Below are 56,559 nucleotides of genomic sequence, written 5' to 3'. Positions count from 1 at the left end.
CTGTGCAGCACATCGTGCGCGTGACGCAACCGGTCGTCGCGACGAGCATGGATTTTCGTTTTGCCGGTCCTTATACCGGGCTCGAAATCTTTCCCGAAGCCGGCGCCGTGATCGGCTGGTCCAACGGCGAAGCCGTCACCACGCCTTACGACAACTGCATGCTCGTGATGCCTTCGTTGCGGCAATTGCGCCCCGGCGTCACCGTCGTACGACTCGGCAAGGTCGAGCAGACCGTTGCGAACTCATCAACCCGCGGCCTGTGAGCAGGCTGCGTGCATCCATCGGATAAAGGCGCTGAAAGCCATGAAGGTTCAACAAATCAAACAGAGCGTGAATCTGCCGAATCTCGAAGATTGGGGCACGGCCGGCTTGCCGGGCACCACGCCGATCCGCGTGTCGGGTGTGCAGCGCGTGCTCAGTAGCGCCGAGGCGATCGACACCGGCATCTTCGAATGCTCGGCCGGCACGTATCGCCGCTCGGTGAAGCAGGCGGAGGTGATGCACATTCTCGCCGGACGCGGACGCTTTACGCCGGACAATGAAGAGACGGTCCATTTCGCGGGCGGCGACACGCTATTTTTCGAAGCGAATACTGAGGGTCTCTGGGAAGTCGAGGAGACCATGCGCAAGGTGTACGTCATTCTCTGATTTAAACCGCTGTATCTGCTCTTCAGTCTTACCCGGCGCGCGCGAGCGCGCGCCGCGGCTGCCTCGCCCTTCCCCATTGTCCTTTCGACGCCGACCGGCCACAGTGTCGGGTAATCCCGCGTTGACCCTTCGTCGGGAAATTCCTTACAGTGTCGCTTGTTCGCTGAGAGAATCACAGTTCTATATACGAACAAATCAAAACTCATGGCGACAGGCACACCGTCCGCATACCATGCATGAATGAAGCGGACCGTGCGACGCGCATCGTAAGGTAAGACAAGGCTCGCTCCGACGAGCCTTTTTGCAGTCAGGAGACCCATCATGAATCGCAGCGACGCTGTGAACGTTCAGACCTTCCTCAACGAGCATCCGTTTTCGCCGTTCCAGTGGCTGGTCTTTGCCATGTGTTTCGTGATCGTCCTGCTGGATGGTTTCGACACGGCCGCCATCGGCTTCATCGCGCCGTCGCTGCTCGCGGAATGGGGCATCACCAAACCGGCGCTCGCGCCCGTGCTGAGCGCGGCGCTGTTCGGCCTCGCGTGCGGCGCACTGGCCTCCGGGCCGCTGTCCGACCGGCTCGGGCGTCGTTCGATGCTGCTCGGCTCGGTGCTGCTGTTCGGCGCCGCGTGCCTCGGCTCAGCGTTCTCGACGAGCATCGAATATCTGACGGTGCTGCGCTTCGTTACCGGCGTCGGCCTCGGCGCGGCCATGCCGAACGCGGTCACGATGATGGGCGAATACTGCCCGGACAGCCGCCGCGCGACGATCATCAATCTGATGTTTTGCGGCTTTCCGCTCGGCGCGGCATTCGGCGGCTTCCTCGCCGCGTGGATGATTCCGCACTTCGGCTGGCGCAGCGTGCTGTTGCTCGGCGGCATCGCACCGCTCGTGCTCTTCGTGCTGTTGCTGATCAGGATGCCGGAATCGGTGCGCTACATGGTCGCCAACAATCAGCCGGTCGCGCGCATTCGCGCGGCGCTCGGGCGCGTCTCGAGCACGGCCGCCGACGCAGAAGCGTTCACGATGACCGAGACCGCGCCGGCAACCGGCGGCAAGGGCGCGGCTGTCGTGCTGTCGCGCGCGTACATCGTCGGCTCGGTAATGCTGTGGATCACCTACTTCATGGGCCTCGTGATTTTCTACGCGTCGATCAACTGGATGCCGATTCTGCTGAAGGACGCCGGCCTCACGCCGCAACGCGCGACACTCATCTCCGCGTTGTTCCCGCTCGGCGGCGTGGGCGCCGTGGTGTGCGGCGTGCTGATGGACCGCTTCAACGCGAACCGGATCATCGCGGCCTGCTATGCGCTGACCGCCGTGAGCGTGTACTTCATCGGCCAGGCCGCGGGCAATGTCGGCGCGCTCGTGTTCATCGTGTTCGTCGCGGGCGTGCTGATGAACACCGCGCAATCGTCGATGCCCGCGCTCGCCGCCGCGTTCTACCCGACGCAAGGCCGCGGCACGGGCGTCGCGTGGATGCTCGGCATTGGACGTTTCGGCGGCATTGCGGGCTCGTTCCTCGTGGCCGAACTGACACGCCGTCACTTCACGTTCGCCGGCATCTTTGCGACGATCGCGGTCGCCGGCATCATCGCGTGCATCGCGTTGCTGATCAAGCAGATGGCGCGGCCGTATGTGGCGAACGCGCCGGTGTCGAAGGCGGAATCGTTCGGGCATTGATTGAGGAGGCCAGCGCGCGAGCGCGCGTGCCGGTTGCTTGCTTCGAGTTTGTTCAAAGCCGCCTTTCGAGGCGGCTTTTTTATTTGGCGGATCAACGTGCGTGAGCGGGCTCGCGGTTTGCTGAAATCATATGGACTCTCCTTTGGAGCGCACGTCATGAACCTGAATCCGATTGCCTATACGCTGCCCGCTCGTCACATTCTGTCGATGATGACATCCACCGAATCCGACCCGCCCGCCGGCGAAAACGACGACGACCTCGACGACGAACTCGATGAAACCGGCGCCGTCACGAACAGAAGCAACGGCAAAAGCGGAACGAACACCGAAGCCGAGCCCGACAAGAAATAGCAGCAGCCAGCGACGAATCGACGCGGGCAGCTATCGCTTGCTCGCGCGTAAACTGCGGGCTTTGCGCCCAACAGGATTCGTCTCATGAAACGCGTAGTCGTATCGGCATTGCTTGCAACGTGTCTCGCACAAGCGGCGACTCAGGCCGCGGCACAAACGGTCAGCAATCAATGCTTTGCAATCGGCGATATTGCCGGTCAAGTGGCGTCATGGCGCGCGCACAAAAAGACCAAAGCGCAGGCGCTCGATCAAGCCGCAAAGTACTATCGCGACGATGCAGACCGCCAGACCTTCGCCGCGATCATCGAGAAGATCTATGCACCGAACGCGCCGCGCATGACGCCGGATCAGGCCAGCATGGCGTTCACATCCGACTGCGTGAAGGCGCGCACGCAGCAGACGTCAGCGCGCTAACGCCTGCTTTGCGATGCAATGCGTTGACGGCTTTACGCCCGTTTAAAGTTTGCGAAACGCATCCAGCGAACTCAGCACGTTGCCGTGAAAATCGAACAACGTGTTGTTGTCCCACTGATCGCCCGCGCCGACTTTCCAGCCGACATTCGGCGTCGGAATCCATTCCGGCTCCCACCAGAACACGCCTTTGCCGTGCCCGTCGGGTATTGCCTTCACGATGTCCGCAACAGCCGCAAGAAACTGTGCCTGGCCTGCGGGCGTTTGCGGGAAAGTCGTTGAACCCGTGTTAGTCATCGCATTCGGCTCGGAGTCACCGTCGCTCGTCGTCCACGGATACGCGGTTTCCACCACCATCACGTCCTTGCCGTAGCGCGTCGCGAGATCGTTCGCATTGGTTTGCAGATCGCTCAGCGCGCCCTGCCATTGCGGGTAATACGACAAGCCGATCATGTCGAAGCTCACGCCTCGCTGGATCGCGCTGTCGAACCACCAACGGCTCGTCGCGTTGTTGCCGCCGCTGTCGATGTGCAGCATGACCTTGATGCGCTCATCGACCGATTTGACCGCATCATGACCGGCCTTCAGCAATTGCGCGAGGTTGTCCCACTGATCGTATTTGCCGAGCGGCCACAGCATGCCGCCGGTGATCTCATTGCCCACTTGCACCCACTCGGGACGAACGCCGTCGCGCTTGAGCATATTGAGTACATTCGACGTGTACTCGGACAGCAACGCACAAGTCTCCGTAATGTTCTTGCCGGCCCACGCATGCGGCGGGTACTGCTTGCCCGGATCGGCCCACCAGTCGCTATAGTGAAAGTCGATCAGGATGCGCATGCCGAGCGCCGCGGCACGGCGCGCCAGCACGCGCACATGCTCCGCGTTGTTGTAACCGGCGCGCGGGCTTTGATCGGCGGGAAAATAGTTCGGATTGCCAGGATCATTCCAGACCTTGATGCGAATGGAGTCGACGCCGTGACTCCTCAGAAGCAGCAGACAGTCGTGCGGCACGCCATGATCGTAGAACTTCGCGCCGTTCGCTTCGAGTTCGAGCAGCGTGGAAACGTCCGCGCCCTTTGCAAACCGGCCGCTACGTGAAGCCGTTTTGACGTCGTCAGCGGCCATTGCCGGCGTGCCGATCATCGAGCCCGCGCCGGCCGCTGCCGCCGCGGACGCGAGCCATCCCAGCATTTCTCTTCTGTTCATCTGTCATCCTCCATCTATCGAATGGCGACTCGTCCTGGCTCGCCTGGTTCAGATTGAAGCTGCTCAATGCCACTACTGACTTGCTGCTCGGTACTTCATGCGTCTTTCCATGCGCAGACATCGCCGGTGCGCAGTTGCGGCTGTCCAAGCACGAACGTTGCATTGGCCGGCGCGGGAACCTGCACCTGCTGCGCGCCGAAGTTGAACGCGAACGTCAAATCCGCACGACGCCGAATGCGCAAGCCTTCCGGCAGCAATTGCGTCGCAATGCCGGCTTCTTGCGCCGCCCGCTGCAATACCGCGCGATGCAATGCGTGCGAAAGCCAAGCCGCCACGTAACGAACGCGCCCATGAGTGAGAATGGCGGGCCACGTGTCCGCGAATTGCGCATCGACGCGCGTTTCGCTATTAGCGCGCACATGCTCGCGCCAATGCATTGCGATACCGTCGACACCATCAATAGAAACAGCGGGTGCAAGCGATGCACGCAGTGACTCCACCTCGAGTACTTGCATTGGCAGTACACGTTGCAGCGCGCCGGGCGGCAGTTGCTGTGGAATCGCAAACGCCTCGGTCTTTGAGCCGCTGCGCGGCCCGAATACCCATTGCGCCGAACCACGCTCGACTTGCGCGACCAACGCATCGTCGATCACAGCGAGACTCGGCACGACCACGAGCCGGTATGACGACAGATCGGCCTTACTGGAAACAATGTCCACGTCGAGCCCAAGTTCGCGCAGCGACTCGTAGTAGTCGAACACGAGCGCCTGATAATCGAAGCCCTTGCCGTGACGCTGGATCTCGAACATCCACTGCGTTTCGTAGTCGAATACGACCGCAGTAGCCGCCTGTGTCGGAGCGTCCAGTCGTGCGAACTCCGGGATAGAAGCAATCTCACGCGCCGCCTGTTGCACTTCCAAACCACCGGGCGACAACTCGTTATTCGGCAGATTGAGGCCCGAATGCATCTGCTCCTGTGCATACGGGCACTGACGCCAACGGAAATACGACACGAGTTCAGCGCCGTGCGCGAACGCCTCGTAGGCCCAGAGTCTGACCATGCCTTTCGCGGGCACCGGATTCCACGGCGCCCAGTTCACAGGACCCGCCTGCTGCTCCATCACCCAGAAACGCCCGCGTCCGATTGCACGGTAACGGTCGTGATCGAATGCGGATACATCGGGATGCGCGGTGCGCGCATAACGCGCTTTCTGCTCTTCAGGCAACGCGATCGATTCGGTGCGCGCAATCGGATAGCTGTCCCACGCGGCGACATCGAGTGAATTGTTTTCGGCAAAACGATAGTGATCGAACGTGGTGAAGAAGCCCATGAAGTTATGCAGTACATCGGCCGTAGGCGCATAACGGCGCAATACATCGACTTGCTCGCGATGAAAACTCGCCACTTCGTCGGACATGAAACGGCGAAAGTCGAGCAGATGAATCGGGTTCGCGTCCGTCGGCGTGAGATTCGGCAATTCGATTGCTTCGAACGACGCGTACTCCATGCTCCAGAACACGTTGCCCCATTCACGGTTGAGCGCATCGACCGTTTCATAGCGTCGACGCAGCCATGCGTGAAAGCGTGCTAAAGCAGCCGGCGAATAGCTCGGCACGGTTTCATGACAACCGAGTTCGTTATCGGTTTGCCACGCAATGATCGACGCATGCCGTCCGTAACGCTCCGCCATTGCACTGACAATACGCAAGCACTCTCGCCGATAAATCTCACTGCAAACATCGTAATGACGGCGGGAGCCGAAATTCCAGCGCGTGCCGTCGGCGCGCACAGGCAACACGTCCGGATGCGCGTCGATCAACCACTTCGGCGGCGACGCGGTGGGCGTGCCGAGCACGAGTTTCAGTCCGGCATTCGCGAGCGTGGCGACCGCTTCGTCGAGCCATTCCCATACGAATTCGCCCGCGCGCGGTTCCATCCGGCTCCACGCGAATTCAGCGATACGTACGTGCGTGATGCCGAGTTCGACCATACGCTTCGCGTCGTCGGCCCACATCGTGCGCGGCCATTGTTCGGGGTAGTAGCAAACACCAAGTTGCATGTGAAAGTCTCTTTATGAGTGACGTCGAATAGCCGGTTAGCCCTTGCTTGCACCAAAAGTCAGGCCGGCGACGAAATGCTTTTGCATCGCGAAGAACATCAATACGGAGGGCAGCGCGGCAAGCACCGAGCCGGCCGCGACCAGATTCCATGCGGTCGTCCATTGCCCCTTGAGCGCGGCGACGCCGACAGTGATCGGCGCGGCTTCATCGCCTTGCGTGAGACATAGCGCCCAGAAGTAGTCGTTCCAGACGAACGTGAACACGAGAATGCCGAGTGCGGCGAGCGCGGGACGAATCAGGGGCAACACGATGCGCCAGTAGATCGCCCATTCGCTCGCGCCTTCCACTCGTGCGGCCTCGATCATTTCAAACGGCAACTGCTTGATGAAATTGCGCAGAAAGAGCGTGCAAAAGCCAGTCTGAAATGAAACGTGAAAGATCACGAGCGCCCATACGCTATTGAAGAGGCCGAACTTCAGCGCCATGTCGCGCACCGGAATCATCAGGATCTGGATCGGTACGAAATTGCCGGCGACGAAGCCAAACAGGATCACGGTATTGCCCGGGAAACGATAGGTGGCCAATGCAAAGCCCGCCATCGACGCCAGCACGATCGCACCGAGTACTGAAGGCACCGTAATGAGCACGCTGTTCGCGAAGTAATGCAGCATCGGCGTTTGCGTAAGCGCGGTGCCGTAGTTTTCGATCAGCGCAAAATGCTTGGGCCATGTCCAGTACTCGCCTTGCGAGAGTTCGTCGGAAGAACGAATCGACGTGACGAGTACAGCAAGCATCGGCAATAGCCAGATCAGCAATGCAATCGGCAAAGACGCTTTATATAGCCTGCGATTCAGGGGTTTCCAGCGTTGTACGGGAAGTGGATACATGACGCGTGACTCCGGTAATCAACGTTCTTCGCGCAGCATGCGGCGCAAATGGAACCCGATGTAGACGAGCATGATGGCGAACAGCACGACGGCGATCGCCGCGGAATAGCCTTCGCGGTAGTACTTGATCGCCTGGTCGTACATGTAATAGGCGAGCACGGTTGAACTGTCGAAAGGACCGCCGCCGCTCATCACCGCAATCAGGTCGAAGCTGCGCAGCGCGCCGATTACCGTCAACACCACCGCCATGAAAGTGGCAGGCCGCAATTGCGGCAAAATCACGTGCCACAAAAGACGCAATCCTTTTGCGCCTTCCATGCGCGCGGCCTCCACTACTTCCGGGTTAATGCCGGTGAGACCGGTGAGATACAGCACCATGCAAAACGGCGTTTGCGGCCACAACGCGGCGAAGATAATGCCGAACGTCACGGTCTTCGGATCGCCGAGCACAGGAATGCCGTGACCGACAATCAGTCGCAGCAGGCCGAAGCCTGGGTCGTAGAACCAGCTAAACACGAGACCGACTACCACGCCCGACAGCACGAACGGCGCGAAGAAAAGCGACTTCACGACACGCATGCCGCGAATGTGCTGATTCAGATAAAGCGCGAACAGCAGGCCGAGCGGCGGGGCCAGCAGAAATAGCGCGAGCCATATCAAGTTGTTCTTTAGCGCCGTATAGAAGGTATCCGCGTGGAATAACTCGACGTAGTTGTCGAAGCCGGCGAAGGTCTTCGGCGTCATGCCGTCCCAGTGATAAAAGCTGAGCGATATGCTGCTGATAATCGGATAAATCACGCATAGACAGAACAACGCACAGCCCGGCAACAGGAACAGCAATGCGGCGCGATGCTGATGACGGCGCGTCGTGGAGACGTGACGATGCTGGGCCGCGGGTAGGCGGCGCGCTGCGGAATGAGACATGGATCGAGCCTCGTCGAAAGTCGAAGGCGTACGCCGGCGCCGCATGGCGCCGGTGCGGTGGACTTACTTCTTGTAGATACGCTTGCGCGTCGTTTCGAGGCGCGTGAGTATCGCGTCGAGTTGCGACGGATCGCTGTAGAACTGCTGCATCGCTTTCATGCCCTCGTCGGCCATTTCTTTTTGCATGTCGCGATCGTAGAACTGTGCAATGCCGCCTTTCGTATTCGCGAGCGTCTGAAAGCCAACTTTGGAAATTGGGTCTTCCGGCTCCGCTGCCTGACTATTCGAAGGCAACTGGCCCCAGCCGCGCGCGAGATCCGCATTGATCTGCGGCTGCTCCATGAAGGCGAGCAGTTTGCGTGCGTCGGTCTTGTTCTTCGCTTTTGCCGGAATCAACAGTACATTGACGGGACCGTCTTCGGCCATTGGCACATTGGCGTCGATCACGGGGAAGCGGAAAAAGCCCGTTTGCGGCTTCACGGATGCGGGAATGCTCGCCGAGAAGAATGTGCCCATCAACATCATCGAGGCTTTGCCGCTCACGAGAAACGGTGCAATGGAATCGAGATCATAGGAGAGCGCGTTGTCGATGTAGTAGTGATCGTCGATCAAGGTTTTCCACGCGGTGTAGACCTTTTTCACGCGCGCGTCCGTGTACGGAATCTCGCCCGCCATCAGCTTCTGATGAAACTCGTTGCCGTTGATGCGCAAATCCAGATAGTCGAACCATGCGGCGAGTGTCCAGCTATCGCGAGCAGCGACTGCAATAGGTGCGACGCCGCTCGCCTTCAGCTTTTTGCAGGCATCGAGAAATTCATCCCATGTCTTCGGCTCGCTTTTAACGCCCGCCTTCTCGAACAGATCCTTGCGATAGAAGAAGCCATACGCGTCATAGCCGAGCGGCGCCGCGTACTGCTTGCCCTTATAGGTCGATGCTTCCTTCACCGACGCATATTGCTGCGACCAGCCGTTCTTGTTCCAGTCCGGCGTGAGATCTTCCAGCAGGCCGCGCTGCGCGTAATAGGCCATGCGCTCGCCGTCGTGCCAGGACACGACATCGGGCGGATCGGTCGCCAGCCAGCCGCCCATCTGTACCTTGTACGCTTCCTCGGTGATGTAAGTCACTTTCAGATCGACATCGGGATTGGCTTTCTTGAACTTGTCGAACGCGTCCTGCCATGTCGAGCGCTGATTGCCGCGCGCTGACACGTTGACGGTGAGCGTAGCGGCGTCGGCTGTCACGTAGCCGAGCGTGCCGGCAACGAGCGCGGCTGCAAGCGACACGCGCGCTAGACGGCGAAGGCGAAGAGCAATCATCTTTTGTCTCCTTGACTACCTTGTTGGCTGGCAGCGATTCACTGCCAACGTGGTGAACCGCTCTGTGGCGGCATCCTGCTTTAAAAATCGACTACTGCTATGGCTTGCGGTAATGCATGAATCGCGGCCCGTTCACGCGGCAATGCGCTCAGGGTCGAACGTGCTACGGCGCAGCGCGACACCTTGCGCGTCGAACAGATGGCACGCCTGAGGCGGCACGTGAACGCGAATGCGCTCGCCGGAACCGATCGGCGTATCGCCCGGTGCCTTCGCGACAAGCGAGCCGCCTGCATGGTCCGCGTGAATGTAGCTGTGTTCGCCGAGTCGTTCCGATAGAACGGTTGCGCACTCAATGAACTGATCGTCACCATCGAGACGCAAATGCTCGGGGCGCACGCCAAGCGTGACCGGCTGGCCGCGCTGCAGGCGACGGCCATCCACGTAAGCGGTCAACTGCTCGTCTTGTCGAGCGAGCGTGACCGACACTTTGCCTGGCTCTATCGAGTCGACGACACCGTCGATAAAGTTCATGCGCGGCGAGCCGATAAAGCCCGCGACGAACCGCGAATTCGGGTGGTGATACAACTCGAGCGGCGCGCCGCTTTGCGCGATGCTGCCGAAGCGCTCGGCATCCGCGCCCGCGTGCAGCAGCACGATTCTGTCCGCGAGGGTCATCGCTTCGACCTGATCGTGCGTGACATACACCACGCTCGCGTCCGCAAACCGCTGATGCAGGCGTGCAATCTCCACACGGGTTTGCCCACGCAATGCGGCGTCGAGATTCGATAGCGGTTCGTCGAAGAGAAACACACCCGGCTCGCGCACGATCGCGCGGCCAATCGCAACGCGCTGACGCTGGCCGCCGGACAGCGCTTTCGGATGGCGGTCAAGCAAGCTGTCGAGTTGCAGAATGCGCGCAGCTTCGCGGACCTTGCTGTCGATCACGCTCTTCGGCTGCTTCGCGAGCTTGAGACCGAACGCCATGTTGTCGAACACCGTCATGTGCGGGAACAGCGCGTAGCTCTGGAACACCATCGCCACTCCTCGGCCGGCTGCGGGCACGTCGTTCATCAGACGGCCGCCGATGCGCAGTTCGCCCGCGCTGAGATCCTCGAGACCCGCGATCATGCGCAGCAACGTCGACTTCCCGCAGCCCGACGGGCCGAGAAACACGCAGAACTCGTGCTGCGCGACTTCCAGGTTGACGCGCCGGATCACCGGCGCGTGGTCGCCGTATGCCTTCTCCACGTCGGTTAAACGAATCGTAGCCATCTTGTCTCCTCTTCATTTAACCGCTTAAATCGCGCGAAAAAATAGTTCGCCGGGTCTTGCGCACGCGGCATTTAATCGCTTAAATTCGAGGTCGAGCGGGAAAGCCATTTGACTGTCTCCTTGTTCACCGCGGTTCGTGTGGAAGGCGGCGCTGCGGGTTATCGAAGTTGTGTTTTCCAGCAAGTTATCAACGTCGCTCGCTGCTTGCAACATTTGAAGCGCGCTCCCTGAATTTGGGATAAACGAGAAAAATGGTCACCCTGTCCGAAGTCGCGAAGCGCGCACATGTCACTGCCGCGACGGTCTCCAACGTGCTGCGCAACCGCGAGAAAGTGCGTCCGGAAACAGCGGAGCGCGTGCTGAAGGCCATCGCGGATCTCGGCTACCGGCCGAATCTGAACGCGCGCGCGTTGGCCGAGGGCCGCTCGTCGACGCTCGCGTTGATGCTGTCGAACATCTCGAACCCGTTCTACCCTGAGTTCGTGCTGGCCGCCGAACGCGCGGCGCGTAAAGCCGGCCATTTCCTGATGGTCTGCAATACCGACGACGACGCCGAGATAGGCCGCGCGTATCTGAACCAGATCGCGGGCACGCTGGCGGACGGCGTGCTCGTCATGAACACGGACATTGCGATCAACGACTTGTGCGCGTCGGCCACGCATAGCGCGCCGATCCTGCTGGCGATGTGGGAGCACCCCGAGACGCCGCCCGCGCTGCCGTGCATTGCCGTGGATTTCGCGCGCGCCGGCGAACTCGCCGCGCAGCATTTGCTGGAACTGGGCCATCGCGAAGTCGGGCTGCTGGTCGGCGACGGTTGCGGCGGCTTGCAGGACGCGCGCTCCAATGGTTTTCGCGCGACGATGCGCGCCGCCGGCGTCGAAGCGGACACGGCCGCCGTGCTGCAGGTGCGCGACTCGATCGACGCCGGCTACACCGCGTGCATGCAGTTGATGGCCGTGCGGCCGTTCGTCACCGCGATCTTCGCGACCAACGACCTGCTCGCGATCGGCGCGGCGCAGGCCTTGATCACGCTCGGGCGCGCGGTGCCCGACGACGTGTCGGTTATCGGCATCACCGACATTCAACTCGCGCATCAGGTCCACCCCGCGTTGACCACCGTCGCGATACAAACGGCGCAGATCGCGGAGTTATCGATCAACAGTTTGATCCGCCTGATCCAGACACCCGAGCGGCAGCCGTCGATGGTGCTCGGCCCGCCGCCTCAACTCGTCGTGCGCGCGTCGACAGGACCGCGCCGCCGCCGCTGATTGCAGCGCTGATTGCAACGCTCCTTGCAACGCTCGCGCTCCAACGGCAAGCAACGCATTCAGCAGAAAATGCTGTAGCGGCTCGAAAAAAACCATACGCACACCGTGGGCCGCTTTTTGAGGCGATTCATTGATCGCGCGACACGCGTAGCATCGATCTATCGCATCGCCGTGCATGACCGCATGCATGCCGCCGCGCCGCCCGGCGCAATGGCGAAAAACGCACGCCCGATTCCGTCAAAAGGCCACCAAGGAGCAACGCAATGTCTCTCGCATTGACGCGCAATGAACTGATCCGTCCGCTGAATTTTATCGACGGCAAATGGATCGCCGCCGCGAACGGCGCGCGCTTTCCCGTCACGAATCCGGCGACGGGCGAGACGATCGTCGAGGTCGCGAACAGCAGTGCCGCGGATGCGCGCGCCGCCACCGACGCAGCCGCTCGCGCGCTGCCCGCGTGGCGCGACACGCTGCCGCGCGAGCGCGCGGAGATTCTGCGCCGCTGGCATGCGCTGATCGTCGCGAACACCGAAGATCTGGCGAAGCTGATGTCGACGGAACAAGGCAAGCCGCTCGCGGAAAGCCGCGGCGAAGTCGCTTACGGCGCGTCGTACGTCGCGTGGTTCGCCGACGAAGCCACGCGCATTTACGGCGACATCATTCCGCAGCAGCAGCGCGGCAAGCGCATGAGCGCGGTGAAGGAGCCGATCGGCATCGTGGCCGCCATCACGCCGTGGAATTTCCCGCTCGCGATGATCGCGCGCAAGATCGCGCCCGCGCTCGCGGCCGGTTGCACGGTGATTGCCAAGCCCGCCGAAGACACGCCGCTGACCGCGCTCGCACTCGCCGCGCTCGCGCAGGAAGCCGGCGTGCCCGACGGCGTGCTGAACATGCTGTCGGCTTCGCGCGAACAAGGCATTGAAGCCGTGGCCGACTGGCTCGCCGATGCCCGCGTACGCAAGATCACGTTCACCGGCTCGACGCCGGTCGGTAAGCATCTTGCGCGCGAGTCGGCGGCCACGTTGAAGAAGCTGTCGCTCGAACTGGGCGGCAACGCGCCCTTCATCGTATTCGACGATGCGGACCTCGACGCGGCCGTCGCGGGACTGATGGCCGCCAAGTTTCGCAACGGCGGACAGACCTGTGTATGCCCGAATCGCGTCTACGTGCAGGCCGGCGTTTATGAACGTTTCGCCGATCTGCTCGCCAAACGCGTCGGGGCGCTGAAGGTTGCGCCCGCAACGGACGAGGGCGCGCAAATCGGCCCGATGATCAACGAGCGCGCGATCGACAAAATCGCGCGTCACGTAGAAGACGCCGTAAAACAAGGGGCAAACGTGTTGACGGGCGGCAAGCGCCTGACCGAGCTGGGCCCGAATTACTATGCGCCCACCGTGCTGACCAACGCGCAGGACGACATGCTGGTGTGCTGCGAAGAGACCTTTGGACCGGTCGCGCCGCTGTTCCGCTTCAACGACGAAGCCGAAGCGATCCGTCTCGCAAACGACACGCCGTTCGGTCTTGCCGCTTACTTCTATACGCAGGACGTGCGGCGCATCAACCGCGTGGCCGCGCGGCTCGAAGCAGGCGTGATCGGCATCAACGAGGGCGCGGTGTCGAGCGAAGCCGCGCCGTTCGGCGGCGTGAAAGAATCAGGCTATGGCCGCGAAGGCTCGAAGTACGGACTCGACGATTATCTGTCGATCAAGTACCTGTGCCAAGGCGGCCTCGATTGATAAGCCGGGCGTAATGCGTCAGCCGGTGGCCGACTGCGCAATGCGCGTCTCGGAGATCGAGCGAACGTCGATGCGGCGCGGCAAGATCGCGTCGCGGTTCGCACTGTCGGCCACTTTCTGAAGCGCGGCGATATCCGCGTCGCTGACGAAATGCTGCTTGAGCGACGCGCGGCGCGTGATAGTTCTCGCCGCATCGAGCGGAGAGCGCGTCAGCGTTGCATAGATCTGCGCGTAGGCGTCCGGGTTCGCAAGCGCCCACTCGCCCGCGCGTTGCAGTCTCAACAGAACGTCGGCGATTGCCGCGCGCTTGCGCGTGTCGGCAAGCGACGCGCCCGATGCCGTGATAAAGCCAAGTCCGCTATTGATGCCCGTGCCGTCGCGCAAGATGCGCGCGCCGCGTTGCACGGCGATGCCGTAGTACGGATCGAACGTCGCCCACGCTTCGATCGAGCCTGACGCGAACGCCGCGAAGCCATCCACCGGCAAGATGAAGCGCACGGTCACGTCGTCTTTCGACAGACCCGCTTCGGCGAGCGCGCCGTATAACTGGAATTGCGAAATGCTGCCGCGCGCCGACGAAACGAACACCGTGCGCCCTCTCAGTTGGGCGACGCTGCGTATCGTCGAATCCGGCGCGATCAGAATGCCGAGTTGTGCGCCGGAGCCCACGCGCGTCGCTACGATTTTCAACGTGGGGTCGCCGACCGCTGCGGCGAGCACGGGCAAATCACCTGCGGGCGCGAGATCGACGGCGCCCGCGCGTTGCGCTTCGAAGAGCGGCGCCGCGCCCTGAAAATTAGCCCATCGATACGCATACGGCGCACCGTCGAGCACCTTGGCGGCCTCCACAAGCGCACGCGTACCGCCGGCCTGGTCGCCGAGTACGAGCGTGGTCGACGCGAGGTCCGCGGCCTGCGCAGAGTGCGATTGAAAGAGGCTCGCCGCGGCGAATGCGGGCGCGGCGCCGAGCAGCTTGAGTGCGCGCCGCCGCGTTGAAAACGATGTGGGAACAGACACTGCGATAGGCCCTCGCGTTCGGTAGATGCGTCAGCGTACCGAGCCGCGAGAGCCAAGGGAATGAAGCGATTTTTATAACGTTATCTAGCGACGCTCTTTAGCGTCGACGGACGCGCCACGCGCGCCCATTGCGTTAATGATCGTCGTCGTCGCGCTCGGCTTCGCACACATGCTCATCGTGACCGCGCCCTTTGCCCGCCGCAACGCCCGTCAGTTTTTGCGCGACGTAGGCCGGCAGTTCGCTCGCGTCCCATGCGAAGACGAAGAACTGATTCGGATTGGCAATGCCCGCCGGATGATTCGAATCGGTGACCGTGCCGATAAAGTCGTTGTCGTTAGCGATAAAAAGCGTGTGCTTCTTGACGCCGCCGACCACGACGTCCGGCCCGAATGCGAGCCCTTCGAGCTTCGCGGGAATGTCGTTCGCGCTGTAGCCGTGCGCAGTCAGTTGCGCGACGACATCGAGGAACAGCGTTTTTTGCACCGCATACGGCGCGAGCCCGGCTTGCCCGCTCGTGTTGCTCACGTCCTGCGCGCTCGCCAGATCGATATGGAAAACACGCTTGAAAACAGCGGTCGAATTGTCGCCGAGACCTTTGCCGTCGCGTTCGTCCACCAGCAGTTCATGATCGTTCACGGCGACCACGTCGCTGATGGTCGGATACTTCGGTTTCGCGCTCGTGCCGATGTTCGTGAGCGGATACGCGAACTGTGTGGTTTTACCGCTGCGCACGTCGATCTTCACGATGCGCGTGTACGCGCCGTCCGTGCCGCCGTCCTGAATCAACGGGCTTTGCATCGCGCCGAACAGCGTCTTGCCGTCGGGCGAAATGGCGAGACCTTCCATGCCTTTGTTCGCGACGCGCCCCGTCGTGTTCTGCGCAATTTCATTGCTGCCGATCGGGCTCAGCGTGGACACCGCAAACGTGTCGGGCAGCTTGTAGGTGTCGATGCGCCGGCCACTGCGCCGATCGAAACGATAGACATACGGACCGTACTCATCGGAAATGAACACGCTCTCGCCGTCATTGCTCACGCGCACGCTTTCGGGATCGAAGCGCGCGTCGCGGTCGTTGGTGGACAGACGCGTGGGATCGAAATTATCCGAACGGCCGGTGAAGTAGTACGTGTGGTTACGGCTGTTGAGCGCGGGCGCGCCATTGGGCACGCCCGCGGCGGCGCCCGCGCCATAGACCACTTTGTCGGACGTATACAGGAGCGTCGTGGCGATCAGCTTCGGCGCGAGCGAATACGGCAAGGCGGAGCCCGCCGCGTTGTGCTGCAGACGCAGGCGCAAGGTCTGGAAACGGTTGATGTACGACGCCGTGTCGTCGATGGCCGCGTTATACGACACCGCGTTCGGCCCGCGATCGGGCACCGCGACGAACGTATGGCAGCCCGCGTACGCAATGCCCGAGCCGAGGCCGCCGAGCAGATTGCCCGCCACGCCATTCTCCAGCGGCGCCGCCGTTTCCTTCGACAAGTCGCCGGTGAGGCCGCTCAGCTGACCGACCGCAATGAGGTCGACCGCGGCGTGTGCGGCCGTCGCGAATAGAAGCGACGAAGCGATTGCCGTCAGTGCAAACAGTCTTGAACGAGACACGATGTCATCCTTAATGGAATGCTTGTTGTAGACGTGTCTGGCGCCGGGCCTCATCGAGAAACTTGCCGGCATGGATGTTCGCAACATGAGAGGAATAGCCGGCGCGCAGCCGTTGGCCGAGGGATGGCCGTCGGCAATATTGCGCGACGTATGTGACGCAACGGTGACGCAGCAGTGACCGCATGTGTTGTATGTGCGTGCTGCAGTCCACATGCAAAACCGCCAGCAGGTCGCGATGAATGCCGCTTTCGGCTACCTGCGTTTCAGGCTTGCAACGAATCGGTCCGAAGCGAGCCGAAAAAACCGCCGCAAATTAACGGCAGCATTCACTTTCGGCTCACCTGGGTTAAATCCCTAAGTCTGGGTTTGAAGTCATGCCCATAGCCGACGAGCGCCATATTCCGCAGCGGCAACGATGACCTGCCGATGATGCAGTTCTGAGCCAAGTCGGTCAAATTTCCGCGGGCTGTCATTCGAAAGAAGGCGCTTGTCGGGCTACAAGTCCGATGGCTCCGTGAACCTGACGACGCTGGCCTACTCCTTGCCTTTACCTTTTCACGCAGCCGGCGACATGACACATGACCAGGTCGATGCCGTCGGGGGCTTCTCCGATACATGCCCGCCAACGGCACGGAGAAGAACAATCCGGCTGCGAAAGAAGAAAATAAGGAGTAGTGGAAGATGCACTCTTTCATTCGGATTCAAATGGGGTTGCAAACGCGCTTGCAGACGCGCTTGCGGTACGCAGTGCGTTTTGCGCAGCGCCTGATGGCGCTGCATGCCGAAGCGTTCTTCAACGCGATGTTCCCCGCTCTGGCTTGCCGCCAGCTCATCCCGCTGCGTGTCACGCAGCACCATCCTTTGCACACGAATCCCAGCGAGCCGCTTATGGCTCCTGCCCGGCCGCGCTCTCACGGGGCGTCCGCGCGCCATTTCCTGTAGCACCCTGTAGTCAAGCAGCACGCAGTACCCACCGTCGTCATCCGATGACAATTAAATTAGCCATCCTAATGGAGATAAACCATGAAATCCATCATCAACAGCACGAAAGCATTCATTCGCGACGAAGACGGCGTGACCGCCATCGAGTACGGCCTGATGGCCGCCCTGATTGCAACGGCAATTCTCGCCGGCTACACCACGCTCGCCAATGCAGTCAGCGCCAAGTTCACCGCAATCGCGGGGAAGCTGGCTTAACCCCGAGCGATGCGACAGACGACTTGGGCCTGCCTGCCCGTCTGTCGCATCACGGCTTTTTGCAACACGCTGCAGCGCTCAACACGCCGTGGCAAGTTCAAATGGAGAGTAATGATGCAATCGTTCATCAACAGCACTGGTGCATTCATTCGCGATGAAGACGGCGTGACTGCCATCGAGTATGGCCTGATGGCCGCACTGATCGCGACGGCAATCCTCGCAGGGTACTCGACCCTCGCGACGGCGGTCAGCGACAAATTCACTGCTATCGCTGGGCACGTGACCTCAGGAACCTGAGAGGAACGGCGGGCGAACCGCCACGCTGGTTCGCCCGCCGCATCCGCGCTTGTCCTGACCGCTGCCCACACCAAAAAGGCCTTGTTGTGTTTATTTGTCGCATCTGCTCCACTACCGACAATTATTCCGAGCATTGTATCACTGGGAAGAGTTGACTCATGCTGAACATCCTGGGCCGCCAGATTGCAAGGAACTGGGTCGGTGCCGTCTTTCTGAGCGGGGGGTTTGCGGGCGGTAGCCTGAAGGATTCGCGGGCGGCGTGGGGGCGTGGCTGGCGGGCGCTGTCGTCGGACTGCTTCTGTTCCTGCCGCTCTATCTGCTGCACGGAATGGCTGCGGGAGACGTCAAAGCTGCTCGCGATGGTAGGCGCATGGATCGGACCCCTACTGGTTTTTGAGGCCGCACTGGCGACATGTCTGATTGGTGGCGTGTGGCTGCTGGCACTGACTGCGCGACGCCGGCAGTTCAGGAAGGCGCTGGGCAACGTGTTGAGCCTGGTCCATCCGGCGATGCGCGGCGGCGGCGCCGCTTCAATCGAGTCGGTCGGATCCGTGCCGTACGGAGTCGCGATTGCGACAGGAACCGTAGTCGTGCTGCTCGCGACGGCGGCACAGCTATAGAACGAAACGTAGAACAAAACGCACGACGAAAGTAAGCCGGCCACATGCGATCCGGCTATCAGAATCACATACCGTGCCGCACCGAAATCGGTGGCGCTACACCCGGGGAGCGACAGATGGACCAGCACAGCACACAGCAGTCCAAGGCAGAGGGCACGACATGCCTCGATGATTCTGCCGCAACGGGCGCCGACCGGGCGCAAACGCCGGCACTTCCGCTACGCGCGCCGCGCACTGTCGCGGACACCGGCCTGCCCGCGCTTTTCATCGCGCATCTGCTACTCAAATCGATTCTGCAGAACGGCAAATCGTCGCTGGGCGATCTCATCGCGAGACACTGTCTGACGGCCGCGGTACTCGACGAAACCATCGGCTTTCTCGTGCGCGAACACCTCGTCGAGATCGCGCATCGCGGCGCGGCCGATGTCGATATGCATCTGCGCCTCACCGAAGGCGGCCGCGAACTCGCCGCTCACGAAGCGCGTCGCTCGACGTATTGCGGCCCCGCACCGGTCTCGCTCGAAGCGTATATGAGCGTGATCGGCGCGTACTCGGTGAAGCGCATCCACGTCGCGCAATCGGACGTGCGCGCGGCCTTCGCAGACTTCATCGGCGATATGTCGCTGCTCGATTCGGCAGTGGCCGCGTTGAATGCCGGGCGGCCCGTCATGCTGTACGGCCCAGCAGGCAGCGGCAAAACCTATCTCGCCGAACGCCTCGGCAGCTTGCTGCGAGGCGCGGTGCCCGTGCCTTACGCGCTTTATGTCGCCGGCGACGTGATCCAGTTGCACGACCCGCTGATTCACAAGGACGCGGAACCCGGCGCGCTGCCCGCCGCGACGGATCGACGCTGGCGCGTGTGCGAACGGCCTATGGTGATGTCCGGCGGCGAACTGACATTGGCGATGCTCGATCTTCAGTACAACGCCAACAGCGGCTTCTATCAGGCGCCGCCGCATATGAAGGCCAACATGGGCCTCTATGTCGTCGACGACCTCGGCCGTCAGCGCGTCGCGCCAGGCGAACTGCTCAACCGCTGGATCACGCCGCTCGACCGCGGCGTCGATCAGTTCGCGCTGCAATCCGGCGCGCGCTTCGTAAGCGCATTCGACGTGTGGCCCGTCTTCTCCACCAACCTCACGCCCGCCGAACTGAACGACAACGCGTTCCTGCGCAGGCTCGGCTCGAAGATCCATATCGGCGCGCTCAGCGCTGAAGACTATCGACGCCTCTTCGAAACGCAATGCGCGGCGCTCGGTATCGAGATCGCGCCCGGCGCATTCGAGTATCTGCTGCATCAATTGCATCTGCGCAATCGCACGCCGTTTCTCGCGTGTTATCCGGCGGACCTGCTCGGCGTACTGCGCTCGTTCGCGCTGTATCACGGCGACGTGCCGGCCGTCACCGAGTATCAGCTGACGCATGCATGGCACAGCTACTTCGGCAGCGCGCCGGAGCTTGACCAGACGTATTCCTCACACAGCGGGCAATCCGACAAACGATTTGCCGGCGCTTGATCCGCAGCCGCCTAGCACCTGAAAGGAGTCTCACCATGAAAACCAGTCGCGCAATTGTGATGTTAGGGATGGCCTTGCTCGCGGGGCTCGCCGCTGTCGGCTTCGCGTCGCGATGGCTGTTGCAGACGTCGTCGTCGGCTCTGACGCCCGTTGCCGTCGCGACCGCCGAGGTGAGCCTCGGCCAGCCGCTCAATTCGACGATGATCCGCACGGTGAACTGGCCCACCGCGAGCGTGCCGCCCGGCGCGTTCAAGGACCCGAAGGCGCTGGATGGACGCGTCGTGCGCGCGAGCCTCGAACCGGGCGAACCGGTGATCGAGTCGAAGCTCGCACCGCAAGGCACGAAGGGTGGGCTGTCGGCGGTTATCGGCGAAGGCAAGCGCGCGATCACGGTACGCGTGAACGATGTTGTCGGCGTGGCGGGTTTTGCGCTGCCGGGCAACTACGTCGACGTGATCGTCAACACTCAGGAACCCGAAGCAAAGACGGCCGATCCGCAGCAAAGCATTTCGAAGATCGTCCTCGAAAAGATCCTGGTGCTAGCGGTTGCGCAGCAAGTTAGCCGCGACGACACGCAGCCGAAAGTGGTCAACGCGGTCACGCTCGAAGTCACGCCGGACCAGGCGGAGAAGCTCGACCTCGCGCGCAGCGTCGGCAGCCTGTCGCTCGTGCTGCGCAATCAGATCGACGACCGCGCATTGCCCACCGGCGGCGCGACCAAGTTCACGCTGCTCGGCAAGCCCGCTGCACCGGCATCGGCACCGGTTGTCGCGGCGGCGCCCACACGCGTGAAATACACGGCGCGGCCGGCGCCGAAGCGCGACTGCGTCGGCGTACTGTCGGGCACGCAAGGTAGTCAGGAATGCTTTTAATTACACACACCATCACGCGATGCCGCAGCGTCTGACGCACGACGGTTCGCTCGCAGCGGGCTACGGGGAGACACGGAAATGAAATCGAATCGGATAAAGATCAAGCAGGGTAGCGCGATGCGCACGGCGTTGCTGACCACAACGGTATGCGCATCCCTGCTCGCCGCAAACGGCGTGCGGGCGCAGGAAGCGGTAGAGAACGCGAGGGCCGGCGCGGCGCCCATGCCGCACGGTCCCGTGCAAATGACCATCAGCATGAATGCCGCGCCGGCTCAGCCCTCGAGCGCCATGCAAAACGCCGCTGCGCGCGGCCCGGCATGCACGCGCACGCAGAGCGAACAGAGCACGGTGGTGGTCCCCGTTGGCAAGTCCACGCTGATGCAAACCGCCGAACCCGTGCGCAACCGCACGCTCGGCAATCCGCTGATTGCGCAGGCAACCATGGTCTCGCCGAAAACGCTCTACGTGGTCGGGATGGCCGTGGGCACCACCAACATGATCGTGCAAGGCAAGAGCGGCGCGTGCGAAGTCATCAACGTGGTGGTGAACGCGGACGCCGGCGGCCTGCAAACTTCGTTATCCCAACTGATGCCCGATGAGCCGAACATCCGCGTGTCGACGGTCGCCGGCGATCTCGTGCTGGCCGGCCGCGTATCGAGCGCGCAGGCCGCGGCCCAGGCGCAGGAAATCGCCAAGGCGTATGCGCGCACCACACTGCCAAACCCGAACGGCGCTGCAAACGGAAACGGCAACGGCAAAAGCGCGACCGTGCTGAACATGATGAGCGTCGACTCGCCGCAACAGGTGATGCTCGAAGTGAAGGTCGCCGAAGTCTCGAAGACGGTCCTCAACCAGTTGGGCGCGGCGATGAACATCCAGGGCGGCTTCGGCTCGTGGAGCGGGGCGCTCATCAGCAGCCTGCTCGCGGGCGTGTCGAGCATCGTCGATGTGAACAAGGCGAATAACCGTCCGTTCAATGTCGCGATAGACGCCCAGCACGGCGACAACCTCGTGAAGATTCTCGCCGAGCCGAATCTCGTCACGCTGAGCGGACAGGAAGCGACGTTCCTCGCGGGCGGCAAGGTGTTCATTCCGATTCCGCAGAGCAACCTGAACGGCGTGTCGACCATCATCCTGCAGGAAGAGGAATTCGGCGTCGGCCTGAAGTTCACGCCGACCGTGCTCGCGGGCGGCCGCATCAACCTGAAGGTCGCGCCAGAAGTGTCGGAGCTGTCGTCGACCGGCGTCACGGTCGGCGCGACGAATACCAACAACCTCACGGTGCTGCCGCTCATCACCACGCGCCGCGCATCGACCACGGTGCAGATGAACGACGGCGAGACCTTCGCGATCGGCGGGCTCATCAAGAGCAACGCGGCGGGCACGCTGAAGGCGATACCGGGTGTCGGCGAAGTGCCGGTGCTGGGCGCGCTCTTCAGAAGCACGTCGTATCAGCAGGACCGCACGGAGCTCGTGTTCATCATCACGCCGCATCTGGTGAAGCCGCTGCAAACGGCGTCGAATCTGCCGCTGCCCACGGACCATCTCAAGACGCCCAACGAAGCGGACGTCTATCTGATGGGCAACATGGAAGGCCGCGATCCGGCCGGCAGCAAAAAGCCCGCGCCGCCGATGCCTGCCCCGGCGCCCTCGCCCGCAATGGCTCCCGCACCGTCGCAACCGCAGGCTCCGGCCACGCCGAGCGCTGCTGAACCGCCCGTCTCCGCGATGGTGCCGACGCCCGCTGCAAGCGCCGCGCCGCTGCCCGATCCGCGAGCCGTCACGCCCGCGGATACCGGCAAGCCCAACGACAACGCCACCGCTCGCGCCGCACAAATAGAAGCACGAGCCGCGCAGATCGCCGCACGCGAAGCGCCGCCATCCGACAAACCGCGCTCGCCGTCCGCACGCGCTCACAACTAATGCACTCCTCGGGAGAACGTCATGACCAATCGCATCCTCTTCTTTTCGCGCTGGACTGCACTGCTTGTGCCGGCGTGCCTCGCGCTCAACGGCTGCATGTCGACGACGCCGAACTTCGACCGGCACTTCGGCGAATCCGTGAAGAGCTTCACGGCGGCGCAGATCATCGATCCGGACGCGGCGACCAAGAATCCGTCGACGCAGGGTGTCGACGGTAAAGCCGCCGTCGGCGCGATGTCGAACTACAACGCGTCGTTCAAGGCGCCGCCCGCAACCGCTAACGCCTTCGTGATCGGCGTGGGCGGCAGCGGAGCCGGCGGCGCGGGCGGAGGCGCGGCGATGCCGCCGCCTGCGAACGGCGAATAGCCAACGTGGGCGACGCGACGGCGCGAGCCGTCGCAAGACCAACCCCGCAACGATTCCGCGGATGACAACATCATGATCAATATCCTCATCAACTCCGAGCACGCGGGCCGAATGTCCGAGATCGTTCGGCTCCTGACGGACTGCGGCAATTGCACGACGACTCGCACGCAAGGCGCGCCTTCCGCGCTGCTCGAGCGGGGCGACAGTCTCGATGCGTTCGATGTCCTGATCATCGACGCGTCGTCGCCCGAACGCGCCGGGCTCGATTCGGTCAACGCGCTCGTGCATCGCTATCCGCGCCTGACGTGTTTGCTGCTGTTGCCGCAGACGTCGCCCGACACGCTGATCGCCGCGATGCGCGCCGGCATCCGCGACGTGCTGAACTGGCCGCTCGACGCGCGCGCGCTCGGCGCCGCCGTGCAGCGCGCGATGGCTCCGCATGCCGGCGACGCGCGCCACGAAACGCATATGGTGTCGTTCATTTCGTGCAAGGGCGGCGCGGGCACGAGCCTGATCGCGGCCAACGTCGGCCACGCGATCGCGACGCTGCACGGCAAGCGCGTGCTGCTCGTCGATCTGAACCCGATGTTCGCGGACGCCGCGTTTCTCGTCAGCGACCAGGAACCGCCGTCAACGTTGCCGCAAATGTGCGCGCAGATCGAGCGCATCGACGCCGCGTTTCTCGATGCATCGCTCACGCACGTCACACCGGGTTTTCATGTGCTCGCGGGCGCGGGCGATCCGTTGAAGGCGCTCGAGATTCATGAAGAGCAACTGGAATGGATTCTCGGCGTCGCGGCGCCGCGCTACGACGTCGTGCTGTTCGATCTGGGGCAAAGCATCAATGCATTGTCGATCGTCGCGCTCGATCGCAGCGCGGAGATTCACATGGTGCTGCAGGCGAGCATGCCGTATGTGCGCGCGGCGCGCCGTCTGCAGGACATGCTGGTGTCGCTCGCCTATTCGCCGGAACGGCTGCGTCTCTTGCTGAACCGGCATCGCCGTCACGACGAGCGGGCCGCGAGCGCGCTCGAACAGGTGCTCGGCAAGCGCCCTTCGCATGTGATCGCCGACGACCCGCACGCGGCGAGCGAAGCCGTGAATCTCGGCGAACCGTTGTTGAAGGTCGCGCGCAACAGCGCGCTCTCGCGCGGCGTGCAAGCGCTCGCGCAAAGCATCGTCAATCAGTCGACGGGCGTCGTGCCGCAGAAGAAACAGGGCGAGCCGCTGCTCGGCCGGCTATTCGGCCGCTCGGCCACGCAGCGCCAGTCGGCGGCGTCATAACGTCAGCGAGGAGAATTTCATGTCACTACGCGAACAGATGTCGTCACAGGCGGTGCATGCGCTGCCCGAACGCCAGCCAGGCATGCGCGCGCCGTCAGGTCTCGCGCGCGCCGCCTACCAGACGCTCAAGCGCAAGGTTCACGAGGCCGTGCTCGACCGCGTCGAACTCGAACGTCTCGCGCGGCTGCCCGCCGAACAGGTTCGCCAGGAAATCGGCGGACTGATCGCGCGCATCCTCGAAGAAGACAAGGCGCCCGTCAACGATCTTGAACGTAGGCAACTGACCACCGACATTCACGACGAGATGTTCGGCTTCGGTCCGCTCGAAGCGCTGCTGCGCGACCCGACCGTGTCGGACATTCTCGTCAACACGCACCGCACGACTTACGTCGAACGGCGCGGCCGTCTCGAGTTGACGGACGTGACCTTCTACGACGACGCGCATCTGATGAAGGTGATCGAGAAGATCGTCTCGCGCGTCGGGCGGCGCATCGACGAGTCGAGTCCGATGGTCGATGCACGGCTGCCCGACGGCTCGCGCGTCAATGCGATCATTCCGCCCTCGGCCGTGGATGGACCGCTGATGTCGATCCGGCGTTTCGCCGTGAATCCGCTGCAAATGAGCGATCTGGTCGCGTCGCAAAGCCTCACGCCGCCGATGGCCGAACTGCTCGACGCGCTCACGCGCGCGAAGGTCAACGTGCTCGTCTCGGGCGGCACAGGCAGCGGCAAGACCACGTTGCTGAACATCCTGTCGGGGTTCATTCCCGAGGGCGAGCGCGTTGTGACCATCGAAGACGCGGCCGAACTGCAATTGCGCCAGCACCATGTACTGCGCCTCGAAACGCGGCCGCCGAATGTCGAAGGACGCGGCGAAGTCACGCAACGCACGCTTGTGCGCAACGCGCTGCGCATGCGCCCCGATCGCATCATCCTCGGCGAGGTGCGCGGCGCCGAAGCGCTCGACATGCTCAACGCGATGAACACCGGCCACGAAGGCTCGCTCGCGACGATTCACGCGAACACGCCGCGCGACGCGTTGACGCGCCTCGAAAACATGATCAGCCTCGCCGGCCTGTCGTTGCCGCCGAAGAATCTGCGCCAGCAGATTTCGTCGGCGATTTCGGTGGTCGTGCAGGTCGCTCGCCTGACTGACGGACGCCGCAAGGTCGTCAGCATTCAGGAACTGACCGGCATGGAAGGCGAGATGGTGAACATGCAGGAGATCTTCACGTTCAAGCGAACTGGCGTCGATCAGAACGGCGCAGTGCGCGGCCACTTCTGCGCGACCGGCGTGAGACCGAAATTCACGGAGCGGCTGCAGGCGTTCGGCATCGTGCTGCCCGATCAGCTATACGACCCGAACCGGCACTTCGACACCGCATGACGCCGGCCGCCGGCGGCACGCCGCTCACTTTTCCGAGGCTTCCATGAATCCGATCTTCTACGCCTTCGCTTTCCTGCTGTTCATTGCCGTGGTCCTCGGGATCGAGGGGATTTATCAGTGGTGGAACAGTCATCACGGGCCCGCCGCGCGACGCCTCGATCAGCGCATTCGCGCGCTGTCGGCCGGTGCGCATGCGAACGGCGAGCGCCTCTCCATCCTCAAGGAGCGCATGCTGAGCAACTCGGCGTCGGTCCATGCGCTGATGATGCGCGTGCCGCGCATCCATCTGCTCGATCGCATCATTCTTCAGTCCGGCTCGAGCCTCACGGTGGGCCGGCTCGCGACGCATAGCGTGGTGGCGCTTGTGCTCGTTCTGCTCGCAGCGAACTTCTCGCCGGTGCAGGTGCCGACGCTCGTGACCGTGCTCGCCGCCGTTGCAGCTCTCGCCTTTCCGACGCTGCGCATGCTGCGCGCTCGCCGCAAACGTCTGCGGGTTCTCGAACGCCAGTTGCCCGAAGCCGCCGACATGATCAGCCGCGCACTGCGAGCCGGGCATTCGTTCTCAAGCGCGCTCGGCATGCTCGGCAGCGAGTTCGCGGAGCCGATGGCCGGCGAGTTCCGCATCGTCTTCGACGAGATCAATTACGGCGTCACCCTCAATGAAGCGCTCCTGAATCTGGCGACGCGCGTGCCGGTGGGCGACCTGCGCTACTTCGTGATCGCGGTGCTGATCCAGCGCGAAACCGGCGGCAACCTTGCGGAGATTCTGGACAGCATCGCGTCGCTGGTGCGCGCGCGTCTGCAGTTGTTCGACAAGGTGAGGGTCCTGTCCGCCGAGGGACGTCTGTCCGGGTGGATTCTCGCGCTGTTGCCGTTTGCATCCGCTGGCGCCATGCAGGTGGTGAACCCGACTTTCTTTTCGGTGCTGTGGGAAGACCCAGCCGGGCTTCAGATCATCGAAACGATGCTTGTCTCAATGGTATTGGGAATCCTGTGGATGCGGCGCATCGTGCAGATCCGCGTGTGAACGCGGGCCCTTTTCGCATCAACGAACCGGAGAACCGTAATGGAAGCGTTCTATTCAACAAACATGCTGTTGCTTGCGGGTCTGTTTGCAGCGGCATTCTGCAGCGTCGTCGCGCTGATGTGGTGGTTGATGCCACGCGACATGCAGCGGCGCATCGAACAGGCGGGCGGCGTGTCGCTCTCACCGGAAGCGCGGCCTTCGGCCGTGTCGGGATGGGCCGAGAGAATCGCCGACATTTCGCGTCCGATCTCGCAGTTGTCGATTCCGAAGGAAGGCTGGGAAGACTCGCCGCTGCGGCTGCGTTTGATGAACGCGGGCTGGCGTTCGTCGACGGCGGCCGGGCTCTATTTCGCGGCGAAAACCGCGCTTGCGCTGCTGCTGCCTTTGCTCGGCCTCGTCGCGTTGACGCACATGCCGTCGATCAACACGGACTACACGGTTATCGCGCTGATTCTCGCGCTGCTTGCCGCGTTCGGCTACTACGTGCCCAACGCCGTGCTCGCACGCTGCCGCGCGCGGCGTCAGCGCAGGATTGTCGAAAGCTTTCCGGATGCGCTCGATCTGCTGACCGTCTGCGTCGAAGCGGGCCTCGGCATGGACGCCGCGCTGATGCGCGTGGCCGACGAAATGACGCTCGCCAGTCCTGAAGTCGCAAACGAATTGCAATTGATGCTGCTCGAACTGCGCTCGGGCTTCACGAAGGAAAAGGCGCTGCGCAACTTCGCGTTGCGCACGGGCGCCGAGGACATCGATACGTTCGCGTCGATGTTGGTGCAGGCGGAACGCTTCGGCACGAGCATCGGCGCTTCGCTGCGCGTGATGTCGGACACGCTGCGCACGCGCCGCAGAATGCGCGCGGAAGAACGCGCCGCGAAGATCGCATTGAAGCTGCTGTTTCCGCTGATCTTCTGCATCTTTCCGGCATTGATGACGGTGCTGATCGGACCGGCCTTCATCCACATCTATCGCGTGCTGTTGCCGACGATGGGAAGCTGATGGTCAGCGGTATTGAGGCATAGAACGCGGCGCTCACCAATCGGATGACCGAACGAGCAGCGCCCAGAGGGGAATAGAAATGAGCCACACAACGAGACCGTTCGCCGGGCATGCCGCATCGAAAAGTTCGGCTGCATCACGTCATGCGCCTGCGCTGCACGCGTCGGGCCGGCGACGATCGCGCCGTCAGGCAGGCGTGGCGGCAGTGGAATTCGCGTTGATCCTGCCGCTATTGCTGCTGCTTATTTTCGGAACCGTCGAACTGGGGATTGCGCTTTACGACAAGGCGGTGATTACGAACGCGAGTCGCGAAGGTGCGCGTGCGGGGATTGTGCTCAAGAGCCCGAAGCCTACCAGCGCGGACATTAAAAACGTCGTCCAGAACTACACGTCTTCCTTTCTCGTGACCTTCGGAACGGCCAACACACCGACAGTCACGCAGACAGGCCAGGGCGGCGCCTTTGGCACTCCGCTCTCCGTCACGGTTTCCTATCAGTATGCCGGGCTAGGACTGGGCGCAATGCTATCCGCGGTGACGGGGCCGATCACGCTGACCGCCACCACGGTCATGAACAACGAATAAGGGGACTGTCATGCGCACGGGAAAAAGCAGACGGAAACAGGAAGGGGCAGTGGCCGTCACTGTCGCGCTTTGCATGCTATTCCTGTTGGGGATTGCAGCTCTTGCCATCGACATCGGCAATCTGCTGGTTGCACGCAGCCAGCTTCAGAATGCGGCTGACGCCGCGGCGATGGCCGGCGCCGGATGCCTGATGCGGCGCACGGAATGCGGGAACACCACTGCCACGCAGCCGGATTGGATTACGGCATCCGCAAAAGCGTCGTCGTTTTCGACGTCCACCGTGACAAACAAGGTGCAAGCTGACTACGTAAAAGCCAGTACGGTAGCGACCGGCTACTGGAACGCCACGGGGACGCCATACGGTCTCGAGTCGCTGCCGTTCACACCCGGCGCGTCCGACTTGCCGGCGGTTCAGGTGACCATCCACAAAGATGGCTCGAACGCGAACGGAGCGGTCCCGGTGTTTTTCGGCAGCGTGCTTGGCGTCCAGATTCTGAAAGCCAGTGCGGTGGCGACGGCGGTGCTTTCCACGCCCGGTAATGTGGGCCCTGGCGGATTGTTTCCGTTGGCCATGTCCAAGTGCCTATATGACAACTACTGGAACGCGGCCACCAGTTCCCCGAAGTTGTCGCCGAACAATAATACGTTGCCTGGGACAAGCGTTGCACAACAACAGGGCCAACCTTACTTCTTTCAGATCGGATCGAGTTATCACTACGGCGCCTGTGAGTCGGGACAGTGGACCACGTTTAATGTCAATGACAACAGTGCCAGCTATGCCAGAGGACTCTTGACGAGTGGCAACAGTACGACTTTCTCCATTGGGGCTTCACCGGGTACGTGGATCCAGACCGGCACGGAAAATACGCTCTTTAAGGGCGCGGGCGACTGTAGTGCCGCCGGCAATGGGCAGTGCGCGTGGGCGACCGTGGCGGTGGTGAACGATCCGGCGACCAGCGGATTTCAGCCCGTCGTGGCGTTCGCCTGCGTGCACATTCTGGATGCGAAGAATGGCTCGAGTCCCTACGTTCTCGTGCAGATGTCGAACGACATGAGCCATTGCCGCACGCCCAACTCGGGAGGAGTGGGACCGAATTACGGCGCCTACACTCCCCCAAGGCTGGTGCAGTAGGAGTGACACGTTTGCAGCGAACCCACCTGCCGGGAACGTTCGCTGCGGAGATCAATCAGGAACCCGCGTTCGCGACGGCGCAAGCCGCCCGCGAACCCCAGGCGCCAGTCACTTTTTTCAACGCTTCATGTAAGGCTTTCACGGGCGCTTTGGCGTGTCATTAACGGCAGGAGCATCGATATGCAAAACGCGGAACAGAATCCCACCCAGAAGCAGCAGAACGAGATGGCCGCAAAAAGTCCGGCGCGAACGCCCGCAACCGGCACGGCTTCTCCCGACGCCCGCACCCAGGCGAAGGAGTTCGGCAGCACGAGCAACGCCGGCGCGGCCGAGCCGACGGGACGCACGAACAACGCGGCGAATCTGCCGCCCATCGATCTCGATGCAATCACCACCGATTCTCCCGATCCGGTGCAACGCGCGAAGAGCCGCACGGTTTCCGTCGACGCCGCGAACACCGCTTCCAGCGACAACACCGTCGACACCGACGGCAAGAGTCTCGAAGCCGCCAAAGAACAGTCGTCGTGGCACGACAACGTGATTTCATCGAACGCGACGCTCGAGAACAATGTGCCGGCGCCGGCGGCAGGACTGGGCGGCATCGACAGCCGACCCGGCGGCAATTTTCCTCTCGTCGCGCCGCGCGACGGCTGGCGCGTCAGCTATCACGGCACGGTGTATATCGAGCGAAGAAACGGCTCGTTGACGGAGCACGTCATTCAGTTCGACGCAACGGGCGCGATCGACGATACCGCCAGGTAAGCGCACGACTCACGCCCCGCCCCAAGGCATGCCCCTTGCGCAACTCCTTCGCCGGACACATGGAACCCTTTCCCGCATGGAAGGAAAACCTGTCGCCTGCCGGCGCGCAAGTTCGGGAAGGGCACCATGGAACTCGTCGACCACAGCGATCGGGGCCGCGCGAGCCGCGTGCGCGGGCGGCGGCATTCGCGCGTTCTGTCGCGCTACGCCGGCCGGCCGATTCGTCTCATCTGGCGCTACATCGCGCGCCGTAAAACGGCTCACGCCATCGTGCTCGCGAGTGTCGTCGCCGCGGTCGGCTTCGCGCTGGCGTCGCAATACGGCATCCGCAATCTGATCGACGCACTGCCTCAGGGACGCGCGCATCCGCAGACGGTCGCGTATGCGTTCGCCGTGCTCGTCGGGCTCATTTTTGCGGACAACGTGATGTGGCGCGTCGCCGGCTGGGTCTCGTCGCGTGCGTTCGTGCGGGTGACGGGCGACATTCGCCAGGACATGTTCGACTATCTGATGGGCCACGCGCCGACCTTCTTCGCGGACAAGCAACCGGGCGTGCTGTCGAGCCGCGTGTCGGCCACGGCAAACGCGGTCTACGTAATCGAAAACACGGTGGCGTGGACCGCATTGCCGCCGACGCTCACCGTGATCGGCGCGATCGTCATGGTCGCAACCGTGAGCCTGCCGATGAGCATCGCGCTCGTCGCCATTTCGGCGCTGCTCACCGCGTGTCTGTTCTGGCTCGCGCGCAAAGGCACCTCGCGGCATGAGGCGTTCGCGAGCCAGGCCGCTTCGGTGGACGGCGAACTCGTCGACGTGATCGGCAATATGGGCCTGGTGCGCGCGTTCAGCGCGGTGCCCGCGGAATTGCGGCGCTTCGGCGGCCATCTCGAAGCCGAAGCCGTGGCACGCAGGCGTAGTCTGTTGTATCTGGAGAAGCTGCGTCTCGTGCACGCGTTCGCGACTGCGTTGCTGTCGGCGGCATTGCTCGGCTGGACGATCTGGCTGTGGACGCAAGGCCGCGCGACCACCGGCGATGTGGTTCTCGTCGGCTCACTAGGCTTTGCGATTCTGCACGGTTCGCGCGACGTCGCCGTGGCATTCGTCGATTTGACGCAGCACGTCGCGCGTCTCGCGGAAGCATCGCAAACCTTGCTCACGCCTCATGCGATGCCCGAAGCGCCGAAAGCGATACCGCTGATCGTGCGCGAGGCGACCGTCGACTTCGACAACGTTTCGTTCGCTTATCCGGGGCGCAGGCGTGTATTGAGCGACCTCACGCTGCATATCGAAGCGGGCGAGCGCGTGGGACTGGTCGGGCCGTCCGGCGCGGGCAAATCGACGGTGCTCGCGCTGCTTCAGCGCTTCTACGATCCCGCCAACGGATGCGTGCGCATTTCGGATCAGGACATCTCTTACGTGACGTTGCAGAGTCTGCAGGCGGCGATTTCCGTCGTGCCTCAGGACGTCACGCTGTTTCATCGCTCGCTGCTCGACAACATCCGCTACGGCTGTCCCGATGCAACGGAAGCCGACGTGAAGCGCGCGTGCGAGGACGCGAGCTGCATGGACTTCATCGCCGCATTGCCGGACGGCCTGAACACGATAGCGGGCGATCGCGGCACGAAGTTGTCCGGCGGACAGCGTCAACGCATTGCGATTGCGCGCGCGATCCTGAAGGACTCGCCGATCCTGCTGCTCGACGAGGCAACGTCCGCGCTCGACACCGCATCGGAGATCGTCATTCAGGCCGCGCTCGAACGTCTCATGAAAAATCGCACGGTGATTGCGATCGCGCATCGACTGTCGACGTTGCAGTCCTTCGACCGGATCATCGTGATGAATCGCGGCCGCGTCGTTCAGGAAGGCACGCCCGCGAAACTGGCGATGGTGCCGGGCATCTATCGCGATACGCTTGCGCGCCATAACCGCCGGACACCTGCGCCTACGATGAATTGACACGTCGTGCATCGGGGCTCGCGGCGCGCATTAATCGCCGATGCGTTCGCCCTCTGTCCTGATCAACTCGATCAGGCGTTTCGCAGGCATCCGGTAACTGGTCTGCTGCTGCACGCCCCATTCGGAACGCTCGGTTTCCACGAGCAGAACGAACTCGCCGTCAGGGCTCGCTTCGAGATGCTGCATGTTGAGCATTTCCTCGCCGGCAACGTCTTTTTCGTGCCCCAACGTCATGACACCCTTCGCGCCGCATCCCATGTCACGCCTCCATGCCCGAGGTTCGGCTTGCCGCCCGCATCGACCCGAACTGAAGGCAGCAAAGCGCGTACCGGCGAGGCACTTTCCGGCGATTGACGGATAATCGCGGCTGCGCTCGCGCACTTGCTGCACCGCACGAGGCGCTTCATGGTTTACCGCACTACTGCCCTCGTGTGGCCGGGGTCAGCATCGGGAACACTTCATAACGAACAGCGAACCAGACTTCACATGCGCATCCCACCCGTCAAAGCCATCATCGCTTTCGAGAGCGTGGCCCGCACCGGGAGCGTCAACCGCGCGTCGGAAGAACTCGGCCTGACTGCTTCGGCGGTCAGCCATCAGATCAGCAATCTCGAGTCGGTCATCGGCCAGGCGCTGTTCTATCGCTCGGGCCGCGGCCTCGTGCTGACACCGACAGGCGAGCGCTATCTATCCGACGTGACCGGTTCTCTCGCGGATTTGAGCCGCGCGACCGAACGCGCATCGAGCCGCACCGAGGTCGAAATTCTGCGCGTGCATTCGAGCCCGAGCTTCGGGCTCATGTGGCTGCTGCCGCGGCTCGCATCGTTTCAGGAAGCCAATGGCGATATCCAGTTGAATCTCGCCTGCTCGTATGAAGACGTGTCGTTCACGAGCGGCTATTACGATATCGACATACGGCACGGCTACGCGAACTGGCGCGATCTCGAAGTCCGCACGCTGCGCAACGAATTCATCGCGCCGCTCGCGTCGCCCGCTTATCTGCGCAACCATCCGGTCAACGCGCCGGAAGATCTGCTTGCGCATCGGCTGATTTACTCCGAAACACCGCTCGTTCAGTGGAAGCAATGGTTCGGGCGCACCGGCGTGCCGGCCGCGCATAAGACCTTCGATTTCTCGTTCGACCGCTCGTACATGTCGCTCGAAACGGCGGCGCTCGGCCTCGGCATCGCGCTCGAAAGTCTGATGCTCGCGTCGGTTCGCATCCGCGAAGGCGCGCTCGTGCCGGTGTTCGACCATTCGCATGCGGTCGAAGTCGGCGCGCATCATCTGGTTTATCCGCCGCAAAATGCGGAGCTGCCGCGAGTCGCGCGATTCATCGCGTGGATCGAGCGGGAAATCGGTCATCAGGCGCGCGCGGCCTGAATATCGCGGGCGTTTCGGCACCAGGGTATTCCATCATCGCCCGTACACCGCTTGCTGCCTTGCTGCCCGCAAACCGCCGCGCAGCAAGCGTCGCGCTTCCCCGCACGAACACCTGAAAATTTCTCAAGCATAGTTGAGCCGTACCGCGTTGATGCGGTTAGCGGCCTGCCCGACACTTGCGCCATCACATCAACATTCAGGAGACAAGTGATGCTGCTCGAGAACAAGGTGGTTATCGTCACGGGCGCGGCTTCGCCGCGCGGCATCGGCAAGGCGACGGCGAAAGCGCTGGCCGCGCAAGGCGCGCATGTCGTGATCCTCGATCTGCGCGAAGAAGATGCGAAAGCGGCGGCCGCCGACCTCGGCGCCGGACATCTCGGCCTCGCCTGCGACGTCACCGACAAAGCCGCCTGCGTCAAGGCCGCGAAGGCCGCGCTCGAACGCTATGGCCGCATCGACGGTCTCGTCAACAACGCGGGCATCACGCAGCCGGTGCGCACACTCGACATCAGCGCCGAAGGCTTCGACGCGATCGTCGACGTCAATCTGCGCGGCACGCTGTACATGTCGCAAGCGGTGTTGCCCGCGATGAAGGAACAGAAAAGCGGCAGCATCGTGTGCATGTCGTCGGTGTCGGCGCAGCGCGGCGGCGGCATTTTCGGCGGCCCGCATTACAGCGCGGCGAAGGCCGGCGTGCTCGGTCTCGCGCGAGCGATGGCTCGCGAATTCGGTCCCGACAGCATCCGCGTGAACTCGATCACGCCGGGCCTGATCCAGACCGACATCACCGGCGACAAACTCACGCCCGAGATGCGCACCGACATCATCAAGGGCATTCCGCTCGGCCGGCTTGGCGATGCGGCCGACGTCGCGAACGCGTGCCTCTTTCTCGTGAGCGATCTGTCCACTTATCTCACGGGCATCACGCTCGACGTGAACGGCGGCATGCTCATTCATTGACGGACGCCTCGCACCTGGGACTCACCCAGGGCACATGGAAGGAGACAAACATGAAATCGAAATACACCGCCTCGCCTATCGACGGCGAGCTGCTCGCGCACGCGGACTCGACGAGCTTCGAGTCGCGAACCTACGCGAAAGTCAGCCGCCGGCTGATTCCGTTTCTGATGCTGTGCTATCTCGGCGCGTATCTGGATCGCGTGAACGTGGGCTTCGCGAAGCTGCAAATGCTCAACGATCTGCGCTTTAGCGAAACCGTCTACGGCATGGGCGCGGGCATTTTCTTTCTCGGCTACTTTTTGTTCGAGGTGCCAAGCAATCTGATTCTTCATCGTGTCGGCGCGCGCAAGTGGCTCGCGCGAATCATGCTGACATGGGCGGTGATTTCGGCGTCGTTCGTTTTCGTGAAGACGCCCACCGCGTTCTACGCGCTGCGCTTTCTGCTCGGCGTCGCCGAAGCGGGCTTTGCGCCCGGCGTGATTCTTTATCTGACGTACTGGTTTCCCGCCACGCGCAGAGCGAAGGCGCTGTCGCTCTTTTTCATGGCGATTCCGCTTGCCGGCATACTCGGCGGCCCGCTGTCCGGATGGATCATGCATTCGCTTCACGGCGCGATGAATATGTCCGGCTGGAAGTGGCTGTTCCTGCTCGAAGCGCTGCCCTCGCTCGTGCTGGGCGTCGCAATTCTGCTGTATCTCGACGACAGCATCGCGAAAGCGAAGTGGCTCACCGAGTCGGAAAAAAATCTGCTTGCCCGCAATGTAGCCGGCGACAACGCGCATACCACCGCTCATGTTTCGATTCGCTCGTTTATCGGCGACCGCCGTTTGTGGCTGATGGCCGCGATTTACTTCTGCGTGGTGCTCGGCCAGTACGGCCTGACCTTCTGGCTGCCGACCATCATCCGTAAATCGGGCGTCGCCGATCCCCTGTGGGTGGGCGTATTCACCGCGATTCCGTATCTGTGCGCGATCGTTGCATTGCCGCTGGTCGGCATGAGCGCCGACCGTCGCCGCGAACGCCGGCTGCATCTCGCCATTCCGATGCTGATTGCCGCCGCAGGCTTCGCGATTCTGCCGACGCTCGGCAGCGTGCCCGCGTCGATCGTCTGCTTGAGCGTTGCTGCGGCGGGCATTCTCGCGTCGTCGTCGCAATTCTGGTCGTTGCCGACGGCGCTGCTCGGCGGCATGTCGGCCGCGGCCGGCATCGCGGCGGTCAACTGCTTCGCCAATCTCGCGGGCTTCTTTTCGCCGGCCATCGTGGGCTGGCTCAACGACCTGACAGGCCGTTCGACCGCGGGGCTCATCTTCATCTCGGCCGCGGTCACGCTCGGCGCGTGCCTCGTGTTCCTCGTGCCCGCGAAGTCCGTGAACCGCTGATCCTTTTCAACTATTCGACTGATCTCAGGAGACGACATGAACAGTCCACTCAATGCGCCGGCGGCATCGCTTGCCGAGCGCGCCTATCGCATCCGCAGAAACGCGTTGTTAATGGGCGAAGTGCAGGGCCAGGGCTACATCGGCCAGGCGCTCGACATCGCCGACGTGCTGGCCGTCGCGTACTTTGGCGCGATGCGTTATCGACCGGAAGATCCGGAATGGGAAGAGCGCGACCGCTTCCTGCTGTCCAACGGACACTACGCGATCGCGCTGTACGCGGCGCTGCTCGAAGCAGGCATTCTGCCCGCCGCCGAACTCGAAACCTACGGCAGCGACGACAGCCGTCTGCCCATGTCCGGCATGGCGAGCTACACGCCCGGCATGGAGATGTCCGGCGGCTCGCTCGGCCACGGCCTGACGATCGCGGTAGGCCGCTGTCTCGGCCTCAAGCGCAAGGGCTCGAAGTCGTTCGTGTACACGCTCTTCTCGGACGGCGAACTCGACGAAGGCGCGATCTGGGAAGGCATCATGTCCGCGAGCCACTGGAAGCTCGACAACCTGATCGCCATCGTCGACGTCAACAATCAGCAGGCCGACGGACCGTCCACGCAGGTCATGGCGTTCGAGCCGCTCGTCGAAAAGCTCGAAGCATTCGGCTGGTTCACGCAGCGCGTCGACGGCAACGACATTGGCGCAGTGGCCGCCGCATTCGACGCGGCCCGCAAGCATCCTGGCGCGCAGCCGCGCATGATCGTCGCGGATACGCGCATGGGCTGCGGCGTGCCGTTTCTCGAAGAGCGCGAGAAGAACCACTTTATCCGCGTCGACGCGCACGAATGGCAGCTCGCGCTCGAAGCACTCGAAACAACGAAATCGCATGAGATCGGGAGTCACGCATGAGCAACGTCACCGCAAGCAAACCGCGCCTGAAGACCTCGGCGATGATCGCGTCGATTGCAGGCGAAGGCCAGCTCACTCGCTCGGCGCCGTTCGGTCACGCGCTCGTCGAACTCGCGCGGCAGAAGAGCAACGTGGTCGGCATGACGGCCGACCTCGGCAAGTACACGGACCTGCACATCTTCGCGAAGGAATTCCCCGAGCGCTACTATCAGATGGGCATGGCCGAGCAATTGCTGATGGGCGCGGCGGCCGGCCTCGCACACGAAGGCGCGCAGCCGTTCGTCACGACGTATGCCGTATTCGCGACGCGCCGCGCGTATGACTTCATGCATCAGGCGATCGCCGAAGACAATCTCGATGTGAAGATCGTCTGCGCATTGCCGGGGCTCACTACGGGTTACGGTCCAAGCCATCAGGCCGCTGAAGACCTCGCGTTGATGCGCGCGATGCCGAACATGACCGTGATCGATCCGTGCGATGCGCTCGACATCGAACAGATGGTGCCCGCGATTGCCGCGCACAACGGTCCCGTTTATGCGCGTCTGTTGCGCGGCAACGTGCCCGCCGTGCTCGACGAATACGACTACACGTTCGAGCTCGGCAAGGCGAAGATGCTGCGCGACGGCGCCGACGTTCTGGTGATCTCGTCGGGCATCATGACGATGCGCGCACTGGAAGTCGCGAAGGCGCTGGAGAACGACCGCATCGGCGTCGGCGTGCTGCATGTGCCGACCATCAAGCCGCTCGATACGGCGACGATCGTGCGCGAGGCGAAGCGCTCGGGGCGGCTCGTCGTGGTGGCCGAAAACCATACGACGATCGGCGGTTTGGGCGAAGCGATTGCGGCCGAGTTGATGCGCGCGGGCGTGTCGTGCCCGTTCCGCCAGGTCGCGCTGCCCGACGCGTTTCTCGCTGCGGGCGCGTTGCCCACGCTGCATGATCGTTACGGCATTTCGACGTCCGCGATGTCGGCGGCGATCAAGGGGTGGCTTGGCTGAGCTTTCGAAGTTGCGTGAAAATTCGGCGTGACGCGTGCGTGCATTAGCAGCACGGCCCGCAGCGCGCCGCGCCGACAAGCTTCATAATGCGATCATTCGAAGCCACAAATTCGCGCCATAATGATCGACGCTCAAGCCCAAGCTCAGTCCACGCCCTCGCCCCGCCTCACCAGCCTGTCGCACGGCGGCGGCTGCGGCTGCAAAATTGCCCCCGGCCTGCTCGCCGACCTGCTCAAGCGCAGCGCGCCGCTGCCGTTCTTTCCCGACCTGCTGGTCGGCAACGATACCGCCGATGACGCCGCCGTCTACAAGCTCAACGACGAGCAGGCGATTGTCGCGACCACGGACTTCTTCATGCCGATCGTCGACGATCCGTTCGACTTCGGCCGCATTGCCGCGACCAACGCGCTCTCCGACGTCTATGCAATGGGCGGCAAACCGCTGATGGCGCTCGCCATCGTCGGCATGCCGATCAATGTCTTGCCGCACGACGTAATTGCGGCGGTGCTCAAGGGCGGCGAATCGGTGTGCGCCGACGCGGGCATTCCGCTCGCAGGCGGCCATTCGATCGACTCGGTCGAGCCCATCTACGGTCTGGTCGCGATCGGCGTGGTCGATCCGCGGCGCGTCAAGCGCAACGCGGGCGCGAAGGCCGGCGACGTGCTGATTCTCGGCAAGCCGCTCGGCGTCGGCGTGCTGTCGGCAGCGCTGAAAAAAGACCGGCTCGATGCGAACGGCTATGCGGCGATGATCGGCGCGACAACCAAACTCAACCGCCCAGGCGCGCAACTCGCCGCGCTCGACGGCGTGCACGCGCTGACCGACATCACGGGCTTCGGGCTGCTCGGCCACACGCTCGAACTGGCGCGCGGCTCGAAGCTGACCGCGCGCGTGCGCTATGCCGATTTGCCGTGGCTGCCGGGCGTCGTCGAATTCGCCGAAGCCGGCGTTTTCACGGGCGCGTCGGGGCGCAACTGGGACGCGTACGGCAAGGACATTGCATTGCCCGCGACGTTGCCTTCGACCGCGCGCACGCTGCTCACCGATCCGCAAACCTCGGGCGGCCTGCTGGTGTCGTGCTCGCCGGACGCCGTCAAGGACGTCCTCGCCCTCTTTCATGCCGACGGTTTCGGCGATGCCCGCGTGATCGGCGAGATGGTTGCCGGCGACGCACGCGTGGACGTCGTCTAAAAGGAGCCGGCGGCCCACAAGCCGGCCCGTAGGGATTCAGAAAGCCGCGCCCTGCCGCCACTCGCGGCGCATGCGATAATTTCGGTCTTTCCGGCGGCCTTGTGACGTTGCGGCGCCCCTTGGCACGCGTTGCTGCCCGGTTTCCGTCGTTCTCCGCTTTTTGTCCCGTTTCGTGTCGGCACGCCCTTGAAAAACCTACTCGTCAGCCTCGATCAAGCCGGTGATTTCGATGAAATCATCGACGTGCGCACGCCTCTCGAGTTTGCCGAGGATCATATTCCGGGCGCCATGAACGCGCCGGTGCTGAGCAACGAGGAACGGGTGATCGTCGGCACCATGTACAAGCAGGTGTCGCCGTTCGAGGCGACGAAGGTCGGCGCGGCGCTGGTCGCGCGCAACATCGCGCGGCATCTGGAAACTACCTTCGCGGACCGGCCGCGCAACTGGCGGCCGCTCGTTTATTGCTGGCGCGGCGGCAAACGCTCGGGCTCGGTCACGTCGCTGTTCAATATGATCGGCTGGCCGGCGCGTCAACTGGACGGCGGCTACAAGACTTATCGGCGGGCGACTGTCGAGGCGCTCGTCACGCTGCCGACGCAGTTCCGTTACGTCGCGCTGGTCGGCCCGACCGGCAGCGGCAAGACGCGGCTGCTCGCGGCGCTCGACGAAGCCGGCGCGCAAACGCTCGACCTGGAAGCGCTGGCCGCGCATCGCGGCTCGCTGCTCGGCGCATGGGTGGGTGTTGCGCAGCCGTCGCAGAAACGCTTCGACACCTTGCTCGTTAGCGCGCTGCGCGGCTTCGACGCCGCGCGTCCGGTGTTCGTGGAAGCGGAGAGCCGCCGCATCGGCGCGATTACGCTGCCGCTCGCGCTGCTCGAGACGTTTCATCGCGGCGCGTGCGTCGAAGTGGCGACGAGCCGCGAAGACCGCTCGGCGTTTCTGCTCCACGACTACGCGCATCTGTTCGACGACCCCGCGTTGCTGAAGACGCAACTGGAGCGCCTGATCGGCTTGCATAGCCGCGAGCGCGTGGCCGGCTGGCAAAAACTCGTCGATGAAAACCGGCGCGAGGAACTCGCGAACGCGCTGATCGAACTGCATTACGATCCCGCCTACGCGCGCAGCAGCCATCAGCATTTCGTGCACTTGCCGCAGGCGCTGCAAATCGAATTCCGGCCGAACGACGCCGACGTCGTCGACCAGGCCAAAGCGCTTCTCGCGCAACTCGACAAGCGCTCGTTCGCGCTTGTTTGACTCAACATCAACGTTTGAAAACAACATGCAATCAACCCTTCGCCAGCCCCGCGTCGCTCTTGGCTGGATCGTGTTCCTTGCGATCGCCGTCGTCGGACTCTTCTATGTGAAGTGGTTTCCGTATTACAACCGCGCGTTCGTCGCCGCGAGCCAGCATTCGATCGGCAAGTCCATTCTGATGGGCACGTCGGCGAGCGCGCCGGAAGCGTCGTGGCAATCCGCAATCGACTACGCGTTCGCGTACGGCAAGGCGATCTGGCAAGCCATGGTGCTCGGATTGCTGCTCGGCTCCGCGGTCCAGGCGCTGATTCCGCCGCAATGGGTCGCACGCGCGCTCGGCCGCAGCGACTTCAGCAGCGTCGTGAAAGGCGGCCTCATGTCATTGCCCGGCATGATGTGCACCTGCTGCGCGGCGCCGGTGGTCGCGGGACTGCGCGCGCGCCAGGCGGCGCCCGGCGCGGCCATCGCCTTCTGGCTCGGCAATACCGCGCTGAATCCGGCCACGCTGGTTTTCATGGGCTTCGTGCTCGGCTGGCAATGGATGGGCCTGCGGCTCGCGCTCGGCCTCGTGATGGTGTTCGGCCTCGGCTACCTGGTGAACCGCATGGTTACGCCGAAGGAAGCCCAGGCGTCGCGCGAAGCCATCGCGCAACTCGTCACCGAAGACGAACCGGGCAACGCCTTCACGCGCTGGGTGAAAATCCTCGGCACGATGACGCTGCGTCTCGTGCCCGAATACATCGTGCTCGTGCTGATTCTCGGCGCGGCGCGCGCGTGGCTCTTTCCGCATGTCGGGCCGGATATCGACAACAGCGTGTTGTGGATCGTCGCGCTGTCCATCGCCGGCACGCTGTTCGTGATTCCGACGGCCGGCGAAGTGCCGATCATCCAGGCGATGCTGTCGTTCGGCGTGGCCGCCGGTCCGGCCGGCGCGCTGCTGATGACGCTGCCTTTGATCAGCGTGCCGTCGATGGCGATGCTCGGGCGCTCGTTCCCGAAGCGCGTGCTGAGCGTGGTCGCGCTGGCCGTGGTGATCTGCGGCGTAGTCAGCGGCCTGCTCGCGGCGGTGTTGAGGTTCTGATGAAAAAGCTTGCGGTATTTACGCTGGCGTCGTGGTCGGCGGCGGCGCTTCTCTACTTCGGCCAACATTCGGTGGCGCTCATCGCCGTGACCGGAGTGTTGGTGCTGGCGAGCTTCGATCTGCTTCGTCCTTGAAGCCGATTTGAGCGTGCGTGATTCAGGCTCGTAAATGCATTCGGCCGCGCAGTTGCGCGGCCGTTTTTTTTACCCGTCTATCAGTTCGAACGCAGCGGCGCTGCTTCAAGTGCTACGCGGCGGCGCGCGCCGATCAACGCGGCAATGCCGGTGCCGATTCCCAACGTCAGCAAACATGCGGTCGGCACCAGCATCGGCGCGATCTGGCTGTGCGCCGTCTGCCGACGTACGGCATCAGGTTCTGTCCCGCGAAGCCGCCGAGATTGCCGATCGCATTGATCGCCGCAACGCTCGCCGCGGCGCGCGCGCCCGAGAAAAAGCGCGGCGGCAGCGACCAGAAGCACGGATAGAGCAACGGAATGCATGCGCCGCCGAGGCACAGCGCCGCGAAGCGCAGCGTGGCGGTGGGCAGCACGAGGCTGGACGCGAAGCCCACCACGCCGACCGCTGCAACAAGGCTCATCGCCTTCAACACCACGCGCTCGCGCTTGAGCTTGCCGGGAAGCCACAACAGCAGCAGTGTCGCGAGCGCCCACGGAATCATGTTGAGCACACCGTTGAGCGACGATGACACGCCGTCGCTCTTCAGCAGCGTGGGCATCCAGTACGTCACGCCATAGAGCGACGTCGACATCAGCATGTAGGTCAGCGCGAACATCAGCACCTTGGGATCGAGCAGCGCCGCCCACGGATGCGTCGCCTTCGCGGCGTCCGAGGCCTCGCGTTTCAGCGCGGCGAGCACGACGTCCTTCTCCTGTTGCGACAGAAACGGCGCGTCGCTGACCGAATTCGGCAGGTACTTGAGCGCGACGAAGGCAACGATCACCGCGGGCAAGCCGGTCGCGATGAACACCCACTGCCAGCCCGCGAAACCCCACGTGCCGCCGAGCGTCAGCAGGAGCCCGCCGATCAGCGAGCCGAGCATGTTCGCGAGCGAGCTGCCGAGCGTGAAAAAGCCCAGCACTCTCGTGCGATAGCTCTGCGGAAACCACTGCGTGAGGTAATAGATGACGCCCGGATAAAACCCGGCTTCCGCGACGCCCAACGCAAAACGGAACGAGTAGAACACCGGCAGCGAACGGGCAAACGCCATCAATACCGTGACGACGCCCCACGTCAGCATGATGCGCGCAAGCCACGCGCGCGCGCCGAAGCGATGCAGCGCGAGCGTGCTCGGCACTTCGAACAGCAGATAGCCGATGAAGAACAGCGACGCGCCCAATCCGTACGACGCCTCGGTCATACCGAGCGCGTGCACCATCTCCAGCTTGGCGAAGCCGACGTTCTGCCGGTCGATAAACGAAATCAGGAACATGATGATGAGAAGCGGCATTAACCGCCACGCCATCTTCTTCATGACCTGCTGCTCGAATGTGAGTTGTGTGGACATCGTTTCTCCGCTTGCCGGATTGCATCGGCAATATTGATACAGTCATATATATGATTGTATGAATCGCGATGCGACGCCATGAGGTGATACCCGCATAGCGCGGGCGCACGGGGTCTTGCGTGAGAGAGAGAAGAAAACGCCGGCGTGGCGTTTAGCGGATGTCGACCTGATACTGGAACGTATCGGCCGCGCCGCGCGTGCTGCGCCATTCGAACGGCGCGCCGGCGAAGTCGGAAGCCACGCGGTGAACGAGAATCACCGGGCTGCCCGTTTTGATGCTGAGCAGCGTGGCGGTTTCGGCGGTAGCCTGTTCGACGCGGAGAATTTCCGTCGCCGATGCGACCATCTGCTTGCACAGCCGCTCGTAAAGCGGATACAGCAGGTCCTCGAACTGATCGAGTGGCAACGTGGCGAGCGCTTCGAAACGCGCGCGCGGCAGCCAGATTTCTTCGGCGAGAACCGTTCGGCGTTCGATCATGCGCACGCGCGACAAATGAATCGCTTTTTCGGAAACCTTCATGCGCAACGCGTCGCGGATCTCCTCGTTCGGTTTGACGATCTCGCGCTTGAGCACACGCGCCGTGGGAAGCACAGGCTGGCCGTCGCGCGAAACGAAGCGGAAAAAGCGGAACAGCGACGAGTCGAAGCGCGGCCGCCGCACGAACGTGCCCTTGCCCTGGGTTCGCGTCAGCACGCCGTCGCTGACCAGCAGATCGATTGCCTTGCGCACGGTGCCGGTGGAAACGTTGTAGAACTGACCCAGTTCGGCCTCGGTGGCGATGGCCTCTTCGGGCGCCCACTCGCCGGCGGCAATGCGGCTGACGAGGTCGTCGCGCAATTGCTGATAACGGGGCAGCCGGTCGTCCGGCCTTGACGCGAAAGACGCCGTAGTCATGGATTCATACAGTTATACAGAGGAGTCACCACTCTACCGCATCGCGCCGGTTTCAGGCGAGCAAGGGTTATTACCCAATGACCGCGCGCCGGATCGAGTGCAAGATTCATGCATTCATATATATGACTGCATGAATTCGGACAGAACGACGGACGGAGATGGCTATGTTCAGGTGGTACAAAGAGAGTACGCCGGTGGAGCGCAACACCTTCTGGGGCTGCTTCGCCGGATGGGGACTCGACGCGCTCGACGTGCAGATGTTCACGCTCGCCATTCCCGCGATCATCGCGGCTTATGGCATCGGCCATACGCAAGCCGGCGCGATCAGCAGCGTCACGCTGATTTCGTCGGCGCTCGGCGGCTGGATTGCGGGCGCGCTGTCGGACCGCTTCGGCCGCGTGCGCACGTTGCAAATGACGATTCTCTGGTTCGCCGGCTTCACGTTCCTGTGCGCATTCGCGCAGAATTTCCCGCAACTGCTGCTGCTCAAGGCGCTGCAAGGCTTCGGCTTCGGCGGCGAGTGGGCCGCGGGCGCGGTGCTGATGGCCGAGACGATCCGCACCGAGCATCGCGGCCGTGCGATGGGCGCGGTGCAAAGCGCATGGGCCGTCGGCTGGGGCGGCGCGGTGCTGGTCTACGCCGCGGTGTTTTCCTGGCTGCCCGGCGACACCGCGTGGCGCGTGATGTTCGCGGTCGGCCTGCTGCCCGCCGGGCTCGTGCTGTTCGTGCGGCGTAATCTGAAGGAACCGGTGCGCGTTGCGCCCGTCGGCGTCGACGCGCACGCCAGGGTGTCCGCGCTCGGTCAGATCGTGCAGGTCTTCCAGCCGCGCGTGCTGCGCACGACGCTCATCGGCGCGGTGCTCGGCACGGGCGCACACGGCGGCTACTACGCGATCATGTCGTGGCTGCCCACGTTTCTCGCGAAGGAGCGGCATCTGTCGGTGCTGAACACGGGCGGCTATCTCGCGGTCGTGATCGTCGCATTCTGGTGCGGCTGCATGCTGAGCGCGTATCTGCTCGATCGCATCGGCCGTCGACGCAATATCGCGTTGTTCGCTTTCTGCTGCATCGTCACCGTGCTCGCGTATGTGATGCTGCCGTTGACGAACACGCAGATGCTGGTGCTCGGCTTTCCGCTCGGCCTCTTCGCGGCGGGCATTCCGGCGAGCCTCGGGCCGCTCTTCAACGAGCTATATCCCGCCGACATGCGCGGCACCGGCGTCGGCTTTTGCTACAACTTCGGGCGCATTGCGTCGGCGGGTTTTCCGGTGCTGGTCGGCTACATGAGCCATTCGATGTCGCTCGGCGCGGCCATCGGCATCGACGCGGCCATCGCGTACGGGCTCGCGATGATCGCCGTGCTGCTGCTTCCCGAAACGCGCGGCAAGCGTCTGCGCGGCGCGGCGCCGGATCAGTCCGCCGATCGCACTGATGCGACGGACGCCACTGACGCCGCGCATTTCACCCTGAATTCCCCGCGTAGTTGAATATGAACGCATTGGCCTCCTCACTCCCGTTTGCACACAGTGGTGTCGACACGCATGCGCACGTTTTCGAGCGAGGCTTGCCGTTGAGCGGCGAGCGGCGCTATGCGCCCGCCTACGATGCAACACTCGACGACTATTTGCCGCTGCTCAACGCGCACGGAATGACGCATGCGGTGCTGGTGCAGCCGAGCTTTCTCGGCACCGACAACGGCTATCTGTTGCAAGCGTTGGCCGCGCAGAGCGAGCGCCTGCGTGGCGTCGTCGTCGTTGCGCCCGACATAAGCACGAGTGAATTGGCGGACATGCACCGCCGCGGCGTGACGGGCATTCGTCTCAACCTGATGGAACAGACGCTGCCGGATCTCGGCGCACAACCTTGGACGTCCCTCTTCGATAACGTCGCGCGGCTCGGCTGGCATGTCGAGCTGCACAGAAACGCAGTCGATCTCGCGCCGATGATCGACCGGCTTCTCGAGCGCGGCGTGCGAGTCGTCGTCGATCATTTCGGCCGGCCCGATCCCGCGTTGGGCACACAGGACCGCGGTTTCAAAGCGCTGCTCGGTTATGGCAGCACGGGCAGCGTGTGGGTCAAGGTGTCGGGCGCGTATCGCTGTGCGGCGCCGGGCTCGCCGTTCGTTGCCGACGCAACGGCGCAACTGATCGAGCACTTCGGCACGCATCGCCTGATGTGGGGCAGCGACTGGCCGCACACGCAATACGAAGCGGTCACGAGCTACGGCGAATCGTTGTCCGCGCTGCTCGATCTCGGCCTTCATGCGGAGGATCTCGATTCAATCGTGCGCAAAACGGCCTTGTCGTTCTATAGATTCGATACGGAATCTGCCGCGCCGCAGGACGCAAGCGCATCGAACGCCGCTTTGCAACGCGCGATCTAAGCCTGAGCCGGATTCGAAAGGGAAAAGAGAACTGAAGCGACTTGCTGCTGATAGGACAGTAGACGAAAGCGAAGCCGCTTTCGTCTACGTCGCAATGCGTTGGTAGGCTCGATTGGATTCGAACCAACGACCCCCACCATGTCAAGGTGGTGCTCTAACCAACTGAGCTACGAGCCTGTAGAGGCGCGAATTATAGAGAGTCTCTCGAAACTGCACAAGGGCCGGACGTCATTCAATGCGCCGGGTTCCATTCGGCGTCGGCATCGAGCGGGAACACGGGGCGCTTCACGTTCTTGAAAGCGAAGAGCCCATAGTCCGAACTCGTCACGCCGCGGCTATCGCACTCCACGAGTCCCGCCGAAATCGGCACGAAAACCGGACGGCAATACATGCGCGATTTGAGCAGCAGAAAGCGCGCGCGACGCGGATCGATGCCGACGCTTTCGAATACGCCGAGGTCCCACGGTTCGTGCGTGTGCTCGGTCACGACGAGCTTCACCGTGCCCGTGTCGAGCACCGCCGCGCGCCCCATATGCGCGCGCTGGCCGGTGTAGGTCGGGCCGGTGATCACGTATTCGCCGTCGGTCAACGCGCGCACGACGCCGGTCATCGCGACCGGCGCACGCGGCGCGCCTGCGCCGCTCTCGACCTTGTTGCCGATCGTGATGGTGACCGTGCTGCCGACGCCCGCGGCCATCAGCGCGGCCACCGCCTGCGGATCGCACAACGGCCCGGTGACGATGCCGTCGAGTTGCCGTGCAAGCGCTTCTTCGAGCAGGTCCATCGTGTCGCACGTACCGCCCGACATGCAGTTGTCGCCATGATCGAGCAGCAGCACCGGCTTGTCGGCGTCTTTCGCGAGCGCGGCGGCTTCTGCAACCGATTCCGCGAGCGGTGCGCTGCGGTAGACGAAATCCTCGCGCTCGTTCCAGATCTGCCGCGCGATGCGCTCGGCGACCGCTTCCGCTTGCGCGTGATCTCCGTTGCCGACCACCACGACGCTGATGCAGGGCGCCTCGATATCGGCGAGCGAAAAGCCCGACAGCACCGAGACCGCGAGCATGCCGTCCGCTTCGGCGGCGCGGGCGGCATCGACCGCACGCTTCATCGCGCCTTCGGCCGTCGAGCTGCGCAGCGTATGCGTGAGCAGCGGCGGCTGACGCCACGCGATCACCGGCTTCACGTCGCCATGCATCGACGCGAACAGCAAACGCGCGGCGTGCGCGCCGGTCTCGTACATATCGACGTGCGGATAAGTCTTGAAGCTGACGATCACATCCGCGTTGTCGATCATCTTCTGCGTGACGTTGCCGTGCAGATCGAGTGCGACGGCGATCGGCGCATTCGGCAATGCCGCGCGCACGCGTTCGAGCAGATCGCCTTCGCCGTCGTTCGAATTTTCCGCGACCATCGCGCCGTGCAGATCGAGCATCACAGCGTCGCATCCGTTTGTGGCTGCAACGATTGCATCGCAGATCGCGTCGTAGGCCGCAGCGTCGACGGGTCCGCTCGGGTTCGCCGCTGCCGACACGGGCGTCACGATATGCGCGCCCTCGCGCGCGGCGGCGTCGATGAACGCGGCCATCGCGGTCTGCATGCCCTTGTTGTCGTTGAACGCGTCGTCGCCGAAACTTGGGCCGAGCTTCCCGCCGTTCAGGCCGAATGCAGACAACGGCGTGGCCACCGGCGAGAACGTGTTGGTCTCGTGATTCATCCGCGCGATGAGGATTTTCATACGCACGAGCCCTCCGGCACGGGCGCGCTCGGCACGGTTTGCGCCGCCTTCAGCATCGCGTGCAGCAATACGTTGCAGCCGGCTTCGAGATGATCCGCGCGTGCGTCCTCGATCTCGTTGTGGCTGATGCCGTCCTTGCACGGAACGAAGATCATCGCGGCCGGCGCGACGCGCGCGAGATAGACCGCGTCGTGGCCCGCGCCGCTGATGACGTCCATCGACGAAAAGCCGAGCATGTCGGCGCCTTCTTTCACCGCTGCCACCAGGTTCGCGGCGAACGGTTGCGGCGGGAAGTACACGACCTGCTCGATAGTCACGTCGATGCCCGCTTGCTCGCCCGCGGAGTTGCACGCTTGACGCAGTGCGCTGTCCATTGCGGTGAGCGTGGCGTCGTCGGCGGCGCGCAGGTCGACCGTCAGCTTCACGCGGCCAGGAATCACGTTGCGCGAGTTCGGATGCACGTCGACCCAGCCGACCGTGCCCCGGCCATGCGGCGCATGATCGAGCGCGATGCGGTTCACCGTGTGGATCAGATCGGCGGCGACGAGCAATGCATCGCGGCGCAACGCCATCGGCGTGGGTCCCGCATGCGCTTCCATGCCTTGCACGGTCACGTCGTACCAGCGCTGGCCGAGTGCGCCCTGCACGATGCCGATGGTCTTGTCATGCGCCTCGAGCACAGGACCCTGCTCGATGTGCGCTTCGAAATACGCTGCAACGGTATGCGGTTTCGTGTTTTCGCCGACGTAGCCGATGGCCGCCAACGCGTCGCGCACGGAGATGCCCTCGCGGTCGCGCTGATCGAGCGCATGCTCGAGCGTGAACGCGCCGGCGAAGACGCCCGAGCCCATCATCACCGGAACGAAGCGCGAGCCTTCCTCGTTGGTCCACACGGCGACTTCGAGCGGCGCGAGTGTCGTGACGTTTGCATCGGCCAGTGTGCGCAGCACTTCGAGGCCGGCGAGCACACCGTAGTTGCCGTCGAATTTGCCGCCGGTCGGTTGCGTGTCGATGTGGCTGCCCGTCGTGACGGGCGGCAGGTCGTCGCGCAAACCCGCGCGGCGCGCAAAGATATTGCCGATCGCGTCGACGCGCACCGTGCAGCCGATTTCCTTCGCCCACGCGACGAACCGGTCACGCGCGATGCGATCGAGTTCGGTGAGCGCGAGCCGGCAAACGCCGCCCTTCTCCGTCGCGCCGATCTGCGCGAGTTGCATGAGGCTGTTCCAAAGCCGTTCGCCGTCGACGCGCAGACGAGCAAGCGCGTCGCCGCGTTGTGAGTCATGAACTTGCATCAATGCTTCCTCATAGTGAAGTCGGGCGTAGCTTCAAACGACGCCGACGCCGAGATAGCGATCCTTGATCGAATCGTCGGCGGCGAACGATGCGTTATCGCCCGAATAAACGATCACACCTTGCTCGATGATGTAATGGCGATCCGCGAGTTGCGTGCAGACCTCGAGGTTTTGCTCGACGAGCAGAATCGCGACGCCCGCCTTGCGAATCAGCTTGAGTTGCGCGACGATTTCTTCGACGATGACGGGCGCCAGACCTTCGACAGGTTCGTCCAGCATCAGAAGACGCGGGTGGTTCATCAGCGCGCGGCCGATGGCAAGCATCTGCTGTTCGCCGCCCGACAACTGTCCGCCGCCATTCGTGCGCCGCTCCTTGAGCCGCGGAAAAATCCGGTAGATGTCGTCGAGTTGCCACGGCGAGTCTTTGCGCGCGCCGAGCCGCAAGTTTTCCTCGACGGTGAGCAAACGGAAAATGCCGCGATGTTCGGGCACGAAGCACACGCCGCGCGACGCGATCTTGTGCGGCTGGAGGCCGCTTATCGTCGTGCCGTTGAATGCGACGCGCCCGTTCTTCGGCGCGACGATGCCGGCAATCGCCTTTAATGTGGTGGACTTGCCCGCGCCGTTGCGGCCCAGCAGCGTGACGGTCTCGCCTTCGCCGATCTGCAAGGAAACGCCTTGCAGTATGTGACTTTTGCCGTAGAAGCCGTGAATGTCCTGCACGTCGAGGATCATGCGCGGCCTCCGGTGATCATGTTGCCGAGATAGGCGCTGCGCACGCGCTCGTCGCCGCGAATTTCGTCGGGGCGTCCTTCCACGAGCACGCGTCCTTGCTGCATCACGGTGATCGTGTCGGAGATGTCCATCACGATGCCCATGTTGTGCTCGATCAGCACGACGGTGTAGTCGTCGCGCAAGCCGCGAATCAGATGCTTCATATCGTCAAGATCGTCGATGCCCATGCCGGACGTCGGCTCGTCGAGAAAGATCGCCTTCGGTCGCGCGGCGAGCGCCATGCCGACTTCGAGCCGCCGCTGCTGACCGTGCGACAGCGCGCCCGCCGGTATTTGGCTGAAGCGCTGCAACGCGAGACGTTCGAGCACACTGTCGACGGTATCGGTGTGCGCCAGCGCGCCGCGCGGCGGCGTCCATGCATTGAGCGCGCGCACGGCATCGACGCCTTGTGCGGCAAGCCGCAGATTTTCGCGCACGCTCAGATTGGCGAACAGGCTCGTCACCTGAAACGATCGCGCGACGCCGCGGCGCACGCGTTTGTGATCGGGCTCGTGCGTCACGTCGTGGCCGTCGAACACGATCTTGCCTGCGGTGATCGGCAGCGTGCCGGTAAGTACATGAAAAAGCGTGGTCTTGCCCGCACCGTTTGGGCCGATCACCGAATGCACGGTGCGCGGCATGATGCGCAGGTTGACCTCGGAGAGCGCCGTGAATTTGCCGTAGCGCTTCATCACGCCGCTTGCGTTGAGAATGGGCTCGGTCATGTGCGCTCCGTTGCGGTGTCGTCGCTGCTACCGGTTGCGGGAACGGTCTGGGCGTCGTCTTGCGGATGACGGCGCAGCGCGTGCCAGATTCGCTCGCCAAGGCCCCACAGACCGCGCTGCATGTAAAGGCTCACCGCCATCAGCACGATGCCGAGCAGCAGCAGCCAGCGCGGCCACAACGTGGAAAGCCAGTCGGCGAACAGCACATAGAACGCGGCGCCCAGCACCGACGCAAACAGATTGCCGGTGCCGCCGATCACCGTCATCACGAGGATCATTTCGCTCGTGTGGTAATCGATGTTGGATAGCGGCGCGATGCCCGTCATCAACGCATGCAATGCGCCGGCGAGCCCCGTCACCGCGCCCGAGATCACGAACGCCATGAGCTTGAACCGCTTGACGTCGTAGCCGACCGCGGCGGCGCGCGCTTCGTTGTCGCGAATCGCGAGCAACGTGCGGCCGAATACGGAGTGCGAGACGCGCATCAGCAGCCAGAACACGATGAGAAACAGCACGGCGACGAATCCGTAGTACTGCCACGGAGACGTCAACGCGATCAGTTCGTGGCCGAACAACCTGAGCGCGGGCCGGGGAATATCGAGCAGGCCGTTGTCGCCGCCGGTCAGCTCGGGCGTCGTGTATGCGAGAAAGTAGAACAGTTGTCCGAACGCGAGCGTCAGCATCACGAAGTAGGTGCCGCGCTGTCTGATCGAAAACCATCCGACGAGTGCAGCCGCTGCCGCTCCGACCACGAGCGCCGCAAGCAACGCAACGGGCACCGGCAAGGCGGCTTTGGTCAGCACGAGCCCCGCGCTATAGCTGCCGAGTCCGAAGAAGATGCCCTGCCCGAACGACAACAGTCCCGTGTGGCCGAGGAGAAGATTGCAGCCCAACGCGGCGAGCGCGAATACGAGGACTTCGGTGGCGAGCGAGCCTGAGCGCAGCGTCAACGGCAGAATGCATACGACCAGCAACGCGAGCAAAAGAAAACGATAGCGATGCAGCGTGTGGACCAACGCCCGCCCGCCGGATGCCTGCGGCGCCGCCTTCGCGACGGCGGATTTGGAAGTGTCGATCACGCGGCTCTCCCGAGTAGGCCATTCGGCCGCAACAGAAGAACGGCGGCCATCGCGACGTAGATCATCAGGCGCGCGCCCTCGGGCCACAGCGTGCTCATCACGCTTTGCACGATGCCGACCAGCAGGCCGCCCACCAGCGCGCCGAGAAAGTTGCCCATGCCGCCCACCACGACGACGACGAACGCGACGCCGAGCGCCTCGATGCCCATGAAGGGATCGACGCCGCGAATCGGCGCGGCGAGCACGCCGGCGAGCGCAGCCGTTGCAGCGCCGAGCGCGAACACGAGGCTGAATACACGCAACACGTTGATGCCGAGCAGCGACACCATTTCCGTCGATTCACTGCCCGCACGCACCGCGCTGCCAAGCCGCGTGCCCTCCAGCACCCACCACAGCAACGCGGCGAGCACAGCCGTGAAGCCGATCACGAACAGCCGATACTTCGGATACACAAAGCTGCCCCAGATGACCACGCCGTTCAGCATGTCAGGAACCGGCACGTTATCGCCGAGCGGTCCCCACACGAGGATCGCGCACTCCTGCACGACGAGCGCAAGGCCGACCGTCACGAGAATGTGGAACTCGTGCTGCTGCGCGTAGACGTGCCGCAAGATCAGCTTTTCGACGACCCATGCCAATGCGCCGACTGCTATCGGGACGACGACGAGCGCTGTCCAGAAGTTCAGCGACCACTGCATCGCCTGATAGCAGAAATACGCGCCGAGCAGATAAAAGGCTCCGTGCGCGAAGTTCACGAAGCGCAGCAGGCCGAACACAATCGACAAACCGACCGCGAGCAGGAAGTACAGCATCCCGACTCCGACACCGTTGACGATCTGCAGAAGATAAACGTTCATGGCGACTGTGTGGTGATTGAGCGCAACGTCGCTGCATTCATGGATGCCGGCACGAGGTGGCCGGCGCTGCTCGGCGCGGCGTTGCGCGTCAGGTCAGTTTGCAACCGGTCTTGTCGAGCGGCAGGAACGATTGACCGGAGCTCACGATATCCGCGTAGTCGTCGGCGTTTTTCATCTTGTTCTTCGCCTTGCCCTTCAGCAGATAGTAGTTCTTCAGCACCTGATGATCGCCCTTGCGGACTTCTTCCGGACCTGTCAAACCATCGTATTTCATGCCTTCGAGCGCCGCAGCCACTTTCTTCGGATCGACATTGCCGGCCTTGACGATGCCATCCAGCAGAATCTTCGTGCAGACGTACGAGCCCGCGAGGCTGTAGTTGGGATTCGTCTTGAACGCCGCTTGCGTGCGCTTGACGAGATCGCGGTTCAGCGGCGAATCGATACCATGCCAGTACTGCGCGCCGAAATACACGCCGTCGCACAGATCCGCACCAAGCGACTCGAATTGCTCGAGACCGGAAGCCCACGCGAGCAGAATCGTGCAGTTGTTCTTCATGCCGAAGCTCACGGCCTGGCGCAGCGTGTCCGACGATTGCGAGCCGAAGTTGAGGATCAGCAGCACGTCGGGCTTCGCGGCAACCGCGTTCGTCAGATAGCCGCTGAACTCTTTTTCATTCAGCGAGTGATAACTGTTGCCGACATGCTCGATGCCCTTCTCCTTGAACACCGCTTTCGCCGCGGACAGAAGACCGTCGCCGAACACGTATTGCGGCGTGATGGTGTACCACCGCTTGGCCTTCGGCAGCATCTGGATCAGTGGGCGCACCGTCTGTTCGATCGCGCCATACGTGGGCACGGACCAGCGGAAAGTTGCGTCGTTGCAGTCCTTTCCTGTGATTTCGTCGGCACCTGCCGTCGTGATGAAAACGCCGCCGGCTTTCTGCACTTCCTTGCCCATCGCCAATGCTTCGGACGACAAAATACCTCCAGCGAAGAAGCGCGCGTTCTTCTGCTGGGCGATTTCCTGCACGCGGCGAACCGCCGTTGCCGGCTTGCCTTCGGTGTCGAGCACCGAATAAGCGAGCGGTTCGCCAAGCACCTTGCCGTATTGTTCGATCGCGAGCTTCATGCCGAGGTCGGCGTATTTGCCGTTGGCGGCGAACGCGCCGGACATCGGCACGGGACACGCGAATTGCACGCTGCCCGCCTGCGCAAAAGCACTGCGCGCGACGAGCGAACCCAGCGTCCCCGGAACGGCCGACAGCGCGGCCAGCTTCAATATATTTCGGCGATTCAAATCACGCTCCTTGGAGAGACACGCAGTGAACGACTACGAAAAGTGGCTGGCCGCGGTGTAGTCTTTGCTCTTAGTGCCGCGGTTCGTGCTATTTATCATGATAAATAGGATTGACTTGATCGTAGGTACAATAAATTCCAGTGTCAATAAGGCAAAATTCCTGGCGGCGACGCGGCGGCTTGTACTTGCGCCTCCGGTTGACGTCCGCGAAACACCGACGGTGCAGCACACAAAATTGGAGTAAGAAACATGGCCATTGACCGAGCCAAGGCTGGCGCCGCGATCGAGATCAAGCAGCAAAAGCGCGGCGATCTGGTCGCGGAGGAAATCAAGCGATTGATCACGGAGAAGGATCTCAAGCCGGGCGATCGGCTGCCGCGCGAGGTCGAGTTGCAGCAGCTGTTTTCGGTGAGCAAGAGCACGATTCGCGAGGCGCTGAAGTCGCTGGAGGTGCAAGGGCTTATCAAGGTGACGACCGGACCGAGCGGCGGCGGGATGGTCGTTGAAGTGCCGCTCGACCGGACGTTGCAGCTTCTGCAGAACTATCTATTCTTTAAGGACGTGTCCATCGACGACATTTACACCGTGCGCAAGCTACTTGAGCCCGAGCTCGCGGCGGGCGCGGTGCCGCATCTGACGGAGCAGGACTTCGAGGCGCTCGAGGCGAGCATCGCATGTTGCGATCGGCCGGCTTCCGCGCACGGCGGCCAGGACATCGTGCGTCAGCGCCAGGAGGACGTGAATTTCCACGACATTCTTGCGGCCGCGAATCCGAATCCTTTTTTGCGCTTCAGTTGCGAGCTCATCAACGAAATGATCCGGCAACTGATCGAGTTCCGTAACGATACGCCGCAGGCGGAACACGAGCGATTCGGACAGGCGAACGTCAAGATTCATAAGGCGATCACGAAGGCGGCACGCGAGCGTGACGTCGAGAAAGTGCGCGAGTTGATGACGGTGCACATGACCGAGGCGCCGCGGTACGTCAAGCGGATGAAAGGGAAGCTGCGGGGGCGATTGATTCTCGACTCGGAGATCCGTCGGCGGGTGCGGGCGCGAAGTGTCAGTCCTGTGGGTTTGGACGAGGTAGATTCGGCGGGCAGTGAAGAATGATGCGGTTTCGGCTTACGGGGGGCGGGGATTGCTCGCGGAGCATGGTCTCGACGGCTTGGCCGCACGTTGTTTGACGGTTTGTGGCGTCTGACAGGGGCTTCTTGATGCGCCGCGGCCCGGTGGTTTTTTCGGCCCGGGCGGCGGGAAGGCTCAATCTTTTATCGCGCGCGCCGTTATTGCATCTGCACAGGCAAAATCTTGAACCTTCATGGCACAACCTATTCCGTTTTCCCGACACACCGGCGCCGCGCGCGCCCGGCATGCCAAGGCAATGCTGTTGCCCATCGCCCGGCAAATCGCCGATGACCTCGCGCTGCGCGTGCATCTGGCGCTCGACGCGTTGCGACGGGGCGACGGCGGAGTGAGCGATGCGCAGACGCTCACGCAGGCCATGCTATTGACCGGGTTCCTGGCCGAAGCCGGCTACGGGTCGACGACCGGCGAGCAACTAGGCGCAGCCGAGCGCGAGATAGCCAAGGTGTTCGATACCGGACGAGATACCGGAAGATGGGCGATAGACGAGGGTGGATTCGCGCTTTTCGCCGACATTGCCACCCACTACGATCGGCAATTGCACGGCGCACCGCTATGGGCAGTCACCGATGCGAGCGAACGGCTGGACCGCTTTACTGCCGGGCTGCCGTATCAGCTTCCGATGCGCAAGAGGGCCTGACGGCCTGAGGTTGATTGGAAATTGACCGGGTGTGGGGGCGCGATGCGCGCGGGCGGGTCTTTCTGAAATGGCTGCGGATCGGCTGCCGGTGTCCTGTTCTGGACGCCTGCGTTTGGCGCAGCGTTTGCGAGCTTGCCGGTTGCGAGGTTGCGTCCTTTGCAGCCGTGTAAACGCAGAAACCCCACCTTTGCGGGGTGGGGTTTCTGACACTGCTGGGGAGCCTGACGATTACCTACTTTCACACGGGTAATCCGCACTATCATCGGCGTGGAGTCGTTTCACGGTCCTGTTCGGGATGGGAAGGGGTGGGACCGACTCGCTATGGTCATCAGGCATGACTTGTTGTCGTGCTGGGTTTTGGGCCAACACAACCAATCGGGAAGAAGTAGTTTCTGGTGATGCTCACCAGGGTAAAGCTGTTGGGCTGTGTTGTTCGAGGCACAACATCGATCACTCAACCGTGTGTGGTCTGCATAAGACCCTGCGCGTGGCGCAGGGTGGGGCATCCATAAGTGCTGAAGCACTAACGGCTGCCGACACACACCTGTTATAGGATCAAGCCTTACGGGCAATTAGTATCAGTTAGCTGAACGCATTACTGCGCTTACACACCTGACCTATCAACGTCCTGGTCTTGAACGACCCTTCAAGGGGCTCGAAGCCCCGGGGATATCTCATCTTAAGGCGAGTTTCCCGCTTAGATGCTTTCAGCGGGTATCTCTTCCGAACATAGCTACCCGGCGATGCCACTGGCGTGACA

General features: G+C 62.9%; 53 protein-coding genes, 1 tRNA gene, 2 rRNA genes and 1 pseudogene (1 of these 57 only partly in view). 35 read left to right on the top strand and 22 right to left on the bottom strand.

The annotated features are described in order from the left end of the window. The 5 genes from BGRAMDRAFT_RS12560 to BGRAMDRAFT_RS12540 form a co-directional block, all read left to right on the top strand. A protein-coding gene (locus BGRAMDRAFT_RS12560; RefSeq protein WP_006049119.1) for a M14 family metallopeptidase crosses the window boundary here: on the top strand, positions 1-263 show its 3' end. 721 nt of this gene lie to the left of the window's left edge; the window shows 263 of its 984 coding nt (coding positions 722-984); its start codon lies beyond the left edge, outside the window; it ends in the stop codon at positions 261-263. A gap of 40 nt (positions 264-303) precedes the next feature. Then, positions 304-648, top strand: coding sequence for a cupin domain-containing protein (locus tag BGRAMDRAFT_RS12555; RefSeq protein WP_006049118.1), 345 nt, complete (start codon positions 304-306; stop codon positions 646-648). Between the two features lie 321 nt (positions 649-969). After that, positions 970-2,328 (top strand): MFS transporter, encoded by a 1,359-nt coding sequence (locus BGRAMDRAFT_RS12550; RefSeq protein ID WP_006049117.1) that lies wholly within the window; start codon positions 970-972, stop codon positions 2,326-2,328. 156 nt (positions 2,329-2,484) lie between these two features. Beyond that, positions 2,485-2,679, top strand: a complete 195-nt coding sequence (locus BGRAMDRAFT_RS12545) for a hypothetical protein (RefSeq protein WP_006049115.1) — start codon at positions 2,485-2,487, stop codon at positions 2,677-2,679. 84 nt (positions 2,680-2,763) lie between these two features. Next, entirely contained in the window at positions 2,764-3,093 is a 330-nt protein-coding gene (locus BGRAMDRAFT_RS12540) for a hypothetical protein (RefSeq protein WP_006049114.1), read from the top strand. A gap of 42 nt (positions 3,094-3,135) precedes the next feature. Here BGRAMDRAFT_RS12540 and BGRAMDRAFT_RS12535 read toward each other — a convergent pair whose 3' ends face one another. The 6 genes from BGRAMDRAFT_RS12535 to BGRAMDRAFT_RS12510 all read right to left on the bottom strand — a co-directional run bounded on the left by BGRAMDRAFT_RS12535 (position 3,136) and on the right by BGRAMDRAFT_RS12510 (position 10,760). Next, the gene (locus BGRAMDRAFT_RS12535) at positions 3,136-4,299 is read right to left on the bottom strand and encodes a glycoside hydrolase family 53 protein (RefSeq protein ID WP_006049113.1); all 1,164 of its coding nucleotides are present in this window, start codon (positions 4,297-4,299) and stop codon (positions 3,136-3,138) included. Between the two features lie 95 nt (positions 4,300-4,394). Continuing rightward, positions 4,395-6,359: a beta-galactosidase gene (locus BGRAMDRAFT_RS12530; protein ID WP_006049112.1), complete on the bottom strand. Its 1,965-nt coding sequence runs from the start codon at positions 6,357-6,359 to the stop codon at positions 4,395-4,397. 36 nt (positions 6,360-6,395) lie between these two features. Beyond that, positions 6,396-7,247 carry a carbohydrate ABC transporter permease gene (locus tag BGRAMDRAFT_RS12525; RefSeq protein WP_006049111.1) on the bottom strand — a complete coding sequence of 284 codons (852 nt, stop codon included), beginning with the start codon at positions 7,245-7,247 and terminating at the stop codon, positions 6,396-6,398. 18 nt (positions 7,248-7,265) lie between these two features. Then, on the bottom strand, positions 7,266-8,171 hold the full coding sequence (locus tag BGRAMDRAFT_RS12520) for a carbohydrate ABC transporter permease (protein ID WP_006049110.1): 906 nt from the start codon (positions 8,169-8,171) through the stop codon (positions 7,266-7,268). A gap of 63 nt (positions 8,172-8,234) precedes the next feature. Next, complete coding sequence (locus BGRAMDRAFT_RS12515; RefSeq protein WP_006049109.1) at positions 8,235-9,488, bottom strand: ABC transporter substrate-binding protein; 1,254 nt, start codon at positions 9,486-9,488, stop codon at positions 8,235-8,237. Between the two features lie 132 nt (positions 9,489-9,620). Then, entirely contained in the window at positions 9,621-10,760 is a 1,140-nt protein-coding gene (locus BGRAMDRAFT_RS12510) for an ABC transporter ATP-binding protein (protein WP_006049108.1), read from the bottom strand. Between the two features lie 251 nt (positions 10,761-11,011). On the opposite strand from BGRAMDRAFT_RS12510, the gene BGRAMDRAFT_RS12505 reads away from it, so the two are divergent. Beyond that, positions 11,012-12,028: a LacI family DNA-binding transcriptional regulator gene (locus tag BGRAMDRAFT_RS12505; RefSeq protein WP_006049106.1), complete on the top strand. Its 1,017-nt coding sequence runs from the start codon at positions 11,012-11,014 to the stop codon at positions 12,026-12,028. 263 nt (positions 12,029-12,291) lie between these two features. Next, positions 12,292-13,764, top strand: coding sequence for an NAD-dependent succinate-semialdehyde dehydrogenase (locus tag BGRAMDRAFT_RS12500; RefSeq protein ID WP_006049105.1), 1,473 nt, complete (start codon positions 12,292-12,294; stop codon positions 13,762-13,764). 18 nt (positions 13,765-13,782) lie between these two features. Here the strand turns inward: BGRAMDRAFT_RS12500 and BGRAMDRAFT_RS12495 are convergent, their stop codons facing one another. The 3 genes from BGRAMDRAFT_RS12495 to BGRAMDRAFT_RS34520 all read right to left on the bottom strand — a co-directional run bounded on the left by BGRAMDRAFT_RS12495 (position 13,783) and on the right by BGRAMDRAFT_RS34520 (position 17,242). Beyond that, a complete protein-coding gene (locus BGRAMDRAFT_RS12495) occupies positions 13,783-14,787 on the bottom strand; it encodes an ABC transporter substrate-binding protein (RefSeq protein WP_044020955.1) in 1,005 nt (334 codons plus the stop codon). Positions 14,788-14,914: 127 nt separating this feature from the next. Then, the gene (locus BGRAMDRAFT_RS12490; RefSeq protein ID WP_044021028.1) at positions 14,915-16,384 is read right to left on the bottom strand and encodes an esterase-like activity of phytase family protein; all 1,470 of its coding nucleotides are present in this window, start codon (positions 16,382-16,384) and stop codon (positions 14,915-14,917) included. Between the two features lie 555 nt (positions 16,385-16,939). Continuing rightward, positions 16,940-17,242, bottom strand: a complete 303-nt coding sequence (locus BGRAMDRAFT_RS34520; RefSeq protein WP_157140614.1) for a hypothetical protein — start codon at positions 17,240-17,242, stop codon at positions 16,940-16,942. Between the two features lie 165 nt (positions 17,243-17,407). Between BGRAMDRAFT_RS34520 and BGRAMDRAFT_RS12480 the strand changes: the two genes are divergently transcribed. The 15 genes from BGRAMDRAFT_RS12480 to BGRAMDRAFT_RS12410 all read left to right on the top strand — a co-directional run bounded on the left by BGRAMDRAFT_RS12480 (position 17,408) and on the right by BGRAMDRAFT_RS12410 (position 32,303). Continuing rightward, complete coding sequence (locus BGRAMDRAFT_RS12480) at positions 17,408-17,581, top strand: Flp family type IVb pilin (protein ID WP_006049101.1); 174 nt, start codon at positions 17,408-17,410, stop codon at positions 17,579-17,581. A 114-nt stretch (positions 17,582-17,695) separates the two neighbouring features. After that, positions 17,696-17,878 (top strand): Flp family type IVb pilin, encoded by a 183-nt coding sequence (locus tag BGRAMDRAFT_RS12475; RefSeq protein ID WP_006049100.1) that lies wholly within the window; start codon positions 17,696-17,698, stop codon positions 17,876-17,878. A gap of 158 nt (positions 17,879-18,036) precedes the next feature. After that, on the top strand, positions 18,037-18,498 hold the full coding sequence (locus BGRAMDRAFT_RS12470; RefSeq protein WP_006049099.1) for an A24 family peptidase: 462 nt from the start codon (positions 18,037-18,039) through the stop codon (positions 18,496-18,498). 116 nt (positions 18,499-18,614) lie between these two features. Beyond that, entirely contained in the window at positions 18,615-20,015 is a 1,401-nt protein-coding gene (locus BGRAMDRAFT_RS12465) for a hypothetical protein (RefSeq protein WP_006049098.1), read from the top strand. 35 nt (positions 20,016-20,050) lie between these two features. Continuing rightward, positions 20,051-20,887, top strand: coding sequence for a Flp pilus assembly protein CpaB (gene cpaB, locus BGRAMDRAFT_RS12460; RefSeq protein WP_006049097.1), 837 nt, complete (start codon positions 20,051-20,053; stop codon positions 20,885-20,887). A gap of 78 nt (positions 20,888-20,965) precedes the next feature. Beyond that, positions 20,966-22,810, top strand: a complete 1,845-nt coding sequence (locus BGRAMDRAFT_RS12455) for a pilus assembly protein N-terminal domain-containing protein (protein WP_006049096.1) — start codon at positions 20,966-20,968, stop codon at positions 22,808-22,810. Positions 22,811-22,831: 21 nt separating this feature from the next. Beyond that, positions 22,832-23,176, top strand: a complete 345-nt coding sequence (locus tag BGRAMDRAFT_RS12450; protein WP_006049095.1) for a hypothetical protein — start codon at positions 22,832-22,834, stop codon at positions 23,174-23,176. Between the two features lie 72 nt (positions 23,177-23,248). After that, positions 23,249-24,460, top strand: coding sequence for an AAA family ATPase (locus tag BGRAMDRAFT_RS12445; RefSeq protein WP_006049094.1), 1,212 nt, complete (start codon positions 23,249-23,251; stop codon positions 24,458-24,460). 19 nt (positions 24,461-24,479) lie between these two features. Then, on the top strand, positions 24,480-25,847 hold the full coding sequence (locus tag BGRAMDRAFT_RS12440; RefSeq protein WP_006049093.1) for a CpaF family protein: 1,368 nt from the start codon (positions 24,480-24,482) through the stop codon (positions 25,845-25,847). A gap of 43 nt (positions 25,848-25,890) precedes the next feature. Then, positions 25,891-26,874, top strand: coding sequence for a type II secretion system F family protein (locus BGRAMDRAFT_RS12435; protein WP_006049092.1), 984 nt, complete (start codon positions 25,891-25,893; stop codon positions 26,872-26,874). Positions 26,875-26,913: 39 nt separating this feature from the next. Beyond that, a complete protein-coding gene (locus BGRAMDRAFT_RS12430; RefSeq protein ID WP_006049091.1) occupies positions 26,914-27,870 on the top strand; it encodes a type II secretion system F family protein in 957 nt (318 codons plus the stop codon). A gap of 79 nt (positions 27,871-27,949) precedes the next feature. Continuing rightward, complete coding sequence (locus BGRAMDRAFT_RS12425) at positions 27,950-28,453, top strand: TadE/TadG family type IV pilus assembly protein (RefSeq protein ID WP_006049090.1); 504 nt, start codon at positions 27,950-27,952, stop codon at positions 28,451-28,453. 49 nt (positions 28,454-28,502) lie between these two features. Further along, the gene (locus tag BGRAMDRAFT_RS12420; protein WP_232292260.1) at positions 28,503-29,585 is read left to right on the top strand and encodes a TadG family pilus assembly protein; all 1,083 of its coding nucleotides are present in this window, start codon (positions 28,503-28,505) and stop codon (positions 29,583-29,585) included. Between the two features lie 180 nt (positions 29,586-29,765). Further along, a complete protein-coding gene (locus BGRAMDRAFT_RS12415) occupies positions 29,766-30,347 on the top strand; it encodes a DUF3005 domain-containing protein (RefSeq protein ID WP_006049088.1) in 582 nt (193 codons plus the stop codon). Positions 30,348-30,473: 126 nt separating this feature from the next. Then, positions 30,474-32,303, top strand: a complete 1,830-nt coding sequence (locus BGRAMDRAFT_RS12410; RefSeq protein WP_006049087.1) for an ABC transporter ATP-binding protein — start codon at positions 30,474-30,476, stop codon at positions 32,301-32,303. A gap of 30 nt (positions 32,304-32,333) precedes the next feature. Here BGRAMDRAFT_RS12410 and BGRAMDRAFT_RS12405 read toward each other — a convergent pair whose 3' ends face one another. Continuing rightward, complete coding sequence (locus BGRAMDRAFT_RS12405; protein WP_006049086.1) at positions 32,334-32,561, bottom strand: hypothetical protein; 228 nt, start codon at positions 32,559-32,561, stop codon at positions 32,334-32,336. 228 nt (positions 32,562-32,789) lie between these two features. On the opposite strand from BGRAMDRAFT_RS12405, the gene BGRAMDRAFT_RS12400 reads away from it, so the two are divergent. The 9 genes from BGRAMDRAFT_RS12400 to BGRAMDRAFT_RS35845 all read left to right on the top strand — a co-directional run bounded on the left by BGRAMDRAFT_RS12400 (position 32,790) and on the right by BGRAMDRAFT_RS35845 (position 41,583). Further along, positions 32,790-33,686, top strand: coding sequence for a LysR substrate-binding domain-containing protein (locus tag BGRAMDRAFT_RS12400; RefSeq protein ID WP_044020952.1), 897 nt, complete (start codon positions 32,790-32,792; stop codon positions 33,684-33,686). Positions 33,687-33,896: 210 nt separating this feature from the next. Continuing rightward, complete coding sequence (locus BGRAMDRAFT_RS12395; RefSeq protein ID WP_006049084.1) at positions 33,897-34,646, top strand: SDR family NAD(P)-dependent oxidoreductase; 750 nt, start codon at positions 33,897-33,899, stop codon at positions 34,644-34,646. Between the two features lie 50 nt (positions 34,647-34,696). Next, positions 34,697-36,025 carry an MFS transporter gene (locus BGRAMDRAFT_RS12390; protein WP_006049083.1) on the top strand — a complete coding sequence of 443 codons (1,329 nt, stop codon included), beginning with the start codon at positions 34,697-34,699 and terminating at the stop codon, positions 36,023-36,025. A gap of 36 nt (positions 36,026-36,061) precedes the next feature. Next, positions 36,062-36,925, top strand: a complete 864-nt coding sequence (locus tag BGRAMDRAFT_RS12385) for a transketolase (RefSeq protein WP_006049082.1) — start codon at positions 36,062-36,064, stop codon at positions 36,923-36,925. Then, positions 36,922-37,923, top strand: a complete 1,002-nt coding sequence (locus BGRAMDRAFT_RS12380) for a transketolase family protein (RefSeq protein WP_006049081.1) — start codon at positions 36,922-36,924, stop codon at positions 37,921-37,923. Before BGRAMDRAFT_RS12385 ends, BGRAMDRAFT_RS12380 begins: the two co-directional genes overlap by 4 nt. A gap of 120 nt (positions 37,924-38,043) precedes the next feature. Continuing rightward, positions 38,044-39,114 (top strand): selenide, water dikinase SelD, encoded by a 1,071-nt coding sequence (selD, locus tag BGRAMDRAFT_RS12375; protein WP_006049080.1) that lies wholly within the window; start codon positions 38,044-38,046, stop codon positions 39,112-39,114. A gap of 186 nt (positions 39,115-39,300) precedes the next feature. Beyond that, complete coding sequence (mnmH, locus tag BGRAMDRAFT_RS12370; RefSeq protein ID WP_044020949.1) at positions 39,301-40,368, top strand: tRNA 2-selenouridine(34) synthase MnmH; 1,068 nt, start codon at positions 39,301-39,303, stop codon at positions 40,366-40,368. 25 nt (positions 40,369-40,393) lie between these two features. Continuing rightward, positions 40,394-41,449 (top strand): permease, encoded by a 1,056-nt coding sequence (locus tag BGRAMDRAFT_RS12365; protein ID WP_006049078.1) that lies wholly within the window; start codon positions 40,394-40,396, stop codon positions 41,447-41,449. After that, the gene (locus BGRAMDRAFT_RS35845) at positions 41,449-41,583 is read left to right on the top strand and encodes a hypothetical protein (RefSeq protein ID WP_006049077.1); all 135 of its coding nucleotides are present in this window, start codon (positions 41,449-41,451) and stop codon (positions 41,581-41,583) included. The genes BGRAMDRAFT_RS12365 and BGRAMDRAFT_RS35845 overlap by 1 nt, the downstream gene beginning before the upstream one ends. 80 nt (positions 41,584-41,663) lie before the next feature. Here the strand turns inward: BGRAMDRAFT_RS35845 and BGRAMDRAFT_RS12355 are convergent. After that, positions 41,664-42,973: pseudogene (locus tag BGRAMDRAFT_RS12355) on the bottom strand (MFS transporter). A 151-nt stretch (positions 42,974-43,124) separates the two neighbouring features. Continuing rightward, on the bottom strand, positions 43,125-43,868 hold the full coding sequence (locus BGRAMDRAFT_RS12350) for a GntR family transcriptional regulator (RefSeq protein ID WP_006049074.1): 744 nt from the start codon (positions 43,866-43,868) through the stop codon (positions 43,125-43,127). Between the two features lie 164 nt (positions 43,869-44,032). Here BGRAMDRAFT_RS12350 and BGRAMDRAFT_RS12345 point away from each other — a divergent pair, with 164 nt between their 5' ends. Further along, entirely contained in the window at positions 44,033-45,355 is a 1,323-nt protein-coding gene (locus BGRAMDRAFT_RS12345) for an MFS transporter (RefSeq protein WP_006049073.1), read from the top strand. Positions 45,356-45,357: 2 nt separating this feature from the next. Next, complete coding sequence (locus BGRAMDRAFT_RS12340; protein ID WP_006049072.1) at positions 45,358-46,251, top strand: amidohydrolase family protein; 894 nt, start codon at positions 45,358-45,360, stop codon at positions 46,249-46,251. 100 nt (positions 46,252-46,351) lie between these two features. Here the strand turns inward: BGRAMDRAFT_RS12340 and BGRAMDRAFT_RS12335 are convergent. The 8 genes from BGRAMDRAFT_RS12335 to BGRAMDRAFT_RS12300 all read right to left on the bottom strand — a co-directional run bounded on the left by BGRAMDRAFT_RS12335 (position 46,352) and on the right by BGRAMDRAFT_RS12300 (position 54,013). Continuing rightward, positions 46,352-46,428, bottom strand: a tRNA-Val gene (locus tag BGRAMDRAFT_RS12335). 55 nt (positions 46,429-46,483) lie between these two features. Continuing rightward, positions 46,484-47,986, bottom strand: coding sequence for a M81 family metallopeptidase (locus tag BGRAMDRAFT_RS12330; protein ID WP_006049071.1), 1,503 nt, complete (start codon positions 47,984-47,986; stop codon positions 46,484-46,486). Beyond that, positions 47,983-49,281 (bottom strand): Zn-dependent hydrolase, encoded by a 1,299-nt coding sequence (locus tag BGRAMDRAFT_RS12325; RefSeq protein WP_006049070.1) that lies wholly within the window; start codon positions 49,279-49,281, stop codon positions 47,983-47,985. Before BGRAMDRAFT_RS12325 ends, BGRAMDRAFT_RS12330 begins: the two co-directional genes overlap by 4 nt. Positions 49,282-49,314: 33 nt before the next feature. Continuing rightward, the gene (locus BGRAMDRAFT_RS12320; RefSeq protein ID WP_006049069.1) at positions 49,315-50,016 is read right to left on the bottom strand and encodes an ABC transporter ATP-binding protein; all 702 of its coding nucleotides are present in this window, start codon (positions 50,014-50,016) and stop codon (positions 49,315-49,317) included. Next, positions 50,013-50,780 (bottom strand): ABC transporter ATP-binding protein, encoded by a 768-nt coding sequence (locus BGRAMDRAFT_RS12315; protein ID WP_006049068.1) that lies wholly within the window; start codon positions 50,778-50,780, stop codon positions 50,013-50,015. Before BGRAMDRAFT_RS12315 ends, BGRAMDRAFT_RS12320 begins: the two co-directional genes overlap by 4 nt. After that, the gene (locus tag BGRAMDRAFT_RS12310; protein ID WP_006049067.1) at positions 50,777-51,859 is read right to left on the bottom strand and encodes a branched-chain amino acid ABC transporter permease; all 1,083 of its coding nucleotides are present in this window, start codon (positions 51,857-51,859) and stop codon (positions 50,777-50,779) included. Before BGRAMDRAFT_RS12310 ends, BGRAMDRAFT_RS12315 begins: the two co-directional genes overlap by 4 nt. Beyond that, a complete protein-coding gene (locus BGRAMDRAFT_RS12305; protein ID WP_044020944.1) occupies positions 51,856-52,716 on the bottom strand; it encodes a branched-chain amino acid ABC transporter permease in 861 nt (286 codons plus the stop codon). The genes BGRAMDRAFT_RS12310 and BGRAMDRAFT_RS12305 overlap by 4 nt, the downstream gene beginning before the upstream one ends. Positions 52,717-52,804: 88 nt before the next feature. Further along, on the bottom strand, positions 52,805-54,013 hold the full coding sequence (locus BGRAMDRAFT_RS12300; protein WP_006049065.1) for an ABC transporter substrate-binding protein: 1,209 nt from the start codon (positions 54,011-54,013) through the stop codon (positions 52,805-52,807). 249 nt (positions 54,014-54,262) lie between these two features. Between BGRAMDRAFT_RS12300 and BGRAMDRAFT_RS12295 the strand changes: the two genes are divergently transcribed. Together BGRAMDRAFT_RS12295 and BGRAMDRAFT_RS12290 are read left to right on the top strand one after the other, a co-directional pair. Beyond that, entirely contained in the window at positions 54,263-55,126 is an 864-nt protein-coding gene (locus BGRAMDRAFT_RS12295; RefSeq protein ID WP_006049064.1) for a FadR/GntR family transcriptional regulator, read from the top strand. Between the two features lie 208 nt (positions 55,127-55,334). Continuing rightward, positions 55,335-55,799 carry a hypothetical protein gene (locus tag BGRAMDRAFT_RS12290; protein WP_029966626.1) on the top strand — a complete coding sequence of 155 codons (465 nt, stop codon included), beginning with the start codon at positions 55,335-55,337 and terminating at the stop codon, positions 55,797-55,799. Positions 55,800-56,018: 219 nt separating this feature from the next. On the opposite strand, the gene rrf is transcribed toward BGRAMDRAFT_RS12290, so the two are convergent. Together rrf and BGRAMDRAFT_RS12280 are read right to left on the bottom strand one after the other, a co-directional pair. Next, positions 56,019-56,132: ribosomal RNA gene (gene rrf, locus BGRAMDRAFT_RS12285) — 5S ribosomal RNA — on the bottom strand. Positions 56,133-56,350: 218 nt separating this feature from the next. After that, positions 56,351-56,559, bottom strand: a 23S ribosomal RNA gene (locus tag BGRAMDRAFT_RS12280); the annotation flags it as partial.

Source organism: Paraburkholderia graminis C4D1M (assembly GCF_000172415.1).
Classification (GTDB): Bacteria; Pseudomonadota; Gammaproteobacteria; order Burkholderiales; family Burkholderiaceae; genus Paraburkholderia; species Paraburkholderia graminis.
This window is presented reverse-complemented; position numbering and strand designations above follow the sequence as displayed.

Coding starts and splice junctions, on each gene's coding strand:
- BGRAMDRAFT_RS12345 (WP_006049073.1), top strand. CDS start 44,033: ATGTTCAGGTGGTACAAAGAGAGTACGCCGGTGGAGCGCAACACCTTC.
- BGRAMDRAFT_RS12455 (WP_006049096.1), top strand. CDS start 20,966: ATGAAATCGAATCGGATAAAGATCAAGCAGGGTAGCGCGATGCGCACG.
- BGRAMDRAFT_RS12480 (WP_006049101.1), top strand. CDS start 17,408: ATGAAATCCATCATCAACAGCACGAAAGCATTCATTCGCGACGAAGAC.
- BGRAMDRAFT_RS12510 (WP_006049108.1), bottom strand. CDS start 10,760: ATGGCTACGATTCGTTTAACCGACGTGGAGAAGGCATACGGCGACCAC.
- BGRAMDRAFT_RS12410 (WP_006049087.1), top strand. CDS start 30,474: ATGGAACTCGTCGACCACAGCGATCGGGGCCGCGCGAGCCGCGTGCGC.
- BGRAMDRAFT_RS12315 (WP_006049068.1), bottom strand. CDS start 50,780: ATGACCGAGCCCATTCTCAACGCAAGCGGCGTGATGAAGCGCTACGGC.
- BGRAMDRAFT_RS12435 (WP_006049092.1), top strand. CDS start 25,891: ATGAATCCGATCTTCTACGCCTTCGCTTTCCTGCTGTTCATTGCCGTG.
- BGRAMDRAFT_RS12500 (WP_006049105.1), top strand. CDS start 12,292: ATGTCTCTCGCATTGACGCGCAATGAACTGATCCGTCCGCTGAATTTT.
- BGRAMDRAFT_RS12555 (WP_006049118.1), top strand. CDS start 304: ATGAAGGTTCAACAAATCAAACAGAGCGTGAATCTGCCGAATCTCGAA.
- BGRAMDRAFT_RS12450 (WP_006049095.1), top strand. CDS start 22,832: ATGACCAATCGCATCCTCTTCTTTTCGCGCTGGACTGCACTGCTTGTG.
- BGRAMDRAFT_RS12385 (WP_006049082.1), top strand. CDS start 36,062: ATGAACAGTCCACTCAATGCGCCGGCGGCATCGCTTGCCGAGCGCGCC.
- BGRAMDRAFT_RS12305 (WP_044020944.1), bottom strand. CDS start 52,716: ATGAACGTTTATCTTCTGCAGATCGTCAACGGTGTCGGAGTCGGGATG.
- BGRAMDRAFT_RS12405 (WP_006049086.1), bottom strand. CDS start 32,561: ATGGGATGCGGCGCGAAGGGTGTCATGACGTTGGGGCACGAAAAAGAC.
- BGRAMDRAFT_RS12350 (WP_006049074.1), bottom strand. CDS start 43,868: ATGACTACGGCGTCTTTCGCGTCAAGGCCGGACGACCGGCTGCCCCGT.
- BGRAMDRAFT_RS12550 (WP_006049117.1), top strand. CDS start 970: ATGAATCGCAGCGACGCTGTGAACGTTCAGACCTTCCTCAACGAGCAT.
- BGRAMDRAFT_RS12430 (WP_006049091.1), top strand. CDS start 26,914: ATGGAAGCGTTCTATTCAACAAACATGCTGTTGCTTGCGGGTCTGTTT.
- BGRAMDRAFT_RS12475 (WP_006049100.1), top strand. CDS start 17,696: ATGCAATCGTTCATCAACAGCACTGGTGCATTCATTCGCGATGAAGAC.
- BGRAMDRAFT_RS12515 (WP_006049109.1), bottom strand. CDS start 9,488: ATGATTGCTCTTCGCCTTCGCCGTCTAGCGCGCGTGTCGCTTGCAGCC.
- BGRAMDRAFT_RS12425 (WP_006049090.1), top strand. CDS start 27,950: ATGAGCCACACAACGAGACCGTTCGCCGGGCATGCCGCATCGAAAAGT.
- BGRAMDRAFT_RS12340 (WP_006049072.1), top strand. CDS start 45,358: ATGAACGCATTGGCCTCCTCACTCCCGTTTGCACACAGTGGTGTCGAC.
- BGRAMDRAFT_RS12380 (WP_006049081.1), top strand. CDS start 36,922: ATGAGCAACGTCACCGCAAGCAAACCGCGCCTGAAGACCTCGGCGATG.
- BGRAMDRAFT_RS12540 (WP_006049114.1), top strand. CDS start 2,764: ATGAAACGCGTAGTCGTATCGGCATTGCTTGCAACGTGTCTCGCACAA.
- BGRAMDRAFT_RS12440 (WP_006049093.1), top strand. CDS start 24,480: ATGTCACTACGCGAACAGATGTCGTCACAGGCGGTGCATGCGCTGCCC.
- BGRAMDRAFT_RS12505 (WP_006049106.1), top strand. CDS start 11,012: ATGGTCACCCTGTCCGAAGTCGCGAAGCGCGCACATGTCACTGCCGCG.
- BGRAMDRAFT_RS12545 (WP_006049115.1), top strand. CDS start 2,485: ATGAACCTGAATCCGATTGCCTATACGCTGCCCGCTCGTCACATTCTG.
- BGRAMDRAFT_RS12290 (WP_029966626.1), top strand. CDS start 55,335: ATGGCACAACCTATTCCGTTTTCCCGACACACCGGCGCCGCGCGCGCC.
- BGRAMDRAFT_RS34520 (WP_157140614.1), bottom strand. CDS start 17,242: ATGGTGCTGCGTGACACGCAGCGGGATGAGCTGGCGGCAAGCCAGAGC.
- BGRAMDRAFT_RS12320 (WP_006049069.1), bottom strand. CDS start 50,016: ATGATCCTCGACGTGCAGGACATTCACGGCTTCTACGGCAAAAGTCAC.
- BGRAMDRAFT_RS12295 (WP_006049064.1), top strand. CDS start 54,263: ATGGCCATTGACCGAGCCAAGGCTGGCGCCGCGATCGAGATCAAGCAG.
- BGRAMDRAFT_RS12415 (WP_006049088.1), top strand. CDS start 29,766: ATGCAAAACGCGGAACAGAATCCCACCCAGAAGCAGCAGAACGAGATG.
- BGRAMDRAFT_RS12390 (WP_006049083.1), top strand. CDS start 34,697: ATGAAATCGAAATACACCGCCTCGCCTATCGACGGCGAGCTGCTCGCG.
- BGRAMDRAFT_RS12325 (WP_006049070.1), bottom strand. CDS start 49,281: ATGCAAGTTCATGACTCACAACGCGGCGACGCGCTTGCTCGTCTGCGC.
- BGRAMDRAFT_RS12330 (WP_006049071.1), bottom strand. CDS start 47,986: ATGAAAATCCTCATCGCGCGGATGAATCACGAGACCAACACGTTCTCG.
- BGRAMDRAFT_RS12525 (WP_006049111.1), bottom strand. CDS start 7,247: ATGTATCCACTTCCCGTACAACGCTGGAAACCCCTGAATCGCAGGCTA.
- cpaB (WP_006049097.1), top strand. CDS start 20,051: ATGAAAACCAGTCGCGCAATTGTGATGTTAGGGATGGCCTTGCTCGCG.
- BGRAMDRAFT_RS12535 (WP_006049113.1), bottom strand. CDS start 4,299: ATGAACAGAAGAGAAATGCTGGGATGGCTCGCGTCCGCGGCGGCAGCG.
- BGRAMDRAFT_RS12395 (WP_006049084.1), top strand. CDS start 33,897: ATGCTGCTCGAGAACAAGGTGGTTATCGTCACGGGCGCGGCTTCGCCG.
- BGRAMDRAFT_RS12445 (WP_006049094.1), top strand. CDS start 23,249: ATGATCAATATCCTCATCAACTCCGAGCACGCGGGCCGAATGTCCGAG.
- BGRAMDRAFT_RS12520 (WP_006049110.1), bottom strand. CDS start 8,171: ATGTCTCATTCCGCAGCGCGCCGCCTACCCGCGGCCCAGCATCGTCAC.
- BGRAMDRAFT_RS12365 (WP_006049078.1), top strand. CDS start 40,394: ATGCAATCAACCCTTCGCCAGCCCCGCGTCGCTCTTGGCTGGATCGTG.
- BGRAMDRAFT_RS35845 (WP_006049077.1), top strand. CDS start 41,449: ATGAAAAAGCTTGCGGTATTTACGCTGGCGTCGTGGTCGGCGGCGGCG.
- BGRAMDRAFT_RS12530 (WP_006049112.1), bottom strand. CDS start 6,359: ATGCAACTTGGTGTTTGCTACTACCCCGAACAATGGCCGCGCACGATG.
- BGRAMDRAFT_RS12400 (WP_044020952.1), top strand. CDS start 32,790: ATGCGCATCCCACCCGTCAAAGCCATCATCGCTTTCGAGAGCGTGGCC.
- selD (WP_006049080.1), top strand. CDS start 38,044: ATGATCGACGCTCAAGCCCAAGCTCAGTCCACGCCCTCGCCCCGCCTC.
- BGRAMDRAFT_RS12470 (WP_006049099.1), top strand. CDS start 18,037: ATGCTGAACATCCTGGGCCGCCAGATTGCAAGGAACTGGGTCGGTGCC.
- BGRAMDRAFT_RS12465 (WP_006049098.1), top strand. CDS start 18,615: ATGGACCAGCACAGCACACAGCAGTCCAAGGCAGAGGGCACGACATGC.